This window comes from Paractinoplanes polyasparticus, from assembly GCF_019710575.1.
GTDB lineage: Bacteria > Actinomycetota > Actinomycetes > Mycobacteriales > Micromonosporaceae > Actinoplanes > Actinoplanes polyasparticus.
The window spans coordinates 1-57,671 of sequence record NZ_JAHWFK010000036.1; the positions used below are offsets into that span (position 1 = coordinate 1).

Annotated in this window: 46 protein-coding genes, 1 tRNA gene and 5 pseudogenes (1 of these 52 running past the window's edge); 25 read left to right on the forward strand and 27 right to left on the reverse strand. The window is 71.2% G+C overall.

Going from position 1 to position 57,671, the window contains the following annotated elements; genetic code table 11:
• A partial coding sequence (locus tag KXC43_RS53285) for a pentapeptide repeat-containing protein (RefSeq protein ID WP_221380111.1) occupies positions 1-126 on the forward strand: 126 nt, incomplete at its 5' end.
• On the opposite strand, the gene KXC43_RS32510 is transcribed toward KXC43_RS53285, so the two are convergent.
• Positions 95-565 (reverse strand): Lrp/AsnC family transcriptional regulator, encoded by a 471-nt coding sequence (locus KXC43_RS32510; RefSeq protein ID WP_221380032.1) that lies wholly within the window; start codon positions 563-565, stop codon positions 95-97. The two genes, KXC43_RS53285 and KXC43_RS32510, sit on opposite strands and share 32 nt — an antisense overlap.
• Positions 566-688: 123 nt before the next feature.
• On the opposite strand from KXC43_RS32510, the gene ald reads away from it, so the two are divergent.
• Positions 689-1,804: an alanine dehydrogenase gene (gene ald / locus KXC43_RS32515; protein ID WP_221380033.1), complete on the forward strand. Its 1,116-nt coding sequence runs from the start codon at positions 689-691 to the stop codon at positions 1,802-1,804.
• A 229-nt stretch (positions 1,805-2,033) separates the two neighbouring features.
• On the opposite strand, the gene KXC43_RS32520 is transcribed toward ald, so the two are convergent.
• Positions 2,034-3,083: an aldo/keto reductase gene (locus KXC43_RS32520; protein WP_221380034.1), complete on the reverse strand. Its 1,050-nt coding sequence runs from the start codon at positions 3,081-3,083 to the stop codon at positions 2,034-2,036.
• Positions 3,084-3,306: 223 nt separating this feature from the next.
• On the opposite strand from KXC43_RS32520, the gene KXC43_RS51505 reads away from it, so the two are divergent.
• Positions 3,307-3,690, forward strand: a complete 384-nt coding sequence (locus tag KXC43_RS51505) for a hypothetical protein (RefSeq protein ID WP_255645240.1) — start codon at positions 3,307-3,309, stop codon at positions 3,688-3,690.
• A gap of 22 nt (positions 3,691-3,712) precedes the next feature.
• Here KXC43_RS51505 and KXC43_RS53290 read toward each other — a convergent pair.
• A pseudogene (locus KXC43_RS53290) lies at positions 3,713-4,519 on the reverse strand (DUF6082 family protein); the annotation flags it as partial.
• Between the two features lie 182 nt (positions 4,520-4,701).
• Between KXC43_RS53290 and KXC43_RS32530 the strand changes: the two are divergent.
• Positions 4,702-5,472, forward strand: a complete 771-nt coding sequence (locus KXC43_RS32530; RefSeq protein ID WP_221380036.1) for an alpha/beta fold hydrolase — start codon at positions 4,702-4,704, stop codon at positions 5,470-5,472.
• Between the two features lie 134 nt (positions 5,473-5,606).
• Here the strand turns inward: KXC43_RS32530 and KXC43_RS32535 are convergent, their stop codons facing one another.
• Together KXC43_RS32535 and KXC43_RS32540 are read right to left on the reverse strand one after the other, a co-directional pair.
• On the reverse strand, positions 5,607-5,984 hold the full coding sequence (locus KXC43_RS32535; protein ID WP_221380037.1) for a hypothetical protein: 378 nt from the start codon (positions 5,982-5,984) through the stop codon (positions 5,607-5,609).
• 446 nt (positions 5,985-6,430) lie between these two features.
• The gene (locus KXC43_RS32540; protein ID WP_221380038.1) at positions 6,431-7,774 is read right to left on the reverse strand and encodes a ferredoxin reductase family protein; all 1,344 of its coding nucleotides are present in this window, start codon (positions 7,772-7,774) and stop codon (positions 6,431-6,433) included.
• A gap of 1,890 nt (positions 7,775-9,664) precedes the next feature.
• Between KXC43_RS32540 and KXC43_RS32545 the strand changes: the two genes are divergently transcribed.
• Positions 9,665-10,834, forward strand: coding sequence for a D-alanyl-D-alanine carboxypeptidase family protein (locus tag KXC43_RS32545; protein WP_308129359.1), 1,170 nt, complete (start codon positions 9,665-9,667; stop codon positions 10,832-10,834).
• Here KXC43_RS32545 and KXC43_RS32550 read toward each other — a convergent pair.
• The 6 genes from KXC43_RS32550 to KXC43_RS32575 all read right to left on the reverse strand — a co-directional run bounded on the left by KXC43_RS32550 (position 10,831) and on the right by KXC43_RS32575 (position 17,973).
• Positions 10,831-11,010 carry a hypothetical protein gene (locus KXC43_RS32550; RefSeq protein ID WP_221380039.1) on the reverse strand — a complete coding sequence of 60 codons (180 nt, stop codon included), beginning with the start codon at positions 11,008-11,010 and terminating at the stop codon, positions 10,831-10,833. The genes KXC43_RS32545 and KXC43_RS32550 overlap by 4 nt on opposite strands.
• A gap of 233 nt (positions 11,011-11,243) precedes the next feature.
• On the reverse strand, positions 11,244-11,705 hold the full coding sequence (locus KXC43_RS32555) for a hypothetical protein (protein WP_221380040.1): 462 nt from the start codon (positions 11,703-11,705) through the stop codon (positions 11,244-11,246).
• Between the two features lie 35 nt (positions 11,706-11,740).
• Positions 11,741-12,931 carry an MFS transporter gene (locus KXC43_RS32560; RefSeq protein ID WP_221380041.1) on the reverse strand — a complete coding sequence of 397 codons (1,191 nt, stop codon included), beginning with the start codon at positions 12,929-12,931 and terminating at the stop codon, positions 11,741-11,743.
• A gap of 413 nt (positions 12,932-13,344) precedes the next feature.
• Positions 13,345-14,406 (reverse strand): class I SAM-dependent methyltransferase, encoded by a 1,062-nt coding sequence (locus tag KXC43_RS32565; RefSeq protein WP_221380042.1) that lies wholly within the window; start codon positions 14,404-14,406, stop codon positions 13,345-13,347.
• Complete coding sequence (locus KXC43_RS32570; protein WP_221380043.1) at positions 14,399-17,125, reverse strand: AfsR/SARP family transcriptional regulator; 2,727 nt, start codon at positions 17,123-17,125, stop codon at positions 14,399-14,401. The genes KXC43_RS32565 and KXC43_RS32570 overlap by 8 nt, the downstream gene beginning before the upstream one ends.
• Positions 17,126-17,175: 50 nt before the next feature.
• Positions 17,176-17,973, reverse strand: coding sequence for a hypothetical protein (locus KXC43_RS32575; RefSeq protein ID WP_221380044.1), 798 nt, complete (start codon positions 17,971-17,973; stop codon positions 17,176-17,178).
• Between the two features lie 119 nt (positions 17,974-18,092).
• Here KXC43_RS32575 and selA point away from each other — a divergent pair.
• Positions 18,093-19,370 (forward strand): annotated as a pseudogene (gene selA, locus KXC43_RS32580) (L-seryl-tRNA(Sec) selenium transferase); the annotation flags it as partial.
• Positions 19,371-19,672: 302 nt separating this feature from the next.
• Positions 19,673-21,571, forward strand: a complete 1,899-nt coding sequence (gene selB / locus KXC43_RS51510; RefSeq protein ID WP_255645251.1) for a selenocysteine-specific translation elongation factor — start codon at positions 19,673-19,675, stop codon at positions 21,569-21,571.
• Between the two features lie 143 nt (positions 21,572-21,714).
• On the opposite strand, the gene KXC43_RS32595 is transcribed toward selB, so the two are convergent.
• Complete coding sequence (locus KXC43_RS32595; RefSeq protein WP_221380046.1) at positions 21,715-22,131, reverse strand: RidA family protein; 417 nt, start codon at positions 22,129-22,131, stop codon at positions 21,715-21,717.
• A 71-nt stretch (positions 22,132-22,202) separates the two neighbouring features.
• On the opposite strand from KXC43_RS32595, the pseudogene KXC43_RS51515 reads away from it, so the two are divergent.
• Together KXC43_RS51515 and KXC43_RS51520 are read left to right on the forward strand one after the other, a co-directional pair.
• Positions 22,203-22,583: pseudogene (locus KXC43_RS51515) on the forward strand (LysR family transcriptional regulator); the annotation flags it as partial.
• A gap of 130 nt (positions 22,584-22,713) precedes the next feature.
• Positions 22,714-23,106, forward strand: coding sequence for a LysR substrate-binding domain-containing protein (locus KXC43_RS51520; protein ID WP_308129360.1), 393 nt, complete (start codon positions 22,714-22,716; stop codon positions 23,104-23,106).
• A gap of 46 nt (positions 23,107-23,152) precedes the next feature.
• Here the strand turns inward: KXC43_RS51520 and KXC43_RS32605 are convergent, their stop codons facing one another.
• The gene (locus tag KXC43_RS32605) at positions 23,153-23,956 is read right to left on the reverse strand and encodes an alpha/beta fold hydrolase (RefSeq protein ID WP_221380047.1); all 804 of its coding nucleotides are present in this window, start codon (positions 23,954-23,956) and stop codon (positions 23,153-23,155) included.
• Between the two features lie 37 nt (positions 23,957-23,993).
• Between KXC43_RS32605 and KXC43_RS32610 the strand changes: the two genes are divergently transcribed.
• The 4 genes from KXC43_RS32610 to KXC43_RS32625 all read left to right on the forward strand — a co-directional run bounded on the left by KXC43_RS32610 (position 23,994) and on the right by KXC43_RS32625 (position 29,279).
• Positions 23,994-24,641 carry a TetR/AcrR family transcriptional regulator gene (locus tag KXC43_RS32610; protein ID WP_221380048.1) on the forward strand — a complete coding sequence of 216 codons (648 nt, stop codon included), beginning with the start codon at positions 23,994-23,996 and terminating at the stop codon, positions 24,639-24,641.
• 111 nt (positions 24,642-24,752) lie between these two features.
• A complete protein-coding gene (locus tag KXC43_RS32615; protein ID WP_308129361.1) occupies positions 24,753-25,565 on the forward strand; it encodes an ABC transporter ATP-binding protein in 813 nt (270 codons plus the stop codon).
• A complete protein-coding gene (locus KXC43_RS32620) occupies positions 25,565-28,060 on the forward strand; it encodes an FtsX-like permease family protein (protein ID WP_221380049.1) in 2,496 nt (831 codons plus the stop codon). The genes KXC43_RS32615 and KXC43_RS32620 overlap by 1 nt, the downstream gene beginning before the upstream one ends.
• 100 nt (positions 28,061-28,160) lie before the next feature.
• Positions 28,161-29,279 carry a serine hydrolase domain-containing protein gene (locus KXC43_RS32625; RefSeq protein ID WP_221380050.1) on the forward strand — a complete coding sequence of 373 codons (1,119 nt, stop codon included), beginning with the start codon at positions 28,161-28,163 and terminating at the stop codon, positions 29,277-29,279.
• A gap of 61 nt (positions 29,280-29,340) precedes the next feature.
• Here the strand turns inward: KXC43_RS32625 and KXC43_RS32630 are convergent.
• Positions 29,341-29,434: transfer RNA gene (locus KXC43_RS32630), tRNA-Sec, on the reverse strand.
• A 51-nt stretch (positions 29,435-29,485) separates the two neighbouring features.
• Here KXC43_RS32630 and selD point away from each other — a divergent pair.
• The gene (selD, locus tag KXC43_RS32635; protein WP_221380051.1) at positions 29,486-30,505 is read left to right on the forward strand and encodes a selenide, water dikinase SelD; all 1,020 of its coding nucleotides are present in this window, start codon (positions 29,486-29,488) and stop codon (positions 30,503-30,505) included.
• Positions 30,506-30,538: 33 nt separating this feature from the next.
• Positions 30,539-31,012 carry a MerR family transcriptional regulator gene (locus tag KXC43_RS32640; RefSeq protein ID WP_221380052.1) on the forward strand — a complete coding sequence of 158 codons (474 nt, stop codon included), beginning with the start codon at positions 30,539-30,541 and terminating at the stop codon, positions 31,010-31,012.
• A 98-nt stretch (positions 31,013-31,110) separates the two neighbouring features.
• On the opposite strand, the gene nrfD is transcribed toward KXC43_RS32640, so the two are convergent.
• Positions 31,111-32,364, reverse strand: a complete 1,254-nt coding sequence (gene nrfD / locus KXC43_RS32645; RefSeq protein WP_308129362.1) for an NrfD/PsrC family molybdoenzyme membrane anchor subunit — start codon at positions 32,362-32,364, stop codon at positions 31,111-31,113.
• A pseudogene (locus tag KXC43_RS51525) lies at positions 32,361-32,990 on the reverse strand (4Fe-4S dicluster domain-containing protein); the annotation flags it as partial. The pseudogene KXC43_RS51525 and the gene nrfD, both read right to left, overlap by 4 nt.
• Positions 32,991-33,231: 241 nt before the next feature.
• Here KXC43_RS51525 and KXC43_RS53600 point away from each other — a divergent pair.
• Positions 33,232-33,486, forward strand: a complete 255-nt coding sequence (locus KXC43_RS53600) for a hypothetical protein (protein WP_255645242.1) — start codon at positions 33,232-33,234, stop codon at positions 33,484-33,486.
• 189 nt (positions 33,487-33,675) lie between these two features.
• On the opposite strand, the pseudogene fdh reads toward KXC43_RS53600, so the two are convergent.
• Positions 33,676-36,915 (reverse strand): annotated as a pseudogene (gene fdh / locus KXC43_RS32655) (formate dehydrogenase); the annotation flags it as partial.
• A gap of 126 nt (positions 36,916-37,041) precedes the next feature.
• On the opposite strand from fdh, the gene KXC43_RS32660 reads away from it, so the two are divergent.
• From KXC43_RS32660 to KXC43_RS32675, 4 genes are all read left to right on the forward strand, one after another.
• Positions 37,042-37,290, forward strand: coding sequence for a hypothetical protein (locus KXC43_RS32660; protein ID WP_255645244.1), 249 nt, complete (start codon positions 37,042-37,044; stop codon positions 37,288-37,290).
• Positions 37,291-37,356: 66 nt separating this feature from the next.
• The gene (locus KXC43_RS32665; RefSeq protein ID WP_221380055.1) at positions 37,357-38,424 is read left to right on the forward strand and encodes an LPXTG cell wall anchor domain-containing protein; all 1,068 of its coding nucleotides are present in this window, start codon (positions 37,357-37,359) and stop codon (positions 38,422-38,424) included.
• Positions 38,425-38,434: 10 nt separating this feature from the next.
• The gene (locus KXC43_RS32670) at positions 38,435-39,967 is read left to right on the forward strand and encodes a hypothetical protein (RefSeq protein WP_221380056.1); all 1,533 of its coding nucleotides are present in this window, start codon (positions 38,435-38,437) and stop codon (positions 39,965-39,967) included.
• Between the two features lie 147 nt (positions 39,968-40,114).
• Entirely contained in the window at positions 40,115-41,767 is a 1,653-nt protein-coding gene (locus tag KXC43_RS32675; protein WP_221380057.1) for a VWA domain-containing protein, read from the forward strand.
• Between the two features lie 31 nt (positions 41,768-41,798).
• On the opposite strand, the gene KXC43_RS32680 is transcribed toward KXC43_RS32675, so the two are convergent.
• A complete protein-coding gene (locus KXC43_RS32680) occupies positions 41,799-42,122 on the reverse strand; it encodes a helix-turn-helix domain-containing protein (RefSeq protein WP_221380058.1) in 324 nt (107 codons plus the stop codon).
• A 24-nt stretch (positions 42,123-42,146) separates the two neighbouring features.
• Positions 42,147-42,767, reverse strand: a complete 621-nt coding sequence (locus tag KXC43_RS32685; protein WP_221380059.1) for an HD domain-containing protein — start codon at positions 42,765-42,767, stop codon at positions 42,147-42,149.
• 167 nt (positions 42,768-42,934) lie between these two features.
• On the opposite strand from KXC43_RS32685, the gene KXC43_RS32690 reads away from it, so the two are divergent.
• The gene (locus tag KXC43_RS32690; protein ID WP_221380060.1) at positions 42,935-44,284 is read left to right on the forward strand and encodes an FAD-dependent oxidoreductase; all 1,350 of its coding nucleotides are present in this window, start codon (positions 42,935-42,937) and stop codon (positions 44,282-44,284) included.
• A gap of 150 nt (positions 44,285-44,434) precedes the next feature.
• Here the strand turns inward: KXC43_RS32690 and KXC43_RS32695 are convergent, their stop codons facing one another.
• Entirely contained in the window at positions 44,435-44,839 is a 405-nt protein-coding gene (locus KXC43_RS32695; RefSeq protein WP_308129363.1) for a nitroreductase/quinone reductase family protein, read from the reverse strand.
• A 202-nt stretch (positions 44,840-45,041) separates the two neighbouring features.
• Here KXC43_RS32695 and KXC43_RS32700 point away from each other — a divergent pair, with 202 nt between their 5' ends.
• Positions 45,042-45,329, forward strand: a complete 288-nt coding sequence (locus KXC43_RS32700; protein ID WP_221380062.1) for a DUF4287 domain-containing protein — start codon at positions 45,042-45,044, stop codon at positions 45,327-45,329.
• 5 nt (positions 45,330-45,334) lie between these two features.
• Here the strand turns inward: KXC43_RS32700 and KXC43_RS32705 are convergent, their stop codons facing one another.
• Complete coding sequence (locus KXC43_RS32705; protein ID WP_221380063.1) at positions 45,335-46,105, reverse strand: hypothetical protein; 771 nt, start codon at positions 46,103-46,105, stop codon at positions 45,335-45,337.
• Positions 46,027-46,350 (reverse strand): DUF899 family protein, encoded by a 324-nt coding sequence (locus tag KXC43_RS32710; RefSeq protein WP_308129371.1) that lies wholly within the window; start codon positions 46,348-46,350, stop codon positions 46,027-46,029. Before KXC43_RS32710 ends, KXC43_RS32705 begins: the two co-directional genes overlap by 79 nt.
• A 263-nt stretch (positions 46,351-46,613) precedes the next feature.
• On the opposite strand from KXC43_RS32710, the gene KXC43_RS32715 reads away from it, so the two are divergent.
• Positions 46,614-47,087: an SRPBCC family protein gene (locus KXC43_RS32715; RefSeq protein WP_221380064.1), complete on the forward strand. Its 474-nt coding sequence runs from the start codon at positions 46,614-46,616 to the stop codon at positions 47,085-47,087.
• Positions 47,088-47,186: 99 nt separating this feature from the next.
• On the opposite strand, the gene KXC43_RS32720 is transcribed toward KXC43_RS32715, so the two are convergent.
• On the reverse strand, positions 47,187-47,897 hold the full coding sequence (locus KXC43_RS32720) for an SDR family oxidoreductase (RefSeq protein ID WP_221380065.1): 711 nt from the start codon (positions 47,895-47,897) through the stop codon (positions 47,187-47,189).
• Positions 47,898-47,955: 58 nt separating this feature from the next.
• Between KXC43_RS32720 and KXC43_RS32725 the strand changes: the two genes are divergently transcribed.
• A complete protein-coding gene (locus KXC43_RS32725) occupies positions 47,956-48,318 on the forward strand; it encodes a MerR family transcriptional regulator (protein ID WP_221380066.1) in 363 nt (120 codons plus the stop codon).
• 225 nt (positions 48,319-48,543) lie between these two features.
• Complete coding sequence (locus KXC43_RS32730; RefSeq protein ID WP_221380067.1) at positions 48,544-49,980, forward strand: NAD(P)/FAD-dependent oxidoreductase; 1,437 nt, start codon at positions 48,544-48,546, stop codon at positions 49,978-49,980.
• Between the two features lie 4 nt (positions 49,981-49,984).
• Here KXC43_RS32730 and KXC43_RS32735 read toward each other — a convergent pair whose 3' ends face one another.
• The 4 genes from KXC43_RS32735 to KXC43_RS32755 all read right to left on the reverse strand — a co-directional run.
• Positions 49,985-50,806, reverse strand: coding sequence for an ATP-binding protein (locus KXC43_RS32735; protein ID WP_221380068.1), 822 nt, complete (start codon positions 50,804-50,806; stop codon positions 49,985-49,987).
• Positions 50,807-50,872: 66 nt separating this feature from the next.
• Positions 50,873-55,657: a PDDEXK-like endonuclease domain-containing protein gene (locus tag KXC43_RS32740; protein ID WP_221380069.1), complete on the reverse strand. Its 4,785-nt coding sequence runs from the start codon at positions 55,655-55,657 to the stop codon at positions 50,873-50,875.
• Between the two features lie 193 nt (positions 55,658-55,850).
• Positions 55,851-56,924, reverse strand: a complete 1,074-nt coding sequence (locus tag KXC43_RS52890) for a Type 1 glutamine amidotransferase-like domain-containing protein (RefSeq protein ID WP_308129364.1) — start codon at positions 56,922-56,924, stop codon at positions 55,851-55,853.
• Positions 56,925-57,038: 114 nt separating this feature from the next.
• Positions 57,039-57,671: the final stretch of an MMPL family transporter gene (locus KXC43_RS32755; protein WP_221380070.1), read on the reverse strand. 1,542 nt of this gene lie beyond the right edge of the window; only the last 633 of its 2,175 coding nucleotides appear in the window; its start codon lies off the right edge, out of view — the gene reads right to left on this strand; it ends in the stop codon at positions 57,039-57,041.

Consider the following 57,671-nt stretch of genomic DNA (forward strand, 5'->3'; position numbering starts at 1 on the left):
CGACTTCACGCGGCGCGACTTCACGCGGCGCGACTTCACGCGGCGCGACTTCACGCGGCGCGACTTCACGCGGCGCGACTTCACGCGGCGCGGTTCAGGGGTTGCCGCGGCGGTGCTCGAAGATGAGGTAGGTCTCGGTGCCGGCGATCAGGCGGGTGCCGCTGAGCCGCTCGGTGATCACCTCGCGCAGATCTTCGACGTCCGCCGTGGCCACGTGGAGCAGGAAGTCGTAGGAGCCGGAAATGAAATACACATCCCGTACGGCCGGGATGCCGGCCAGCGACTCGGCGAACTTGCCGATCGCGTCGCGCGACTCCGACCGGATCCGGACGGCGATCATGGCTTGGATGGGCCGCCCGATCCAGGCCGGATCGACGTCGGCGTGGAAGCCCCGGATCGCGCCCAGCTCACGCAGCCGGCGGATCCGCGTCAGGCAGGTCGACGGGGCGATGCCGACCCGCTCGGCCAGGGCGTTGTTCGGCATGCGACCGTCGACCTCGAGCAGGGCCAGCAGGTCGCGGTCGATGTGATCAAGACCTCGAAGATCCTTCGGTACGTCGGTCATTTCCACCCCGCCTGTCGCAGCTTCTTCGACCATAGCCTCCAAGTCAGAATCTTATGCGACGGTGTTGCGATCAAACTGCATATCGTTTCACGCTGTGCCGGACGCGTGACGAGAGGACCTGAGATGCACATCGGCGTGCCGGCTGAGATCAAGAACCACGAGTACCGGGTGGCCATCACCCCCGCGGGCGTCGCCGAGTTCGTGCGCCGCGGCCACAGCGTGCTCGTCGAGGCCGGCGCGGGCGCCGGTTCCGCCATCACCGACCAGGACTTCGTGGCCGCCGGCGCCGAGATCGCGCCCGACGCCGACACCGTGTGGCGGAGCGCCGACCTTCTGCTCAAGGTCAAGGAGCCGATCGCTGCCGAGTACCACCGCCTGCGAGCAGGCCAGGTCCTCTTCACGTACCTGCATCTGGCGGCCGACGCCGAGGGCACCAAGGCGCTGCTGGCCAGCGGCACCACCGCCGTCGCGTACGAGACCGTGCAGCTGACCGACGGCTCGCTGCCTCTGCTGGCCCCGATGAGCGAGGTCGCCGGCCGGCTCGCCCCGCAGGTAGGCGCGTACAGCCTGATGCGCAACTCGGGCGGCCGCGGCGTCCTGCCCGGCGGTGTGCCCGGCGTCAGCCCCGCCAAGGTGACCGTCATCGGCGGCGGCGTCTCCGGCGTCAACGCGGCGACGATCGCGCTCGGCATGGGGGCCGACGTCACCGTGCTCGACCTCAACATTTCCCGCCTGCGCCAGATCGACGCCCAGTTCGGCGGCCGGGTCAAGACGCTGGTCTCCTCGGCCTACGCGCTGGAGCAGTCCTGCATCGAGGCCGACATGGTGATCGGCGCGGTGCTGGTGCCCGGAGCCAAGGCGCCCAAGCTGGTCGCGAACGACCTGGTGAAGCGGATGAAGCCGGGCTCGGTGCTGGTAGACATCGCCATCGACCAGGGCGGTTGCTTCGAGGACTCGCGGCCCACCACCCACGAGAACCCGGTCTACAAGGTGCACGAGTCGGTCTTCTACTGCGTGGCCAACATGCCGGGCGCGGTGCCCAACACCTCGACGTACGCCCTGACCAACGCCACCCTCCCGTACGCGCTGAAGCTCGCCGACCTGGGCTGGAAGGCCGCGCTGAAGGCCGACCCGGCGCTCGCGCTGGGCCTGAACGTGCACGACGGCAAGCTCACGAACGAGTCCGTCGGGACAGCGCTGGGCCTCCCCTCAGTCGAGATCGAGTCGGTCCTCGCCTGACCCAGCACAACGAATACGGGCCGTCCCTCGCATGGGACGGCCCGTCTTCGTTTGACCACATGCGCCACCCGCCGCGAGACGAACCGTCTCGTCTCGTCTCGCCCAGCCCGCCGCCCGAACACGAGACGAACCGTCTCGTCTCGCCCACCTCGCCGCCTATAAGCGAGCCGAACCGTCTCGTCTCGGCCAAGACGGCTCGGCTGCGGCGAGACGAGCCGTCTCGTCTCGCTTACAGGTAGTTCGAGATGTGGGACAGGTCGGCCGCGCTCAGGCGGTCGGTGCTGGTGTTGCGCTGGTGCCAGTACGGGTAGCGCAGGTTGTCGCCGCTGGCGTCGTCGAGGGCCTTGACCTCGTCGGCGGTCAGCTCGAGGTCGGCCGCGGCCAGGTTGTCGCGCAGCTGCTCAGTGGTGCGGGCCCCGACGATCAGCGAGGTGATGCCCGGCTTCTGGGCGATGTAGGCCAGCGACACCTGCGCCGCCGACACGTTGTGCGACTCGCCGATCTTCACGGCGACCTCGATCGAGTCGTACAGCTTGTCCTCGTCGTAGATCGGCGGCTCGCTCCACTCGGACAGGTGCCGGCTGCCCTCGGGCGCCGTCACCCCGCGCCGGTACTTGCCCGACACCAGGCCACCCGCGAGCGGGCTCCACACCAGGATGCCGACGCCCTGGTCGAGCGCGGCCGGCACGATCTCGGCCTCGATGTCACGGTTGGCCAGCGAGTAGAAGACCTGGGTGCTGGCGAACCGCTCGAGCTGCCGGGCGTCGGCGATGCCGAGCGCCTTGACCATGTGCCAGGCCGAGTAGTTGGAGCACCCGATGTAGCGGACCTTGCCGCTGCGCACCAGGTCGTCCAGCGCAGTCAGGGTCTCTTCGAGCGGGGTCTGCCCGTCCCACTCGTGCACCTGGTAGAGGTCGATGTAGTCGGTGCCGAGCCGGCGCAGGCTCGCCTCGGCCCCGCGGATGATGTGATGCCGGGAGAGCCCGGCGTCGTTCGGCCCGTCCCCCATCGGCATCCGGACCTTGGTGGCGATCAGCACGTCGTCCCGGCTGTCCCCGAGTGCCTCGCCGAGAATCTCCTCACTGAGGCCGTTCGAGTAGACGTCGGCCGTGTCGATGAGGTTGACGCCGGCGTCCCGGGCGATCGCGATCTGCTCGCGGGCCCCCGCCACGTCGATCTTGCCGACCGGAGACGCCCAGCCGGTGCCGCCGAAGCCCATCGTGCCCAGGGTGAACGTGGAGACCCTCAGACCCGTGCGGCCTAGCTGCCGGTACTGCATTCTGATTCCCTCTTCCTTACCGTCGGTAGTGCTCCGCACAGCCTTACCCGCTCACGGGCCACTGTCCACCGGAACGGGCTCCGCCGATGTGTGATGTGGGGGATGCCGACACTCCGAGGCTGGGAACCGATCCCCCCGACCGAGCGAGCCACTATAGTCATGTGTCGGATATATACGATTCCGCCCTTGCGAACTACGCATCCCAGCGCTAGGAATTACAGCCGTGTCATTTACGCCGCCGGCCGCTGGCGCCCTGCCCGCATCCCGCATCGACCGCCGCGTAGGGCCGCCGCCGAAGTGCTCCACCAATGTCACCTGTCCGGCGATCTTCCAGCTGGCGGACGGCAACTTCGCGCTCATCGGCACCCACCACACCGATACGCTCCAGCCCCAACTGCCGCCCGACGCCGGAGTGGCCGACTACGAGCGCATCATCGTCGTCCCGAAGGCCGTCATGCTGGGGGCGACGAAGGTTCTGGTGCTGGCCCTGGCGGGGACGCTGATGGGGTCCGTCGTGGCGGCATTGCTGCTGGCCCTGACCCACGCCGGCCAGGCCTCGCTGTCCAACTGGAGCCATTTGGGTCTTCCCTCGAAGGCCCGCGTCTAGCGGCGGCATCCTCGGGCGGCCCGGCGGAACAGGCCAGGACAGCCTCGCACTGGCGCCAGATCTCGTCGGCCACGGCGATCAATTCCGACTGCTCCGTATTTTCCGCATAGATGCTGCGGCGACTGTTCTCGGTATCACTCCAGAACGCCCGTACGGCCGGGCTGGCCATCAGATACCGAACGTTGTTGACCATTTGGTCCCGGGTCGTTTTGCCGCTGGAATACTCGAGCCAGACATGCTGCAGGATCAGATTTGCATACATATGCTGTGATTCCACGAGGGCGTCGACGCCGGCGATCCGGGGCCACACTTCGGCCAGGTGTGGCCGCTCGAGCGCCATTCGCATCAGATCCACGTGCATCTTGCGGAGTTCGAGGTCGGCTCGACGCTCCTCCATCACGCGCTGCTCGGCCCCTTCCGCGCGCTGTTCCCGCAGAAGCTTGTACTGCGACGTCCAGGTCACGACGACCGCCGCCACGGCAAGCACGGAGATCAGCGAGTTGACCACGCCGAACGCCTCGCCGACGCTGCTCCACCGGCTCCACGTGACGTCGTCGCCGCGTCGCGCCAGAACTGCGACCAGGCCGATGCCGGCGAGAACCGCGCCCGCACTCACCAACAGAACGAGACCCAATATCCAGAGCGTGACTTTCGTGTACGCCAGGGATCTGCCACTGAGAGAGTCATCGCTCATCTCCGCCAACCCCCTCGGCCGATCCGGAAACACCGATACCGCCCGCCTTGCGATCAAGGACAGGGCGGTGTCGAATTTTATGACGCAAGACGATTGTGCCGCGACGAAGCAATGTCCCGTCAAGCTCCCGGGCATGAGTGAGCGAATGCCTCCACCTCGCGATACGTGGCACTCGGCTAGGTGGCAAAAAGCCGAATAGCACAACGCAACTTGCTTTCTCGAATATTACCGAGTATTCATCACAGTCATTCCGTCGCCCGAGGCACGACCCTGCGGGCGGCCGCACGATCCGGGACGCCGGCCGCTAGGTTGGCTGAGTGTTTCTAGGGACTGAGGACGGTCGCCGGCTGGCCGCGAACCGCACGGGCGAGGGGCCGCCCGTGGTCCTGGTTCACGGCTCCGCGGGCGGCCTCGACTCGTGGGACCCGATCGTGCCGCTACTGCGTGACCGGTACGAGCTCTGGACGTACGCCCGCCGTGGTTATGCCCCCAGCGACAGCGATGTCGGACTCAAGACGTTCGGTGACGACGTGACCGACCTGCACGCCGTGCTGACCGCCGCCGGCGGCACGGCCCACGTGGTCGGCGCGTCCTACGGCGCCACGGTAGTTCTGCACGCCGGCCTGTCGTTGCCCGGGATCCGGTCGCTGGTCGTGTTCGAGCCACCCGTCTTCTCGGCCGGCCCGGCCCTGGCCGGCGCGCTCGGCCGTTACCGCGCGCTGCTCGACGCCGGCGACCTGCTCGGTGCTGCCCGCCTGCTGGCGGTGGAGGTGGCCCGCGTACCGGCGCCGGTGCTTCCGGCCATCACCGCGCCGCCGCAGCCGGAAGCGATCGGCTGTCTGCACGACCTGGAGGCGATGACCGTAGACACCACCGACATCGCGCGCTGGTCCGGCATCACCGTGCCCACCCTGCTCCTGCAGGGAAGCGATACCTGGCCACCGATGCCCGACACGATGGAGGCACTCGCCGCGGCTCTGCCCTCGGCCGCCCGCACAGTCCTTCCCGGCCAGTCCCATTTTGCGACCCACACCGCGCCGGACCTCTTCGCCTCGGCGCTGGCCGAGTTCCTGCGCAAGCACGACTGACCACTCGAGTCGACCGACCCAGGAGGCGGCAGCGCCAGAAGCGCCGATGCAAAAGTGCCAGGTCGGGACGACCGGTCAGCATTTGTCGACCACGGTCACCTCGGCCTGCCGCTCGCGACCGCCGAACCGCGCCGTCAGCACCTGACGCCTACGCTCACCTCGGCTCGTTGCTCGCGGCCGCCGGTCCGCACGGTCAGCGCGACGCAGGCCGGCTCGGTGACCGTGTAACCGCCGGCGAAGGCCAGCCAGCCGTTGGCGCTCGGGCAGGCCGGCACCCGGATCGTGGTGCCCTCGGGGCCGGGGCTGCCCCAGCCGATGGTCACGCCGGGTGTGGTCACTGTCAGCTCGACGGCCGTGCCCGCCCGGACGAGCAGGCCCGATTTGGCGAAGAGGCGACCGGGCTCGCCCGAGTCGTGCGACTCCAACACCCCTGTGGGCAGGGCCACCGCGTCGAGCACAATGCGGGAGGTGTCGTCGGGCAGGCGGCCGCCGATGTCATGGGCGCAATTCACGGAATTCGAGCCCGCGCCACCGGACGCTGCGGGGCTGGGCGCCGCGGCTGACGCCTGTGCGGTGGGTTGCGGAGGGGGTTGCTCGGCTGAGCAGGCGGCCAGGGCGCACGCGAGCAATGCGGCGCACCAGCTGAGGCGGCGGCGGTGGGTCACACCCGGAAGACGCCTGAGCCGGGGTCCAGGTTCCCCGGAGGCCTCACTTCTCGAGGATCTGTTTGAGGCGGGCCAGGTCGTCGGCGACCTTGCCGCTGTCGCGGGTGAAGTCGTCGTCCGACGTGCCGGGCGGGCGGCGTACGGAAAAAACGACCTCGGCGCAGACCGGGGGCCCAGGCCGTCAGGTTCGCGGGTTTCGACACGTACGCGTAGACGTCGTTGACCGGGCGGTCGATGCGCTCGGCGACGTGTGCCGTATCGGTGCTCATGCCCTGATCATCCGCCGGCGTCACTCAACCGGCCAGCCGGAACACCTCCGCGTGGCGCTGCTGGGCGGGCACCCGCAACGCCCGCAGGCTGCGCAGCACCGCGTCGGTCATGGCGGCCGGGCCACACACGTACACGTCGCGCTCGGTGATGTCGGGGACGAGGCCGCGCAGGTTCTCGGGGCTGAACGGCTGGTTCCCCTCGACGGTGCGGCCGGTCAGCAGGTGCAGTCGCGCGCCGCGCAGCCGGGCCAGGTTGCGCAGTTCGCCCAGCAGGACAGCATCGGCGGGAGTGCGTACGCGGTAGAGAACCACGATGTCGCCGTCCAGCGTCTCGTCCTCGAGGAGCGCGCGGATCGGGGTCACGCCGATGCCTCCGGCGATCAGCAGGGTGTCCTGCCGGGTGCGGCCGGTCGCGGTGAAGGCGCCGTACGGGCCCTCGGCGAACACCCGCGTGCCGACCGGCAGGTCCCGGAGCCCGGCACTGGTCGTACCGATGGCCTTGGCCGTCAGTCGCAGTGAGTGACCGTCGGGCGCGGCCGAGAGCGACCACGGATTCACCTGCCACCACCGATTGTGCCCGGGGAAGCGCCACAGGAAGAACTGCCCGGCGCGGGCGTGCAGCTTGTGCAGGTCGCGACCCGTCACATGGACGGAGACCACGTCGGGCGATTCGGCCACCACCGCCGCCACCCGCATCCGGTGCCGCAGGTTGCGGATCAGCGGGAGCACAAGGCGGCCCGTCAGCAGCGCGCCGATCGCGAAGGCCCACAACCCCCACCAGTACGCCTGGGTGAAGTTGTTCGTCTTGAAGGCGCTGCCCTCGTAGACCTGATGGATCACGCCGAGCACGATCACCGCGTAGACCAGCAGGTGGATGGCATGCCAGGCCTCGTACGGAATCCGCCTGCGCACCGCCCGCACCGAGGTCACCGCGATGACGCCGACGAGTCCGGCCGCGATCATCCCGAGGGCCACCGGCAGCTGCTTGGCGAGGTTGGGGATCTCGCTCAGGAACGGGATCCGGTCGAGCTGGGAGTAGCCCAGCATCACGAATGTCGGATGCAGCAGCACCAGCCAGAAGATGGCGAACCCGGTCCAGCGGTGCCAGCCGGTCAGCCGGTCCATGCCGATCCGCCGGTCGAGGAACGGCAGGCGGGCGATCAACAGCAGTTGCAGGGCCAGCGCGAACCCGAGGTGCAGGCCGAGAACGCGGCCGATCGTGGTCAGCGTGTTGTGGGCCGGGGTGTTCGGACGGGCCAGCATGAGCTCGACGATCAGGAGGTTGAACAGCAGAAAGGCCCAGAGCAGCAGGTACGCCGTCCGGGCCGGTGCGGTGCGCCGCAGCTGCGGCCGGGTTGCGGTGGTCATCCGAACCTCCCGGGGAGTGTGCATCGTCTCTAGCGGTGATCGCGCGGCGGCGCAATCACCCACACGACACCCGCTGCCGGAAGGGTTCAGTAGGTCGTGATTCGTCCCGAGTGGCGCGCCCCGGCGATACTGGCCCCGGCGCCCGGGCGGACGGGCGGATAGGAGCAAGTAGTGACGCAGCCGGCCAAGCCGACGGACGAGACCCAGCCGATCCCTTCGACGGCGGATGACCCCACCGAGGCCATCCCCGCACCGGACGCGGCCGCTTCGGCATCCGCCGACCCCGGGAAGCCGGCCCCCTTCGTCGCCGCTCCTCAGACAGCGGCCGACCCATCGGCAGACACCGCGACGGCAGATTCCCCCGCTTCTGCCGGCTCACCGGCAGACACCGCTCCGAAGCCCGACGCCGGCCAGCCCGCGATCACAGCTCCATCGGTGGCCACCGGCCCATCGAGTGCCGCGCCGGCGAATGCGGCCCCAGCGGCGGCCGCCGGCCCCTCCGCGGGCCGCCAGGAATCCGACGCTGACTCGCCTACCGCCGTCGGCCCACCCGCAGAGGTCAGCCCGCCCGCACCCGCCGGCCCACCCACAGACCTCAGCCGGCCCGCAGAAGTCAGGCCGCTCGCAGAAGTCAGGCCACCCGCAGAAGTGAGCCGGTCGGCAGACGTCGGGCCACCCACAGACGTCAGCCCACCCACTGTGGGAGGGGGAGGTGGTGGCGAATTTTACGCCGATCAAAAGCCTCCGAGCGGGTTGTCCACAGGCGCCGCCGGTCACTCGGCGAACAATCCACAGCCGGTGCCCGATTCGCCGGTTTCTGGACCCGACCTGGATCCGACGACGCGGCTCGGGGCGGTCCCGCCGGCGAAGCAGCCGGCAGCCACGACTCCGGATCCCGACCGCACGACGGCGATCCCCCGGTTCCCAGCCGCGAGTGACCCGGACCGCACCGCAGCGATCCCGCCTTTCGCGGCGGGGTCCTCCGGTCAGGCCACTGAAGTTCCGCGTACGCCGACGGGCAGCTCCACCTCCGCCGGGTTGCCGAACAGCGCGAGCCCCGCAGACGCAGCCGGCACCAGCGGCCCAGCCGGCGGCGCGCGCGTCTCTCGGCCGGCCGGCTCCACATCGGCCGGGGACGGGGACGCCACCACGCTCATGCCACGGACGCCGGACCCCTCCCGTCAGGGGCCGAATGCCGCCAGTTCCATATCGGTCCCCGTCGCGCCGCGCGATCGCCCAACCTCACTGCACGACTTCAACCGGACCGCGCCCACGCCTCCGATCGCAGCTCCCCCCACAAATCAGACTCAGGCACCGGAGCGGCCGTCCACCGCGAGCGCGGCGGCTGTCCCCGCGGCCCGACCCAAGCCGGAGACCGCCGCTCCCCTCCCCGCGACCCGTCCGGAGCAGAGAACCACCACCCCCGACACCGCGACCCGCCCGGAGCAAAGAACCAGCGGCCTCGAACCCGCCACCCGCCCCGAGCAAAAAGCAGGCGTGCCCGTCCCCGCGCCGAGGCCCGCCCCAGCGACACCCCCCGCGCCGACCCCAACGCAAGCGGGATCGGCCAAGGTGCCCGCATCGCGACCAGCACCCGGCAACCTCTACGGCGGCTCACCCCAGCCCGGCACGACCACTCCCAGCACACCATCCACTCCAACCCAGTACGGCCGCCCGTCCACGGCTCCCGCCGAATACGGCCAGCCCGCCACCCGGCCTCCCGAGCGCGGCCGCGCCTCAGCGACTCCCGCTGAATACGGCCGCCCAGCCACCCAGTCGTCCACCGAATACGGCCGCGCCTCCACGCCGCCTACCGAATACGGCCGCCCGCCCGCCGAGTACGGACGCGCCCCGCGTAAACGGAGGCGGCTCCCAGCCGTACTCATAAGCGTGTTCCTGCTGGTGGCCCTGCTGGGAGCCGGCGCCACCGCCCAGCTGACCCGCTCGCTGCCCAAGGCGACCCTGGCCACCGACGTCGCCGCCACCATGAAGATCCCGGGCACCACCAAGCTGCCCTGGCCCGACGAGGGCTCGGCCGAACTCATGATCGAGGGACTGGGACGGCTGGGTGGTTCCGGGCCCGACGAGGCGGCGCCCATCGGCAGTGTCGCGAAGGTCATGACCGCGTACGTCATCCTCCGGGATCACCCCCTGAGCGGGGACGAGGAGGGTCCGTCGCTCACCGTGACCGCGGCCGACGTGGCCGACTACCAGGCGCGGATCGCCAGTAACCAGTCGCTGGTGCCGGTGCGGGTCGGCGAGAAGCTGACGGAGCGGGACGCGATCGAGGCCCTGATGCTGCCGTCGGCCAACAACATCGCCCACCAGCTGGCGATCTGGGATGCCGGCTCGGAGAGCGCCTTCGTCGACAAGATGAACGCCGCCGCGGACGACCTGGGCATGGCCGAAACCCGGTACACCGATCCGAGCGGCTATCTGCCGACCACCGTCAGCACCGCGCCGGACCAGGTCAAGCTGGCCCGGGCCGCGCTCAAGTCGGAGGTCTTCGCCGAGATCGTCGCGCTGCCGAGCGCCACCATCCCGGTCGCCGGCAAGATCCGGAACTACAACGACCTGCTGGGCGTTCAGGGTGTCTTCGGCATCAAGACGGGGTCGACCGACGAGGCCGGCGGCTGTCTGCTGTTCGCCGCGCGCCTGACGGTCGGCGGCCGCAAGCTGACCATCGTCGGCGCCGTCTTCAACCAGCCGGGGCTGAACACGCCGGAGCAGCTGGCCAACGTCAACCGGGAGATCAAGAGGCTGCTGCGCGCGGTCCGCCAGACGGTCAAGCAGTACACCCTGCTCCCAGCCGATCCGGTGGGCGAGGTCCGTACGGCCTGGGGGGAAAGCACCCCGGTCCGCCCGGCCACCCCGCTCAAGGTGGTCGGCTGGCCCGGGCTGAGCGTCCCGCTCAAGGTCACCACGACGGCTCCGGGCGCCTCGGTGGCCGCGGGTGAGCCGGTCGGCACGGTTCAGGCTTCCGGCGTACGCGTGGACCTGCGGGCCGACGGCGCCATCGCCGACCCCTCGGTGTGGTGGCGTCTGACGCGCACCAGCTAGGGCAGCCGCTCCCGGATCTGGTCGGCGAGCAGGGCCAGCTCCGGGGCGTCGAGGATCTGTTGTTCCTTGCCGTAGAGCTCGCCGAAATGCGGGTCGGTGAAGGTGTGGCCGCGCCAGACGCGCCGCGAACGGTAGCGCGGCACCACGTGCAGGTGGACCTGGGCGTCGGCGTTCATGAGGAAGGGTGAACTGGTCGGGGGTGAACAAGCTGCCCACGGCCGCGGTGAGGCGGGTGATCTGGCGGTGCAGATCGGTCCACTCCTCGGAGCTGAGGGCGGTGATCGACTCGACGGGGCGGTTGGCCACCAGCATGGTCTTGCCGATGAGGTTCTGGTTCCGGTTGACGGACAGGGTCCACAGCGACTCGACCGCGATCACTGTGCCGGGGTCGAGCGTCAGGGCCATGCCGTCAACGGTAGAGGGAGCGCAGCACCGCGTCGGTGACCACGCCGTACAGCAGGTGGGGGACGGCGTCGGCCAGCCAGTCGGTGGCGGACCAGGTGCGGGGGTCGCTGACGTCGAGGGCGGCCATCGACAGGTTGGTCGACGCCATCGCCGTCGCGCCGATCAGCGCGGCGCCGAGCGGGGCCGGTGGCCGTACGCCCGCCCGGCGCAGCAGACCGAAGGTGACGCCGAGCCCGACGCCCGTGACGATGCCGCTCAGGGTGGCCAGACCGGTGAGCCGGTGCTCGCGCGTCTCACCCTCCCCCGGCACGGAAACCGGCAGGTGCTCCTCGAGGGCCTCCACGGTCTGCTCGGGTGTCCGGCTGCCGGCCCGGCCGCGCACGGCCATGTCGAGGTAGGTGACGGCGTTGAGGGCCGCGGTGCCGGCAGCACCCGCAGCCGCGCCGGCCAGGATTCCCGTTCGCATGGGTCAGCCGTGCCCGCGCGGGCCGCGTCGAAAACCTAATGCCGGTTGACCAGCACGCGGCCCAGGATCAGGGTGACCACGCCGGCCAGGACGACGCTCAGCAGGCCCACACGCAGGCTGGTCTGGTCGGCGACGAGGCCCACCAGCGGCGGCGAGAGCAGGAAGCCGCCGCGCAGCAGCCAGCTCACGATCGTCAGGCCCGTGCCCGGCGACAGGCCCGGCAACTCGTCGGCCGTGTGCATGGCCGCCGGCACCAGCGTTGCCACACCCAGGCCGGCCAGCGCGAAACCGGCCAGCGCGGACGGCACCGACGGGAAGGCCAGGGCCGCGCCCATGCCGACCGCGGCCAGCGCCCCACCGGCCCGCACGACTGTGCGCTGGCCGAAGCGGTCCACCACCCGATCGCCGGTCAGGCGGCCGACGGTCATCGCCACCTGCATGGCCACCACGGCCAGGCCGGCGGTGGCGGCCCCGGCGTTCAGGTCTTCGCTCAGGAACAACGCGCCCCAGGAGGCGCCCGCATCCTCGACCAGGGCGCCCGCGGCCGCGAGCAGACCGAGAGCAGCCAGCATCTTCACCGCGGCGCCGGTGAAAGCACGCCGTGGCGCGGCATCGGAAGCCGCAACCGGCGAGCGTTCGGCGTCCTCGGCGCCCGGCAGCAGGAAGCGGAAGGCGACCAGCGCGATGGTGCTGAACAGCAGGGCCGAGATCGTCAGGTGCAGGCCGAGCGGCACCGAGAGGCCGGCGGCGGCCGAGCCCATCAGGCCGCCGAAAACGGCGCCGATGCTCCACACCCCGTGCAGCGAGTTGAGGATGGAACGCCCGTAGAGGCGCTGCACGCGCAGGCCGTGGGCGTTCTGCGCGACGTCGATGATGGAGTCGAGCGCGCCGACGACGAACATCGCGCCCGCGAACACCGTCCAGTGCGGCGCGATCGGGAGGAGCAGCGTGGCCAGCGTCAGCAGGACGATGCCGAACGACGCCGTGCGGGCGGAGCCGAGCCGCCGGATCACCGCGCCCGCGAGCAGACCGGCCAGCAGCGCGCCGACCGGCATGGCGGCGATGGCCGTGCCGAAGAGGGCGTTCGAGACGCCCAGGTCGGCCTTGATCTGCGGATAGCGCGGCACCACGTTGAAGAACACCGCGCCGTTGGTGAGGAACAGCGCGGCGACCGCGGCGCGCGCGAGGCGGGCCTGCCGCGTGGGCGCGGCAGTCAGAGTCGTCATGCGTACGAGCGTACACACGATGTGTACGAGCGTACATAGCAGCCGTCAGCTGTGAGCGAAGCCTCTCAGCGCCCGCTCGACGTCGGCGTCGGTCAGCTGGTCGAAGTTCACGTACCACTGCCCGACGGCCTGGAACGAGGGCGGCTCGCTCCGGCAGATCACGCTATCCGCCCCCACCGACGCGCCGACCGGTGGTGCACAGACCGGCGCGGCGACATCATCGAGGATGCGTCGTGAACGACGTTCCCGCCTCCTCCGCGACCGTGTCGAGCGTGCCCGGCTCCTCGAACAGCGCCCGGCGCCACGCTCAACTCGACCGTAGTCGTCATGACGCTCCGCGCCTGCTCGTTCAGCCGGAGAACCGCCTGGGCCACGGGCGTACCCCGAAGGGCACGCCCTATACGTCCGACATGTCAGCGGCGCGCGGCCAGCACCAGGTTGAAGCCGGTGTCGGCAGCCACGACGGGGTCCGCGAAGCCCGCCTCGGCCAGCAGGGCCAGGCGCTTGGCCGGCCCGCCCTGGGTGCCCAGGCCGTACGCCCCCGGCTGACTCAACGACCCCGGCGTGCACAGCACCGTCGACGCGTTGTAGTTCGCCCGCACGAGCGGGTTGCCGATCACGGTGGTGAAGTCGTCGGCCGACCACGGCTCGACCGCCACCAGCAGGCCACCCTCGGCCAGCGAGTCGTACGCGGCCCGCAGAGCCGCCCGCGGGTCGCCGAGGTCGTGCAGCGAGTCGAAGTACACGACCACGTCGTACTTTCCGGGCAGCGCGCCCGAGTCGCCGACCTGGAACGTGACGTTGGCCGGGCTGCCCGCCGAGACGGCGTTGGCCCGGGCGGCCGCGATCGACGGCACGTGGTTGTCGAAACCGGTCACGGTCGACGCCGGCCAGGTCTGCCCGACGAGCAGCGTGGCTACCCCGTGACCACAGCCGACGTCGGCCACCCGGGCCCCCGCCGCCAGCTTGTCGACCAGTCCCGGCACCGCCGGGAACCAGCTCTGCGCGAGGTGGTTCACGTAGGCCGTACGGAAGAACCGCTCGATGCCCTCGTGCAGGCAGCCCGGCATCTCGCCGTACGCCACCCCGCCGTCGCCGCGGAAGGCCCGCTCCAGCTTGTCGAGCGTCAGGAAGTACCCGGCGATGACCTCCGCGCCGCCGATCACGTAGGCCGGGGAATCGACGACGGACAGCGCGAGCGCGTGTTCGAGCGGAAGCTCGAAGGTCTCCCCGTCGCTGACGAGGTGACCGGAAACGGTCTGGGCGGTCAGCCATTCGGTCACCAGGCGCGGGTGCAGCCCGGTGGTGGCGGCGAGCTTGGCCGCCGTGGTCGGGCCGGCGCCGGTGAGCGCCCGGTAGAGCCCGAGCCGGTCGCCGAGCACGGTCAGGGCGGTCGTGCCGGCGCCGGCGAAGTCGGTGAGCAGTTGCCCGGCGAAGGCCTCGACGCGGGCCTCGTCGATCTGGGTGTCAGTCATGCCCCGAACGATGCGGGCCGTCGCTTGCCGCCTCCTTGCCCGCGCCTTGCCGCTCCAGCAAGGCGAGCGCGTACTGCGCGACGTCCTCCGGCGGTTCCCCGGTGACCTCCGCGCGCAGCCGGGCCAGGCGCTCGACGTCCGGCCCCATCACCACCGGCGCGTACGGGTCGTCGTCGGCCGCCGCCACCAGCACCGCCGCCGCTTCCGCCTCGCCCAGGTCGCCCAGCAGCTCGGCGGTCAGCCGCAGCATGGTCCAGAGCTGGGCCGTCATCCCGGCCGCGCGCACCTGCACGATCGTCCGGCGGCAGGCCTCGACCGCCTCGTCGTGCCGCCCCATGCGGATCAGCACCGCCGTACGGGCCACGCGCGCGATGTTCGCCGTGTAGCCCAGCCCGGCCCGCTCGGTTCGCCGCAGCGACTCGTCGTAGCAGCTCACCGCCGCTTCGGGGTCCGTGCCGGCGAGCAGTTCGCCCCGGGTGAACGGCACGAATCCGTCCAGCCGGTCGGCGTTCAGTTCCTTCCCGTACGCCTCCAGCCACCGCAGACCCGCGGCCGCGTCCCCGGCGTAGGCGTCCATGAGGGCCGCGCAGCACAAACCGGTCGCCCGCGTCCAGGCCGGCGCCGACCGGTTCTCGCGCAGCCGCAGCGCGTCGGCCCGCACCAGATCGGCCCGCCCGACGAACATCGAGTTCGAGATGCGCAGCAGCAGCGCCGGCCCGGTCAGGGTGTGCTCGTCCGGCAGCCGGTCGATCGCGGCGCTGAGCAGCCGGTTCGCCTCGTCGAGGCGGCCGTTGAGCCATTCGCCGGTGCCCGCCGCGAGCGCCCGCAACGCGTCGGCCTCGGTCTCGACCCGCTCGGGCTTGAAGCGGACGAGCTGCGCGGTGAGCCCCGGGTCGGGCGCGTCGGACCCGGCGATCGCGGTCCACGCGGCCAGCCGCGCCCCCTCGTCCCGATCCTCCAGCCAGGACAGCGCCTCCTGGAGGTTGCCCCGCTCGCGGCGCAGGGCCGGGGTGGTGTCGGGGTTGCGGACGCGCTGGCGCCGCAGCAGGTCGGTGACGAAGTCGAGCATCCAGCGGGCGTGCGCGTCCCGGTCCTCGTTCCCGTGCGTCAGCGCGACGTGCCGCACCGTCTCCAGCAGCCGGTAGCGCGGCGGGTTCTGATCGACGTCGCAGACCACCAGGGAGGCGTCGACCAGTTCCGCCAGCACCGCGGCGTCCTGCGACAAATAGGGCAAGATGCTGATGTCGAAGCCGCCCCGGCACACCGCGAGCCGATCGAGCAGCGCTTGCGCCGACGGGTCGAGCAGCCGGTACGACCACTCGACCGTCGCGGTCACCGCGGTGGCCCGGTCGCCGCCCCGGGCCGGGTCGAGCACCTGCAGACCCGCGCCCAGCCGGTCCCGCAGGTGCGTGAGCCCGAAGACAGCCTCGCGCCGGGCCGCCAGCTCGACCGCCAGCGGCAACCCGTCGACCAGCCCGCACACCTCGGCCGCCAGCTCCCGGCTGCGGTCGTCCTGCGGGAAGTCGGCGCGCAGCAGGGCCGCCCGGTCGCAGAAGAGCGCCACCCGGTCGCTCTCGGGCAGCGGTCCCACCCGCAGCACGCGCTCCCCGGCCACGCCGAGCCGCTGCCGCGACGTCGCCAGCACACGCACCCGCGGACAGCGCACCAGGATCTCGTCGACCAGCTCGCGGACCGCCTCCACCAGGTGCTCGCAGTTGTCCAGCACGAGCAGGGCCGGAGCCGCCCCGAGCAGGTCCGCGACGGCCACCGTGCCGCCGCGCGGCGCCGCCCGCAGGCCCAGCGCCCCGGCCACCGCGGCCGCCACGTCACCCGGCACGGACCGCTCGGCCAGCTCGACCACCAGCTCGCCGCCGGTCAGCGCCTCGGTCATCAGCCGCGTCTTGCCCACCCCGCCCGGCCCGACCAGCGTGGTCACCCGACCGGCGGCGAGCGCGGCGCGCAGGGCGGCCAGCTCGTCGGCGCGCCCGAAGAACCGGTCGGCCCGCCGTCGCGGAGCCCGTGGCGTGCCCGGGCGCAGCGCGGGATCCTCGGCCAGGATGCGCCGCTGCAGGTCGTCCAGGGCGGGCGACGGGTCCACGCCGTGCCCGTCGACCACCCGTTCCCGGTACGCCCGCCCGACGGCCAGCGCCTCGGCCGTGCGCCCGCTCTGGTGCAGCGCCCGCATGTGCAGCAGGCAGGCCCGCTCCCGCATGGGCTCCGCGGTGGCGTACGCCTCTATCTCGGGCACCGCCTCGGCGGCCTTCCCCGCGCTCAGCCGCTGGTCGAACCACTCCTCACGCAGGTGCCGCTGCCACTCGCCCAGCCGCGCTACGTCGGGCGCGAAGGCCAGCCGGTCGGCCACGTCGGCCAGCGCCTCGCCCCGCCACAAACTCAGCGCCTCGGCCAGCCGGCCCGCCGCGGCCAGACGTTCCGCCCGGCCGATGTCGAGGTCCGCCTGATCGAGCCGGTACCCGCCCGGTTCGCGGAGGACCACGGTGTGCCGCCGCAGTCGCGAGACATAGCTGTGCAGATTGCCGACGGCGTTGCCGGGCGGGTCGTCGCCCCACAGCGCCTCGATCAGGTCGCCGACCGGCACCACGCGCCCCTCGGCCAGGGCGAGACGGGCCAGCACCACCCGTTGCGGCGCCCCGCTGAGCGCGACCGGCCGCCCGTCGAGTCGCAACTCGACCGGCCCCAGCAGCCCCACCTCGACGTGCACGCCCCATTCTCGACACCGCGCGTCGTCCGGGGCCAGCCCTTATCGGGCCGTCAGACGCCGTACTGAAGGAAGCCGTAAATTCCCAGGGCGACGATGCCCACCGCGGTGAGGGCAGCGACCGCGGTGACGATCGGCCGCCGCCGGCGGGTCACGGCTGTGTCGGTGCCGGGCTCCTCGGCGACCTCCCGCAGCATGCGGACGAGCTTTTCCGCCGTACGGACGCGGCAGCGCGCATTCATCCAGTAGCCCCGCGAGGAGTGCTCCATGATCGGCGAGTCGACGCGGATGTCGACGAAGTCCCGGTTGAGCAGCCGTAGCCGGATCTCGAGTTGGCTGTGCTCGAACGTCCCGATCAGGCGCCGGGGCACGCTCACCCGCCACAGCGCGGTGTCGATGTGCAGGTGCTGCGGCGTGACCACGTACCCGGCGACCGGCCCGACCAGCACCCCGAACCAGACGGGGGCCAGCCCGCACGCCGCCACGAAGTAATCGATCCCGTAGGCGTCTTCCGTGCCCGCGGCGACCAGCACGACCACCACGCCGAGCGCGACCGTCACCCACGGCACCCCGCTGCTGCGCCGCGCCGACCGCCGCCGCACCTTCGCGTGATGCGCCACCGCGACCGGCTGAGCGATCGGCAGGTCCCCGTACTTGAGTTCCAGAGCCGACCCGATCCACCCGCTCACCGCCACGAACAGGGCCACCCCGCCGAACACACCGGCCGGAGCCGCCCACGACACCAGAACCGCCGCCGCGATCAGCAGCGCGCCCGCCGCCCCGACGGTCAGGGCCAGCGGCCGGCTCCACACCAGCGCCTCGTTGTCGTGAAAGTCGATCTCCAGCCCCACGGCACCTCCACGCGCCATCCCACTCCATGATCGAAGTCGTGCGCAACGCCCGTCCGGCCGACGGGTAGCTTTCGAATGGCGTGCCCGGGGTAGACGACCGGCGGCGGAGGGAGACGGTGATGGATTCTCGGCGGCGCGTCCCGCGCACGGACGTCGTCCTGGCCGATCCCCGGCTGGTCACGGCCACCGCGACGGAGGGCCGCGCGGCCGTGAAGGCGGCCGTCGTGGCCACGCTTCAGCGCGTACGGGAAGGAAAGCTCGAGCCGGAAGCCGTGGTCGACGCCGCCCTGGCCGCCCTGCCCGGCGGCCTGCGCCCGGTGCTGAACGCGACCGGCGTCGTCCTGCACACCAACCTGGGCCGCGCCGCCCTCTCCCCCGCGGCTCGCGAGGCCGTGGCCGCCGCGGCCGGCCACACCGACGTCGAGCTCGACCTGACCACCGGCCGCCGGGCCAAGCGCGGCCGCACCGCGCTGGCCGCCCTGCACCGGGCCGTCCCCGCCGCCCGCGACGTCCACGTGGTCAACAACGGCGCCGCCGCCCTGGTGCTGGCCGCAACCGCCCTGGCCCCCGCCGGCGGCGAGATCATCGTCAGCCGCGGCGAGATGGTCGAGATCGGCGACGGCTTCCGCCTCCCCGACCTGCTCGAGTCGACCGGCGCCCGCCTGCGCGAGGTGGGCACGACCAACCGCACGACCCGGGCCGACTACGAGCGGGCCATCGGCCCCCGAACCGGCTTCATCCTCAAGGTCCACCCCTCCAACTTCGTCGTACGGGGTTTCACCAGCGCCGCGTCCGTGCCGGAGCTGGCCACCCTGCCCGTCCCCGTGGTCGCCGACATCGGCTCCGGCCTGCTCACCCCCGACCCGCTGCTTCCGGACGAGCCCGACGCCCACACCACCCTGTCCGAGGGCGCCGCCCTGGTCATCGCCAGCGGCGACAAGCTGCTCGGCGGCCCCCAGGCAGGCCTGCTGCTCGGCGCCGCACCCCTGATCGAACGCCTCCGCCGCCACCCACTGGCCCGCGCCCTTCGCGTGGACAAGCTCACCCTGGCCGCCCTGCAAGCCACGCTGACCGGCCCGGAAACCCCCACGTGGGAAGCGCTACGCGTCTCACCCGACGCTCTGCTCGCCCGCACCCGGCACGCCCGGACCCAGCTGGCCGAGGCGGGCGTCCAAGCCGACATCGTGCCTTCGGACGCCGTAGTGGGTGGGGGTGGCGCGCCCGAGCTGACCCTCCCGTCGTGGTCGCTCGCGCTGCCACCCGCATACGCGTCCCCCTTGCGAACCGCCCCGACGCCGGTAGTGGGCCGGGTCGAACGCGACCGTCTGCTGCTCGACCTGCGCTGCGTCCCGCCGTCCGCCGACCCCGCCCTGGTGGCAATGGTCGTCTCCGTCGCGTCATCCCGGGCCCAGCCGCCCGGCACACAACCCACCCCGGCCGGGGCACAACCCGCCGACCCATCCACGCCAGCCGGGGCACAACCCGCCGACCCATCCACGCCAGCCGGGACACGGCCCGCCGAACGACCCACGCCAGCCGGGGCACGTCTCGCCGAACGACCGGCGCGCGCCGGAACGGGCTTCGCCGAACCGCCGACGCCACCCGGAGCGGGCCTCGCTGAGCCATCGACGCCGCCCGGGTCAGAGCCCGACGAACAGCCGACGCCGGCCCGCGCGCCCGCGGCGAAGGGCCGTTGAGCATGCACGTCCCGGCCACCGCCGGACACGTCGACCACGGCAAGTCGACGCTGGTGCAAGCCCTCACCGGCATGGAACCCGACCGCTGGGCCGAGGAACGCCGCCGCGGCATGACGATCGACCTCGGCTTCGCCTGGACCACCCTGCCCGCAGGCGACACGGTCGCGTTCGTCGACGTCCCCGGCCACGAACGCTTCGTCCCGAACATGCTGGCCGGCATCGGCCCCGTCCCCGCCGCCATGATCGTGGTGGCCGCCGACGAGGGCTGGAAACCCCAGTCGGCCGAGCACCTGGCGGCGCTGGCGGCCCTCGACGTACGCCATGGTCTGCTCGTCGTGACGCGTAGCGACCTCGCCGACCCGGCTCCCGCCACAGCCCAGGCCTTGGCCGAGATCGCCGCCACGCCGCTGGGCCACGTGCCCGCCGTAGCCGTGAGCGGCCTGACCGGCGCCGGCCTGGACGACCTGCGCGCCGCGATCGAGACGCTGGTGGCCGCCCTGCCCGCGCCGGACCTCGACGAGCCCGTACGGCTGTGGATCGACCGGGCGTTCACCGTCAAGGGCGCAGGCACAGTGGTCACCGGCACCCTGGGCGCAGGCACCCTGCGCGTAGGCGACGAACTGGCCCTGGGCGACACGCTGGTACGCGTACGCGGCCTGCAGTCCCTCGGCCGCCCCGCCGATGCTGCGCCCGCAGTGGCCCGCGTAGCGGTAAATCTGCGCGGCACCCCCCGAGACGACGTAAGCCGGGGCGACGCCCTCCTCACCCCCGGCCGATTCCGCCTCACCGATCTGATCGACGTGCGAGTACACGGCGACCCCACCACCGACCTGCCCAGCACAATGACCCTGCACACCGGTTCGGCCGCAGTCCCCGTCCGCGTACGCCCGCTGGGCCCCGACACAGCCCGCCTGCGCCTGTCCCGCCCGCTCCCCCTACGCATCGGCGACCGCGCCCTGCTACGCAACCCCGGCCTGCACCACGTAGCCGGCGGCGTAACAGTCCTGGACGTCCTCCCACCCGGCCTCCAACGCCGAGGCGCCGCAGCCGCCCGAGCCAAGGTCCTGGCCACATTGGATGGCCACCCCGACCTGCCCGGCGAGCTCGCCCGCCGCCACCTGATCCGAGCCACCACCCTGGCCGAGATGGGCATCCCTCTGCCGCCGCCGTCGCTCCCCCATTCCCTTCCCGCGCGACCCGCCGCCGAGAAGACCCGTGACCCAGAGGTGCCCGCACGAGGAACACGCCGGTCCGCGCCGACGCCGAATCGGCCAGACCCCAACGCCGGCCCGGCGATCGCCGATCCACCGCCCGGTCCCGTCTCCATCACCCCGGTGGCCGGCGAATGGTATGCCGACTCGTCCTATTGGAGTTCGCTTCGCGAACGGCTCCCCGCCGAGGTCACGGAGTACCAGAAGCAGCACCCCCTCGAGCCCGGCATGCCGCTCGAAGCACTCCGCCACCGCCTCGGCCTACCCGACCGCACGTTGGTCACCGCTCTGATCCGCGCGCCTCTGTCAATGCGGAACGGCCGGGTCGCCGCGGTGTCATCCGGCCCGCCCGACGAGCTGGTCGCCCTGGTCGGGAAAGCTTTCGACGGCCTGGGACCGTTCGCCGCCCCCGAGGCACATACCCTGGCCGATCTCGGGCTGGGCCCCCGTCAGCTCGCAGCCGCCGCCCGCACCGGCCTGGTCGTCCAGCTGACGCCCCAGGTAGTCCTGGCAGCCGGCGCGGTCGACGACGCGGCCGCAATCCTGGCCGGCCTCCCGCAGCCCTTCACGCTGAGCGAGGCCCGCCGAGCCCTGGACACCACCCGCCGCGTGGCCGTTCCCCTCCTCGAACTCCTCGACCGCCGAGCGATCACCCAGCGCCTCCCGGACGACCGCCGCCAAGTCCGCTGACCAGCCCACCACCACCCTGGACCGGGCCACGCGCCCCCGAAGCGCGAGCCACCACCCCTGAGCTCGGCCACCACCCCTTAGCTGGGCGACCACCCTGAGCTGGGTCTGCCCCCGTGGCGACCCAGCCGACGGGTGGCCGGTCGTCAGCCGGCGACCGCCGTGACCTCGACCTCGAGCACCGCCCCCGGCAGGAAGAGGCCGCTCACCTCGACAGTCGTGCTGGCCGGCGGGTTCCGGCCCGGGGCCGAAAAGAGCCGGCGGCGGACGGCGCCATAGGCGGGCAGGTCACCGAGATCGGTCATGAACGTGCGGATGAACAGCACGTCGGCCAGGCTCGCGCCGTGGGCCTTCAGCAGGGCGCCGACGATCTCGAAGATCCGGGCGGCCTGGGCGCCCGCGTCGCCCGGCGCCACCACCTCGCCGGCGTCGTCGACGGCCACCTGTCCGGCCAGTTGCAGCAGAGCGCCGCCGCCCGGCAAGTCGATGCGCGCCACGTGTGCGAAGCGGTCCCCGAACGGCGCGGCCACCGACCCGGGATTGTCGAGCGTCATCTTCACCATGGCGACGACGCTAGACAGCGCCCTCCCATGCCACCAGCGAATGTCACGCATGCCTGCCATGCTTACCAGTCATGGACACGGCCCTGCTGGAGGTCTTCCGCACCGTCGCGCACCTGGGCTCGATCACGGCCGCAGCGCAACGGCTGCAGTTCACCCAGTCCGCGGTCTCCCGCCAGATAGCCGCCCTCGAGTCCGACCTGGGCGCCCCGGTCTTCGACCGCCTGCCCCGCGGAGTCGCCCTGACCGAAGAGGGCAGGGCCCTGCTACCCCACGCCGAGGCCATCCTCGACCGCTTGAAAACAGCCCGCCGAGCCGTGGACGACCTGCACACGCTCGACACCGGCCGCCTACGGGTGGGCGCCTTCCCGACAGCCGTAGCCGCCCTGGTCCCGCGCGCCTTGGCCGCCTTCCGCACGGCGTACCCCGAAGTGACCGTAAGCCTCGTCGAAGGCCTGACCCCGCGCCTGCTCAACCGCCTGACCACAGACGACGCCGACGTGGCGGTAGTGAGCGAGTCCCCCCGCCGGCCCGATCGACCCGGCTCGCTTCACCCTCCACCGCATCCTCGACGAACGCCTGCTGGTGGCCGTCCCCCGAACACACCCCCTGGCCCGCCGCCGCACGGTCCACCTGGCCGAACTCGAGGCCGACTCGTTCATAGCCGGCTCCGCCGACGCCGAGGAAACCCTGCTACGAGCCAGCCTCCCCGCCGGCTTCCGCCCCCGAATCGACATAGTCGCCGCCGAGTGGACCGCCAAACTAGGCTGCGTGGCCGCCGGCCTGGGCGTAGCCCTGATCCCCGCGCTGGCCATGCGCACCAAGCCCGCCGACATCTCCCTGCTACGTCTGCACCGCGACGACGAACCCACCCGCCGCATCTACGCGGCCACCCCGGTCACCCGCACGCCGTCCCCCGCCGTCCGGTCCTTCCTGCTCTTGCTGACCAGCGCCGTCGACCCCCTGTGGACCCGCTGACCCGTTGCACCCGCCGCGGCTGCGGCTTCGTCCCCCGGCTCGCGTGTCATCCGGGTGCGCTGTGACGCAGCCGGCTCACCAGCGCAGCGAGTTCACCGGGGGCTTCCAGGTGCGCCAGGTGCGCCTGCCCGGCTAGCTGATGCACGGCAGCGCGCGGGGTGCGGCGAGCCACGTCGTCGAACGTTGTGCCGTACGGTGCTCGACCGCGGTTGCGCTCACCCACGATCAGATCGATCCGGGCGGCTTGTCGCGCGAACTCCTGCGGGAGCGGAGCGTCATTGACGGACCGGGTCTCGTGGTAGATCGGCGAACTGACCTTACGCAGGCCGTCCCAGAGCGCGGCGTCGGAGCGCAGCGACTCGATGATCGGGCCGGGCATGCCGGTGACTTGCCCGAGCGCGACCTCGACGCTGCGATCCAGGTCGCCGTCGTGGTGGGCATCCGCGAGATCCGGCAGGGCTGCCGCACCGAAGGGAGCCATGATCGGCTCGTAGGCGATCAGGTGCGCCACCGTGACCGCGTTCGCGAGATGCAACGCGATGAGACCGCCGTAGCTCCAGCCGAAGAGTGTCCGCACGTCGGAGAACTCACGCAGCACGGACTCGGTGTCGCGCATCTCGGCCTGGATGCCGTACGCATCGGTCAGCGGGCCGGCGGGGTGCCGCCCGCGCCGGTTGACGACGGCGACGGTTCGCCAGCCCTTCAGCTGCCGCGCGACCGCAGCCCAGGTCGCAGAGTCTGCCATCGCACCCGGGATCACGACGATCGCGGGCCCGTCCGGGTCACCGTAGACGTCGACGCTCACCCAGCTGCCCTCGACGTCCACCAGTTTCTGAATCGTTTGCTCCATAACTGGATTCTGGGTCAACTGCTCTAGAATCGTCAACATGGCACCACGACCCGCCGGCCGTCCGCGCGCGTTCGACCGGGACGACGCGCTGCGTCACGCCGCCCATCTGTTCTGGCAGCACGGCTTCTCCGGCACCTCGACCCGGATGCTGACCGCGGCCCTGGGGATCTCGAGCTCGAGCCTCTACGCCGCGTTCGGCACCAAGGCCGACCTGTTCGCCGAGGCAATCCGCAGCTATGCGCTGCGCTACAGCGCGATCTATGACCGTGCTCTGGCTGAGCCCACGGTCACCAAGGTCATTGAGCGACTCCTGCTCGAGTCCGTCACAGAGTTCACGCGGACGGACGAGGGGCATCCCGGTTGCCTGACGAGCAGTGCGGTCATGGCCGACACCTCAACCACCCTCGACGTCCGCACGTACGTCGCCGATCTTCAGTGCTCCGACGAGGCACGCCTGCGAAATCGCCTCGAACAGGCAGCACGTACCGGCGAGTTGCCGGCCACGGTACAAGTCGCTGTGCTCGCCGAGCTCGTGCAGACCTTGTGGCAGGGCCTCTCAACCCGAGCCGAACTGGGCGCGACGCGGCGTGAACTCCTTGGTGTCGCCCACTTCGCGATGACGCTCATTCCTCCGATGCCCGCCGGCAGATCGCCGAGCGTTCCAGCCCCCGCTTCGGGCGCTTGACATCCGCCAACAGCGACAAGCCGTCAACCGCGCTTGGTGGGGCCTGCACTACCGTCAAGTGGCCTGCTGACCGCATGGTTCCCGACCAGTCGCCTCCCTACCGTTGTCGGCGTGCGGAGATCAGCAAAAACACCAGAACAACGTCCCCTGCCGGTCGCCCACCAGCCTTCCTCCGGCCCTGGCGCAGCTGCCGTCCGGGTCGAGCAGCTGACTCGCGTCTACGCCGGACCCGGGCAGAGTGTCACTGCCCTCGCCGGGATCGACGCGATGTTCGTGCGGGGCACCTTCACCGCCGTGATGGGTCCCTCGGGTTCCGGCAAGAGCACGCTGCTGCAGACCATGGCCGGACTCGACCGGCCGACCTCCGGACGGGTCTGGATCGGTGCCACCGAGCTGTCGTCGCTCTCCGAGACCGGGCTGACGAAGCTGAGGCGTAGTGAGATCGGTTTCGTCTTCCAGGCTTTCAACCTGATCGGCGCCCTCACCGTCGAGGAGAACATCATGCTGCCGCTGCGGCTCGCCAAGGCGCGGCCCGACCGGCGGTGGATCGCTGAGGTCATCGAGCGGGTAGGCCTCGGACAGCGGCTGAAGCATCGGCCGGCGGCGCTCTCCGGTGGCCAGCAGCAGCGGGTGGCCATCGCTCGGGCGCTGGCCACGCGACCGGAGGTGATCTTCTCTGACGAGCCGACCGGCGCGCTGGACACGCAGAGCGCCGCCGAGGTGCTGTCGTTGCTGCGCGCGATGGTCACCGAGCAGGGGCAGACGATCATCATGGTCACCCATGACCCGGTGGCTGCCTCGTACGCCGACCGGGTCGTGGTGCTGGCCGATGGCCGGATCGTGCGTGACATGCCGCAGCCGGGTGCCGGGGCCATCGCTGAAGAGCTTGCTTCGCTGGGTCGGCCTGCACGGGCGGTGGTGTGATGCTCCGGCTTGCCGCTCAGATGCTGCGCCGCCGGATCGGCAGCGCACTGGCAACATTGCTGGCTCTCACCGTCGGCGTCATGATCCTTGCCACCACGGGCGCGTTGGTGGAATCCGGTCTGCGTTACCAGCCGACACCCGATCAGTATGCCGCCGCCGACGTGGTCGTGGCCCACCCCGAGCAGACCTTCGTCACCACCCTCGAATCCGGCGACGAGGAAAGGCAGACGCTCGAACTGCCGGACGGCGGCACGGTGCCGGCGAGTCTGGCTGACAAGATCCGCGCGGTGCCGGGTGTGGTCACGGTGGCTGTCGACCACCGGGTCGCTGTGGTCGCGTCGGCTCCCGCTACCGGGCACGGCTGGAGCGTCGCCGCGCTCACCCCGTACCGGATCATCAAGGGTGACCGACCGAGCGGGCCGGGCGACGTAGTCCTGGATGCCCGCGTCGCGGGCGGCGCCGAGCCGGGTGCACGCACTCAGCTGCTGGTCGCCGGCATCAGGCGGGAGTATCGGGTGACCGGTGTCGCTGAAGGGTCGGGGCCACCGAGCGTCTTCTTCACCGACAACCAGGCGGCCCTGTTGTCCGCGAAGCCGGACCGGGCGGCGGCGATCGGCGTGGTCGCCGCGCCACAGGCCGACGTCGAGGACGTCGAAGCTGCGGTCGGTGGGCTCGCAGATGCCGTCGGCGTGCAGTCGTACGCGGGAAGTGATCGTGGCCGGGCGGAGCAGGAGCCTGGATCGGCTCAAGACCTGCTGATCGGGGTGGGCAACTCGTTCGGCGGCTACGTTGTACTGCTTGTCGGGTTCGTGGTGGCCGGCACCATCGGGTTGTCGGTCCGGCACCGTCGCCGCGAGCTGGCCCTGCTGCGGGCGATCGCGGCGACCCCGGGCCAGGTGCGACGGATGATCGTGGCGGAGGCCGCGCTGCTCAGCCTGGCCGGCGCGGCGATCGGCATTCCGGCCAGCCTGCTCACCACCGGCTGGGTGCACGGCCAATTCGTCGAGCGGGGCCTCGTTCCGGCGTCGTTCCCGATGGTCACCCTCGGCCCGTCGGCTCTGCTCACCGCGGCGATCGTCGCCCTGGTGGCCATGCTGGCTGCTTTGTCCGCCGGCCGGCGGACTGTCAGGATCCACCCGGCCGAAGCACTCGGTGAGGCGGCTGTCGAGCCGGCGCGCACCGGTAAGCTGCGCCTGACATTTGGCCTGATGACGCTGGGCGGGGCCGGTGCCGTCATCTCCCTCACCGCCGGCGCCGGCGCAGAGGCCGCCATGGCCGGGGCGGTCGGCATGCTGTTTCTGTTCATCATCGCCGTGTCGCTGCTCGCGCCCTGGATAAATCGGGCGAGTGCCTGGCTGCTGAGCCCCGTACTCCGCGCGCTGTGGGGTCCCAGCGGCTACCTGGCCGCCAAGAACCTCAAGGCAAACGCGCAAGCCATGAGTACCGTGCTGACCGCGCTGGTGTTGTCGGTCGGCTTCGGCGGTTCGGTGTGGTTCCTGCAGGACAACCTGCAGCGAGCAACAGTCAGCCAGACTCGCGACGGCACGCTGGCTCAGCGCGTGCTGCTGTCCCCGGCCGGGCTGCCCGACGGTGCGGCGGCCGAGATTCGCCGGATCCCTGGTGTGCGTGCGGCGACCGGCGTGCGTCGCACGTCCGTCATCGTGAAGAACCCGGACATCTTCGAGCCGATCGCGGCACAGGCCATCGACCCGGACAACGCCGCTGCCACCCTGAACCTACGGGTGACGTCGGGTCGCCTCGCCGACCTGGGCGTCGATACCGTCGCGGTCTCCCGCACGCAGGCCGCCGGCTCCGGCTGGAAGCTCGGGAGAAAGGCCGAACTCTTTCTGGGCGACGGCACCCCCGTGACATTGCGAGTCGTGGCCGTCTACGAGCGAGGTCTCGGTTTCGGCGACGTCATCCTGCCCCGACAGGTCGTCACCGGGCACACCGCGACCAACCTCGACGACCAGATACTGATTCGCACCGAGCCTGGCGCGGACGCCGAGAAGTCGCTGACCTCCCTGGCCGCCCGATACCCGGGAAGCACGGTCATCGACTCCGCTGACCTGCACCGGCAGCTCGCCACCGATCTGGCGCTGAACTCATGGCTGAACAAGCTGTTCGTCGCAGTGCTGGTGGGATACGCCGTACTCGCCGCGGCCAACACCATGGTGATGGCGGCGCTGTCCCGCCGTCGGGAACTGTCGTTGCTACGCCTGGTCGGGGTCACCGGAAGGCAGATCAAACGGATGATCCTGGCGGAACAGGCCGGCCTGCTGGGTGTCGCCCTGATCATCGGCGGGGGCGTCGCCGCCACCACGCTCATCACATTCGTACGCGCTCTGACCGGCAACCCGGTGCCCTACGTCCCCGTGTGGGGCTGGCTGGCCGTGCTCGGTGGGACGACGCTACTGACGCTCACCACAACGATATTGCCGATCGGCCGCTTGCTACGGGTCCCACCCGTTCACAGCATCGGCGTGAAGGAATGAGATGGTCGAATGCTGCCGCTCGGCTTGACTGTGGTGTGGGAACACCGTTTCTGATGCCAGAAGACTTCACGGTGTTGAGTCTTTTCGACAGGAGATCCCGATGTCCCGTGTTCTTCCCCGGGTCCTGGCGGCCCTGGTGACCGTCGGCGCCGGCCTTGTCGCCGCGCCCGCGGCCCACGCCGGCACCTCCCCCGTCCAGCGCACTGTGGACGCGCTGGTCGCCCAGGACCGGTTCGTCGGTGTGCTGGCGTCGGTGCGGCAACCCGACGGCCGTACCCGCAACTACACCGCGGGCGTCGCGGACCTGCGCACCGGAGCGAAGATGCCGGTCGACGGGCGGGTCCGGATCGCCAGCAACACCAAGATGTTCACCGCCACGGTGGTGCTCCAGTTGGTCGGCGAGGGCAAGGTCGGCCTGGACACACCGGTCGAGACGTACCTCCCGGGCGTGGTCCGTGGTCCCGGCATCGACGGGCGCGCCATCACGGTCCGGCACCTGCTGCAGCAGACGAGCGGCCTGCCCGACTACGACGAGGCGATCTTCGCGGACTTCCCCGACGGACTGAACACCTACTACGAGCCGTACGAGCTGCTGCGGGTCGCCTTCGCCACGAAGCCGGAATCCGCGCCGGGGGCCAAGTTCGTCTACAGCAACACGAATTACATCCTGGCCGGCCTGGTGGCGCAGAAGGCGAGCGGCCGCCCGATCGGTGAGCTGATCACCGAGCGCATCATCGAGCCGCTGGGCCTGCGCGGCATGTACTGGCCGGCCGAGGGTGAGACCACGATTCGCGGCACCCACCCGCGCGGGTACTTCCCCGCCGATCCACCCGTCGACATCACCGAGTCCGACCCGTCGCCCGCCTGGTCCGCCGGCGCCCTGGTCGGCCGTCCCTCCGACGTCAACCGGTTCCTCGCCGGACTGCTGGGCGGCCGCCTCCTGGCACCGGCGCAACTGGCGGAGATGAAGAAGACGGTGGCCGCGCCGGGGTTCGACAGCGTCGGCGGTTCCCGGTACGGCCTCGGCCTCGCCACGTTCGCGCTGAGCTGCGGCGGTTTCGCCTGGACGCACGGTGGCGTCGCGCCCGGATACGTCACCGTGGTCGGCATCACCGCCTCGGGCAAGGCGGCGACCGTCGCGGTGAACTCGATGGTCCCGAACGACGACGCCAACCGGCGACTCGAGCGGTCCCTCGACATCGCACTGTGCCGGGGCTGACTCCCCGCGTGCTCACGACGTGCATTGGTGTGCCGAATGGGCCTGCGGCGCCACGGTGAAAGCGGAGGCGGACGGGAATCGAACCCGCCTGGCCCGGATGCCGGGCCACACCGGTTTTGAAGACCGGGAGGGGCACCAGCCACCTGAACGCCTCCGGGCGTAACTCTAGACGCCTGGACGGGCGGTGTGATCAGTGCCGTGCCAGAGTGGGGGTTGTGACTGCTGTTGATGCGCCGCGACTCACCCAGTACGCCCATGGCGGAGGCTGCGCCTGCAAGATCCCGCCCGGGGAGCTGGAAGCCGTGGTGGCGGGGCTCGTCGGTACCGGTCTGCCCAAGGGGCCCGGCGAGCTGCTTGTCGGGCTTGACGACGGGGACGACGCGGCCGTGGTGAGCCTCGCCAACGGCACCGCGGTGGTGGCTACGGCCGACTTCTTCACGCCCGTGGTTGATGACGCCTACGACTGGGGGCGCATCGCGGCGGCCAACGCGCTTTCCGATGTGTACGCCATGGGTGGGACGCCCGTGGTTGCCGTGAACCTGCTGGCCTGGCCGCGGGATCTGCTGCCGATGGAACTGGCGGCCGAGGTGCTGGCGGGAGGGCTGGCCGTCGCCCGGGACGCGGGATGCCACCTTGCCGGTGGGCACAGCGTGGACGACCCGGAACCCAAGTACGGCATGGCTGTCACCGGCATCGCCGATCCGCACCGGCTCATGCGTAACGACGCCGGGGTGGCCGGGGTGCCGCTGACGCTGACCAAGCCGCTCGGCGTCGGCGTGCTCAACAGCCGGCACAAGGCCACCGGTGAGGTCTTCGCGCACGCCGTCGACGCCATGACCACGCTCAACCGGACGGCCTCGGTCGAGGCGCTGAAGGCCGGCGCCGTGTGCGCCACCGACGTGACCGGCTTCGGGCTGCTCGGGCACCTGCACAAACTGGCCCGGGCCAGCGGTGTCACCGCCCGCGTCGACGCGCGGGCCGTCCCGTACCTCGAAGGCGCTCGCGAGGCCCTGCGGGACGGGTACGTCAGTGGTGGCACCCGCCTCAACCTCGACTGGGTGCGGCCGCACCTCGACAGCGGCGTCAGCGAGGACGAGCTGCTGCTGCTGGCCGACGCGCAGACGTCGGGCGGGCTGCTGGTGGCGGGCGAGGTGCCCGGCTTCCCGATCGTCGGCGAGCTGCTCCCGGCCCGGGCGGACGGCCGGACGCTGGAGGTTCGCGCTTGACTTCGAGTGCACTCGAACTGCGAGGCTGAACCCATGGCGAACGGACTCACCGTCGGCGAGGCGGCGGAAACGGTCGGGCTCACCGTGCACACCCTGCGCTGGTACGAGCAGGAGGGGCTGGTCGAGCCGGTCGAGCGCGACACCGCGGGCCGTCGCCGCTACTGCGACCGCGACCTGGACTGGCTCCGGCTGCTGATCCGCCTGCGCGGCACCGGCATGCCCGTGCGCGACATGCGCCGCTACGCCGAGATGGTGCGCGCCGGCGACCACACCGTCGGCGACCGCCTGCGGCTGTTCGTCGAGCACCGCGAGCGGGTTCTCGCCCGCATCGAGGAGCTGCAGCAGGACGTCGCGATGCTGGACATCAAGATCGCCCTGTACGGCGAGATGGACCGTGCCCAGCAGGAGGAGCAGGCCCAGCAGGACAGCGACTTCCAGCGCGCCCGGCACGAGCTGGGCCTCGACCGCCTCGACACCGAAGCGACAGCGACGGCGCCCGGCCGCTGACCCCGCCGCCAAGACACGGCGCGGTCGCTGACCCAGCCGTCACAAACGGCGCGGCCGCTGACCCCGCCGCCAAGACGCGGCGCGGTCGCTGATCCAGCTCAAGCTGACGCCGGCCCGCCCGGAACTGACGGCGGGGCCGCTGCACCACCGCTGACCTTGACGCCGCCCGCCTTGTTCAGGCCCTCGCGCTGCGGGATGACCGTGTAGCGCGGATCCTTTGCCGACTCTACGCCGCCCTCGAACACCCCGAAGCGGGTCAGCGCCGAGCCGGCCAGCAGCGAGGCGCCGGCCAGCGCCGACACGACCCGGCTGCGGTGTCCCACGACCGCGCCGACCGCTCCCACCGCAGTCAGCAGACGGGCGGCACGCAGCAGTTTGCCCGGTCGGCCCTTCCGGTACGGTTCGCTCAGCAGCCCGTGCCCGTGCTCGACCCGGTGCCCGGCCGCGAGCTCGACCGCCGCCCCGGCCACCGCCATGCGCCGCATCGACCGGCCCGGCGCCGCGACCAGCCCGACACCGGCGCCACTGGCCAGCGCGCTTCCGGCGAACATGAAGGGCAGGTCCGGGTACGCGGCGTTCCAACTCGGCACAGCGGTGTCCGAGAAAAGCACTGCGGTGTACGTGGCCAGCCCCGGAGCGAGCAGGGCGGCCCCATACCCGGCGGCCGCACCGACCGGCGGCAGCACCTTGCGGGCCAACCCGAGCACACCCCTGTCCGGCAGGAACGGCGCGACCTCGGCCGCTGCCGCCACGCCCGCCGCGCCACCGAAGAAGCTCAGCAGCCAGGTGCCCATCGACATCGGCGAGGTCGGCTTGGCCACCCGCAGCATGTGGTGGAAGCGGTCCGGCCGCCCCAGGTCCTTGATCAGGAAGAACGCGCTGGCCCCCAGCGCCCCCATGGCCGTGGCCCGCCCCGCGACGCGCAGCACCGGGTCGTTGGTGGCCTGCCCGCCCGCCGCGACCATCGCCGACCCGGCGGCCAGCCCACCGGTGAACAGGTAGATCGCAATGTCATGTGTCCACACCGGCGGCCGCACGATGGGCCGCCCGTAATAGGACTGAAAGTCGGCCTCGGGCACCATCGACCGGTCCCCGCCCCGGCCACGTCTGCCGCCGCGCCTGCCGCCGGACCGCTCGCCCGAGGACCGGCCGCCCGACGAACGACCACCCCGGGACCGAACGCCCAACGAGCCGCCATCCAAGGAGCCGCTGCCCGAGGCGCCGCTGTCCGACGAGGCGCTGCCCGAGGCGCGGCTGCCCGAGGCGCCGCTGCCCGAGGCGCCGCGATCGGATGAGCGCTGGTCCGAGGAACGTTCGTCCGGGGTGGGCACGCCGGAGGAAGTCGGGCTCACTTGCGCCTCCCGGCGAATGCGACAACCGCCGTGGCGGCCATGGTCAACGCGGCCAGACCGGCCCGCTTCCACATCGCCACGACGTCGCGGGTCGGCACGTGCGGGTCAGGCGGCAGCCCGTACACCTCGGGCTCGTCGAGCAGCAGGAAGAACGCGCCGTCCCCGCCCACCCCGTCCGACGGGTCGTTGCCGTACAGCCGCGCCTCGGCCACCCCTTGCGACTGCAGCGTCTCGAGCCGGCGCGCGGCCCGCTCGCGCAGCTCGTCGAGCTCACCGAACTGGATCGACTCGGTCGGGCAGGCCTTCGCACAGGCCGGCTCGAGCCCGTCACCGATCCGGTCGTAGCAGAGCGTGCATTTCCAGGCCCGCCCGTCGTCCTCGCGCCGGTCGATCACACCGTACGGGCACCCGGAAATGCAGTAGCCGCAACCGTTGCAGATGTCGTCCTGCACCACGACCGTGCCGAACTCGGTGCGGAACAGCGCCCCCGTCGGGCACACGTCGAGGCAGCCCGCGTGCGTGCAGTGCTTGCAGACGTTCGACATCATCAGCCAGCGGAAATCACTCCGCGGCGCCTCGTTCACCCGCCCGGGAAGATCAGTCATCGGCATGCCCAGGAACTCGCCGCTCCCCGAAGCGCCAACCCCGATGGCGCCCGCCCCGGAAGCGCCAACACCAGAAGCACCGCCGTGAGACGAGCCGCCCGCACAAGCGCAGCCCTCAGAGGCCCCGGCCCCCGAACCGCAGCCCCCGGAGGAGCCGGCCGCAGAAGCGCCACCGCGAGACGAGCCACCCCCACAAGCACAGCCCCCGGAAGTGTCACCGGAGCCGCACCCCCCGGTGGCGCCCGGCGAAGGAGCAGCACCGATGAATTCCGTACCGGCGGTGGCCGCCGCGGCCAGAGCGTCAACGGCCGGCGGAATCCCCGGCGACGTCCCAGTGTCCGGGGCGGACCGCGCAGCCACCACATTGGTCGCCGGCACGGAACTCGGCCCTACCGGCAGCCCCGCGAAGGCCCCCGGCGTGTCGGTGGCCGCCCCGGAGGACGACCGGGGCTGCTCGATGAACGCCACATGCCGCCACGAATTGGCTGTCAGCCCGCCCGTGTTGTCGTACGACTGACCGAGCAGGTCGAACCCGTCGTCCGGCACCGCGTTCCAGGTCTTGCAAGCCACCTCGCACGCCTTGCATCCGATGCACACCGAGGTGTCGGTGAAGAACCCCATCCGCGGCGGCGCGTCGGTGTACCCGGCGTCCAGCGCCGGATCGAGCGGCCCGTACAGGCTATTGCTGCCCATCTTCGTCCCTCGGGGTCTCGATCGGCGTGTGATGCCCGGGCGTGAGGCCCGCGCGGTCACGGTAGCCCTGCACGTACGTCAGAAGCTCGGGCCCCGACGGCCGGCGCCCCGGCTGGATGTCGCAGGTGCCGACCTTGCTTTCCTGGATGAGCACGTTGGGGTCGAGCGTGATGCCGATCAGGTCGTTGGCCGAGTCGCCGGTGACCAGGCCCTCGCTGCCCCAGTGGTACGGCAGCCACAGCTGGTGCACCACCCGTCCGTCGATCCGCAGCGGCGCCAGCCGGTCGGTGACCATGACCTTGGCTTCGATCGCCGCGCGCGCCGTGACGATGTGCGCCCAGCCCAGGTGTTCCAGCCCGCGCTCGGCGGCCAGTTCGGGCGACACCTCGACGAACATCTCGGGCTGCAGCTCGGACAGGTAGGCCAGCTGCCGGCTCATGCCGCCGGCGGTGTGGTGCTCGGTCAGGCGGCTGGTGCTGAAGACGAACGGGTAGACCTCCGAGTGCAGTTCGGGCGGGCTCGGGTTGGTCAGGTTGTCCGAGCGTTCGTACACCTTGCGGGTCGGGTTGGCCTGCTGGCCGTACAGCGGGTTGCGCACCATCGACTCGGCCGGCTCGTAGTGGGTCGGCATCGGGCCGTCGATGAGGCCGCTGGGCGCGTACAGCCAGCCCTTGCCGTCGCCCTGCATGATGAACGGGTCGTCGCCGGAGATGGCCTCGACGCCGCTCGCGCCCTCGGGCGGCCGGTACGACGGCGGCTTCGTCTTCTCGAAGTCGGGCACGTCCTCGCCGACCCACTCGCCCTTCGCCTCGTCCCACCAGACGTACTTCTTACGCTCGGACCACGGCTTGCCGTCGGGGTCGGCCGAGGCCCGGTTGTAGAGCGTGCGACGGTCGGCCGGCCAGGCCCAGCCCCACTCGCGGGCGACGTAGTTCTGCTCGCGGCCGGGCTTGCGCCGGGCGGCCTGGTTTACCCCGTCCTTGTAGACGCCGGTGTAGATCCAGCAGCCACCCGACGTGGAGCCGTCCGGCTTCATCTCGGTGAAGCTGCTCAGCAGCTTGCCGGTGGTCAGGTCGTACCCGTTGATCTCTTTGAGGACATCCTCGCCGCTGGGCTCCTGCAACTCGCCGTGCAGCTCGTAGTCCCAGGTGAGCTTGCGGATGCCCTCGTCGCGGGGGCGGGCCGAACCGGCCAGCCGCTCGCGGATGATGCGGCCCAGGTGATAGAAGAACCACAGCTCGCTGCGGGCGTCGCCCGGCGGCTCGACGGCCTGCTCGCGCCACTGCAGCATGCGCTGGGTCTGGGTGAAGGTGCCCGACTTCTCGGCGTGCGAGGCGGCCGGCATGAAGAAGACCTCGGTCTTGCACTCCTCGGGCACGATTTCGCCGGTGCCGATCTCGGGCCCGTTCTTCCAGAACGTGGCGCTCTCGATCATGAAGAGGTCGCGGACCACCAGCCAGTCCAGGTTGGCCATGCCCAGGCGCTGCGCCTTGCCGTGAGCCGAGCCGACCGCCGGGTTCTGCCCGAGCAGGAAGTACCCCTTGATCTTGCCGTCGATCATGTCGAGGACCTGCTGGTACGTGCCGTGATCGCCGGTCAGGCGGGGCATCCAGCCGTACCCGTAATCGTTCTGCTCGGTCGCCGCGTCGCCCCAGTAGGACTTGAGCAGACTGACCGCGTACGACTTGGCGTTCGCCCAGAAGCCGGACTGCTCCGGGTGCCGGATCGCGTCGATCCACTGGTCGAACGACTCGTGCTGCTTGAAGTGCGGCATCGGCAGGTAGCCCGGCAGCAGGTTGAACAGCGTCGGGATGTCGGTCGAGCCCTGGATGCTGGCGTGCCCGCGCAGCGCCATGACGCCGCCGCCCGGCCGGCCCACGTTGCCCAGCAGCAGCTGGATGATCGCGCCGGCCCGGATGTACTGCACACCGACGCTGTGCTGGGTCCAGCCCACCGAGTAGACCAGCGCGGTCGTCCTCTCCCGGCCCGAGTTCGCCGTCCAGGCCTCGCAGACCTCGAGGAATTTGTCCTGCGGGACGCCGCACAGGCGCTCCACGACCTCGGGGGTGTAGCGGGCGTAGTGCCGCTTGAGCACCTGGTAGACGCAGCGTGGGTGCTGCAGGGTCGGATCCCGCGGCACGTCGGCCGGGATCGGCGGACCGTGCGATTCCTGCTCCAGGCCCGAGGCGGTTTCCCGGTCGGCGTGCGACTCGTCCTCCTCCTGGCCCTCCGCCTGCTGCCCCGCGTACTGCCAGCTGCCCTGGTCGTACGTGTTCAGCTCGGAGTCGTAGCCGGAGAACAGCCCGTCGAGATCCTCGGTGTCCTGGAAGTCCTCGCTGACGATCATGGACGCGTTGGTGTACGCGACGACGTACTCGCGGAAGTCCTTCTCGTTGCTCAGGATGTAATTGATCACGCCACCCAGGAACGCGATGTCGGCCCCGGCCCGCACCGGCAGGTAGGTGTGCGCGAGCGCGCTGGTGCGGGTGAAGCGCGGGTCGACGTGAATGACCTTCGCCCCGCGGTTCTTCGCCTCGACCACCCACTGGAAGCCCACCGGGTGCGCTTCGGCCATGTTGGAGCCCTGGATGATGATGCAGTCGGCGTTAGCCAAATCCTGGAGGAAGTTGGTGGCCCCGCCACGGCCGAAGGAGGTCCCCAGACCGGGGACGGTGGCGGAGTGTCAAATACGGGCCTGGTTCTCGATCTGGATGGCGCCGATCGCGGTGAAGAGCTTCTTGATCAGATAGTTCTCTTCGTTGTCGAGCGTCGCCCCACCGAGGCTCGAGATTCCCAGCGTACGGTTCAGGGGGCGCCCGTCGTCGTCCGAGTCCTGCCAGGTCGCGTCGCGCGCGGCCAGCACCCGGTCGGCGATCATCTCCATCGCCGTGTCGAGGTCGAGCTCTTCCCAGTCCTTGCCGTACGGACGGCGGTAGAGCACCTTCTGCTGCCGGCGGTCGCTGGTGACCAGGCTCAGGCTGGCCGAACCCTTGGGACACAGGCGGCCGCGCGAGATCGGGCTGTCGGGGTCGCCCTCGATCTGGACGACCTTCTCGTCCTTGACGAAGATGCGCTGCCCGCAGCCGACCGCGCAGTAGGGACAGACCGACTTGGCGACCCGGTCGGCGGTCTCGGTGCGGGCGGTCAGCGCCTTCGACTTGGGAGATTGCGCGGCGGCGCCCCGGCCCAGGGGATCGGCGCCGGTGAGCTGCCGGTAGACCGGCCATCCCTCGATCCAGGTCTTGACTCCCACGATCAAGACCCTACGCCAGCCCCCGGATGGCTGCACCCGGAGCGGAAGCGGCCGATCTGGGATGCACAGCACGGTTTACGACGCCGGATGGCGCCCGAACAGCACTCCGGCGTGATACTGGGGTGGATGGCTACTTCCCGGCGTCCCGTGCCCATGCGGCGGTGCCCCCGTTGCGGGCACCAGACGCGCGCCGACCGCATGGTGAAGGGCTTCGGCCGCGACTGCGCCGCCCAGCTGGGCCTGATCGGGCGCTCGGTCGACACCGGCCACGACGGGCCCGACCTGCTCGACGAGCTGCGCGCCGTCACCGCCTCGTCCGAGGAGGACTCCTGCGACGGCTGGGACCGGCCGGGCGACGGCCCGTACGGATGGTGAACGGCAACGTCCGGAATGCATTCTGATCAGGCTGTATCCTGATCCTGCTGCTCTTTCCCCATCAGCGTGCCCGGCGGCGGCTCGACCCGCTACGACCTCGACCTGATCTTCGACATCACGGCGGCCCGTGACCTCTTCACCTTCGAGCTCACCTATTACCCGTGCGAAACCACGACCACCACCTTGACGTGCCCGGTGAACACCGGCGGAATGTCGAGTTACCTCATGACGACCGCCAAGCCCGGCGCCCCGGTCGGCACGACAGCGACCATTCCGGTCCGGGCCGTCCTCGACGGCAACACGGTCGCGCGGGCGACCGGCACCGTCACGGTCGCCGAAGAGGTCTCGCTGGCCGCGGTCGAGGCGCAGGACGACATGTCGATCGGCAGCGGCCGCACGTTCGGGCTCGCCGCAGGCGTCCGCAACACCGGCGACAGCCCCATCTCCGGCGTGGTCCTGCAGCTCCGGACGGTCGCCGGCATCCGCACGGCCGACTACGCCAACTGCACCAACGTCGTGACCGACCCGAACATCCCGCCCGACTCCGGCGCCATCTGCCTGTTCGACGCCGAGCTGGCCCCCGGACAGGAATACCGCCTGGCCACACCCTGGCAGGTCACGGCGACCGACCTGGTGTGGGCGCCCAGTCAGTGGCTCGCGTCGTTCCAGTGGTCCACCGCGCAGGACTTCACCGACCAGGGCGGCAAGCTGCCGACCGGCGGCGACGGCCCCGAGCTGGAACTCGCCGCCGCGGTCACGGCCCGGGCCGTCCCCCAGACCGAGCCGGAGCTGGTCTACAACAACGTCGACGAGTGGCAGCTGCACGTCACCGGCCGCAACACCTCCACGCTCACGGTGCGGGGCGACACGGCGAGCGGCCAGGTCGGCAGGAACGTCACCGTCCGCACCAGCGTGCGCAACAACGGCCCGGCCCTCGGCCCGATCCCGTACCGCGCCCCCATCGTCATCACCGCGACCGGTTCACCCGCCACCGGCAACGGCAGTGGCAACGGCGGCGAGGGCGGCGGTGGCGGCCTGCCGATCACCGGCAGCAACACCACCGTTGTCGCTCTGATCGGCCTCGCGCTCCTTGTCGCCGGCGCCGCTGCCCGCCTGACCACCCGCCGACGGTAGAGGCCATCTGATGCGCAAGCTCGCGAATGTCGCCCTGATCGCCCTCCTGGCCGCGCTGATCGCCCCGGCGCCGGCCCAGGCCGCAGCCACCCCGCGGAAGCTGACGCTGAACCGCACCAGCGTCGCGCCCGGCGACTCGGCCGCCCTCAGGCTGAGCGTCGACACGCCCACCGTGGGCACGAGCCGCAACAAATACGATCTGGTCTTCGACATCTCGAGGGCTCAAGGTCTGATCACGTTCCGGCCCAACTTCTCGACCGCGTGCACCACCACGGCCACGACGTTGACCTGCGCACTCAACGACCGGGGCTTCAGCGGAGCCGTGGAGCTGACCGCCGCATCGGACGCCCCGGCCGGCACGATCGTGACGCTGCCGGGCCGCATCGTTGCCGGCGGCCGGACCGTGGCCACCGCGACCGGCGCCATCACGGTGGCCGAGGCGGTCTCGATCACTCCCTTGCAGCTTCAGGACGACGTCTCGGTCGCGACCGGCGCGACGGCGAACCTCGCCGCCGGCATCCGCAACACCGGCGACCGTCCCCTCACGGGCGTCGTGCTGCGACTGCAGACGGCTGTCGGCATGCGCACCCCGGACTTCGGCAACTGCACCCCGATCCAGGGCCGGGGCGCGGTCAGGCCGACCGCCGGCGCCGCCTGTCTGTTCGTGGGCGAGCTGGCGCCCGGTCAGGAATACCGCTTGGCCACCCCGTGGCCGGTCACCGCGACCGACGCCGTGTGGGCGCCGAGCCAGTGGCTGTCGTCATCGACCTGGTACACCGCGCAGGACTGGCTCGACCAGGGCTTCGCACTCCCGGGCAGCGGCGACGGCGACGAGCTGCGGCTCAGCCCGGCGCCGGGCGCCGTGGGAGAAACGCTTCCCCAGACCGAGGTTGATCCGAACGCCAACCCGGACAACAACGTCGACGAGTGGCAGCTGCAGGTCACCGGCCGCAACCACTCCACCTTCACCGTCAAGGGCGACACGGTGAGCGGCCGGGTGGGCCGGACGGTCACCGTACGCACCAGCGTGCGCAACAACGGCCCGGCGCGGCTGGAAGGCTGGGGCAACGACCTGGCCGCTTTCCTGACGGTCACGGTGACGCCGCCCGCCGGCACCACCGTCGTCGGGCACTCGAAGCTGTGCCGGCCGTTCAATGTCGACTACCCGACCCCCGGCGTGCCGTGGCCGGACGGCGCCGACTTCGACGACGGCAACTACTACTGCTGGACGGGCATGTTCGAGGGTCTCCCCTACTTCCCGGGCGAGACGGTCACCTTCGACTTCAAGCTGCGTGTCGACAAGCCCGGCGCCCTCCGCGGCAAGATCCGCACGAGACTCGTCCCGGGCGAAGCGCCTCCGGTCGATCAGGAGGAGGCCATCGTCGTGAACGCGGCCGGGGCCCCGACCACCGGTGGCGACGGCGGCGGAGGTGGCGGCGGGGGCCTGCCGATCACCGGCAGCAACACCGTGGCCGCCGCCCTGATCGGCCTCCTGCTGCTCGTCGCGGGCGCCGCGACCCGCTTCGCCACCCGCCGCCGCTGACCCTGGGCCGGCCGCCACCCTTCGTAACCGGCTCGGGCCCGCGTCACGCGGTGCACCGAACCTCGTGCGTCGGGGCGTGACCAATGGAGATCAGAAAGTAGTTGCAGTGGTAGTGACAAATGTCGCTGTGGCGTCCATCATGGCTCGATGCCTGGCCGTCACCGTCCGCTTCAGCGCACCGGACTGATCGTCACCGCCGCCGCCGTAGCCGTTGCTGTGGTCGCGGGCGGCGCGTATGCCGGTTATCAAGAGTGGTCCAGCGAGGGCTGCGCCACCACCGTGCAGCTTCAGGTGGCTGCCGCGCCCGAGATCGCGCCCGCCGTACGCGCCGCGGCCGACGCGTGGAGCCGGCGCGAGGGCACCTGCGCGCAGGTTGCCGTGGCCGCCGCCCAGCCGGCTTCGGTCGCCGCCTCGGTGGGTGGCAAGCACGGCGTGAACCTGGCCGGCGTCGGCACGGGCGCCCAGTCCGAGGCGGAAGGCATCGACGCCTGGATTCCCGACTCGGGCACCTGGCTGGTGCGGATCTCGTCGGAGGCGCCCGGCTTCCGGCCGACGGTGCTCGGCTCGGTCGCCACGAGCCCGACCGTACTGGCCGTGCCGGAGGCCTCAGCCGCGGCTCTCGCCCGTACGCCGAAAATGGCCGACCTCGTCAAGCGGCTCTACGCCGACAAGGCGCTGCGACCCGGCCTGGTCGAACCGTCGCGCGACGCCACCGGGCTGGCCGGGCTGCTCACCGTGGCCGGCGCCACGGACTCGGCCGCGCTGCGCGTCGGGGTCATGCGGGCCCTCGCCGCCAACAGCTCCACCACCCGCAAGGACCTGCTGCTCAAGGTCGGCGACACGGTCGGGCTCGCGCTGCTGTCCGAGGCTGACGTCGTCGCCCACAACGCCAGGACTCCGGGCAACCGGCTGGCCGCGGTCTATCCGAACCCGGCCACGGCGGTGCTCGATTACCCGTACGCGATCATGCCGGGCGTCGACCCGGAGAAGGCCGCCGCGGCGACGAGGCTGCGCGAGGCGCTCGGCGGCCTCTCCGCGGATCTCGCCCGGGCCGGGCTGCGCGGCGCCGACGGCTCGGCCGGCACCGGCTTCCCGGCCCCGCAGGGCGCTCCGGCCAAGGTCGTACCGCCGCCCGCGCCCGGCGCCGCCGCTCTCACCCCACTGCTCGGCAGCTGGACGGCGATCACCCAGCCCGGCCGGATGCTGGCCGTGTTCGACGTCTCCGGCTCGATGAAGGCCAAGGTGCCGACGGCCGGCGGCCTGACCCGGGCCGAGGTCACCCAGCGCACCGCGCAGCAGGGCCTCGCGCTGCTCGACGGGCGCTGGTCGGTCGGCAACTGGACGTTCTCGACGAACATGGTGGGCACCCGCCCGTGGAAGGAGAACGTGCCGATCTCGTCGGTCGCGACCCACCTGCCCGAGCTCCGGGCCGCGATCGGCCGGATCACGCCGAAGGACGGCGGTGACACCGGCCTCTTCGACACGGCACTGGCCGCGTACGCCGCGGTGAAGAAGGACTGGAAGCCCGGGGTCTCCAATTCGGTCGTCATCTACACCGACGGCAAGAACGACAACCCGAGCGGCCTGAAGATCGAGGAGCTGGTCGCGAGGATGACGAAACTCCGCGACCCCGGCAAGCCCGTCCGCATGATCATCATCGGCATGGGCACCGCGATCGACCGAGCCGAACTGGAGGCGATCGTCAAGGCCTCCGGCTCCGGCGGCGTCTTCGTCGCCACCGACCCCGCCAAGATCGGCGAAATTTTCCTGGAGGCGATCGCCAGCCGCCGCGGCGCCTGAGACCGCGCCGCCCGACAGCGGGGAACAGCGGCTACGAACCGGACGGAGACGCTCGGGTCGTACGGAAACGCTGCCGGTAGGCCCTCGGCGAGACTCCGACGTGGGTCAGGAACAGGCGGCGCAGGGTCTCGGGGCTGCCCAGGCCGACCCGGCCGGCGGTGGCGGTGACCGAGTGGCCGTCGTGCAGCAGGCGCATCGCCGCGTCGACTAGGACGCTCTCGACGTATCGGGCCGGGGTGCTGCCCAACTCGCGCCGGAACAGGCGGGACAGGTGGCGGGGACTGATGTGCGCCTTGGCAGCCAGCGCGGTCGTCGAGTGGTCGCCGCCGGGGTCGGCCGCCACGGCGTCAGTCACCTCGCGCAGGGCCGGGGGTCCGCCTCATCGGCGGCGCCGGACACCGCGACCGGCATCCCGGTCGAGGCGGCGACGTCGTTGCCGTCCGGGGACCGCACTTCGAGCCGGTAGCCGGCGCCGGTCCTTCATGCCGTCGGCGAACCGTCGCAGGATCTGTTCCTTGAAGTCCGGCCGCGGGTGTGCGGCTACGACCGCCGCCCGGTCGCGCTCGCTGATCTCGTCCAGGGCCAACCCGAGCACGTCGGTCTCCACCCCCGGCGTCACCAGCGCAACCTCCGGCTCGAGGTGCTCCACGATCCCGGGCGTGGTGTGCAGGGCGATCGCCAGCCACACGGCTCGCGCCTCTCCCGCCGTCCGGCCGTGGTCGAGCAGGAAGTCCCGGGCCGGATCAGCCCCGTCGACCTCGAAGCGCTGATCGGTTCGGCGGCGGCGGGGCGTCAGGCCCAGATCCTGGAACATCGCCCCCACGTAGACCAGTTCCGGGTCGGCTCGGAGCCCCCGCTGCCGGCCCTTGAGGCTGCCGAACAGGAAGACCCGGCGCGAGTGGTCGAACAGCACCTGGTCGGCGCAGTCACGGACGAGGTCGGTGGTCTCGCGGCCCAGCCTGGTGTCCGGTATCTCGATCCCCGCGATGTTCTCCGTCATGCACCCAGCCTGGTCGGTGGAAAGGGCTCACGCCCCGCTCGTGCGGACGAGGACCCCACAGAACCGGACAGTCTGTGACAGGGGTCTCGTGATCTTGCGTTGACTTGAAGTGGGGTTGAAGTTTTAGGTTTGGAGGCCAGTCACGAGAGGCCTGAGGAAACACATACATGGATCGCGCCCTGAGGGTCGCCGTCGTCGGTGCGGGCCCGGCCGGCATCTACGCGGCTGACATTCTGACCAAGGCGGCCCCGGCCGCCAGCGTTGACATCTTCGACCGGCTTCCCACGCCGTACGGTCTCATCCGGTACGGCGTCGCGCCGGACCACCCCCGCATCAAAGAGATCATCACGGCGCTGCACAACGTGCTGGAGGATCCACGTATCCGGTTCATCGGCAACGTCGACTACGGCGTCGACGTCAAGCCCGAGGAACTCGCCCCGTTCTACGATGCCGTCGTGCTCGCCACCGGCGCCGACAAGGACCGGGATCTCGACATTCCCGGGATCGACCTGCCGGGCAGCTACGGCGCGGCCGACTTCGTGTCGTGGTACGACGGTCACCCCGACGTACCCCGGGAATGGCCTCTGACCGCGACGAAGGTGGCCGTGCTGGGGGCCGGGAACGTCGCCGTCGACGTGGCCCGCATCCTCGCCAAGACGGCCGACGAGCTGCTCGAGACCGAGATCCCGCACAACGTGCACCAGGGGCTGCTGGCCAGCCCGGTGACCGACGTGCACCTGTTCTCGCGCCGCGGCCCGGGCCAGGTCAAATTCACGCCGATGGAGCTGCGCGAGCTCGACGAGTCGCCCAACGTCGAGGTGATCGTGCACCCCGAGGGCATGGAGTTCGACGAGGGCAGCCTGGCCGCCATCCGGGCCAGGCGCTCGCTCAAGATGTGCGTCGACGTCCTGCAGAACTGGTGTGCCCGCGACCCCCGGGACCGCCCGCGCCGGCTGCACCTGCACTTCCTGCAGGCCCCGGCCGAGATCCTGGGCGGCGCCGGCGGCGTGACCGGGCTGCGCACCGAGACGCAGGAGCTCACCGGCGACGGCACGGTACGTGGCACCGGCGAGTTCACCGACTGGGACGTGCAGGCCGTCTACCGGGCCATCGGCTACCTGAGCCGCCCGATCGCCGACCTGCCGTTCGACCACGCCACCGGCACGGTCCCGCACGACGCCGGCCGCGTGCTCGACCTCGACGGCGAGCACGTTCCCGGCCTGTACGCGACCGGCTGGATCAAGCGGGGCCCGGTCGGTCTGATCGGCCACACGAAGAAGGACGCCAACGAGACGATCACCAGCCTGCTGGCCGACGTCGACGCGCTGCCGGCGGCGGTCCACCGCGACCCGGCGGACGTGCTCGGCCACCTCGACCGGCGCGGTCTCGCGTACACCACGTGGTCCGGCTGGAAGCGCCTCGACGAGCACGAGGTGGGCCTGGGCAGCCCGCACGGCCGCAAGCGGATCAAGGTCGTCCCGCGCCAGGAGATGATCGACATCAGCAGCGGCCGCTGAGAACGGCTCCGGCCTCGCCGGCCCATCCGGATTGACGGAGGCCTGCGAGGCCGGCTGCAACAATCCTGCAAGCAGCCTTTATTGTCCTACATCGATAATGGTGGGACATTGCTGACGGCGGGCGCCGGCGTGGGCTCCCGCCGGCACCCGCTAGACGACCGGCCGGGGCTCGAGCACGACGACCACCGCTTCGGTCGACCGCAGGGACGCGTACGCGTCGAGGTCCTTGTCGAACGTGCGCCAGCGATCCCAGAGCCGCGCCCGTTCCTGCCCCTCGGCCGCCCGCGCGCGCACCGCCCGGCCGCTTCCGCCCAGCTCGACGGTCGCCTCGGGCGCCTCCCGCAGGTTGAGCCACCAGGCCGGATGCCCCTCGTGCCACCCGTTCATGGACAACAGGACCAGGTCGGACCCGTCCTCGAAGTACGCGAGAATCACCTGGCGCTCCTGCCCGCTGAGCCGCCCCACGGTCGTCAGCCGCAGCGACCCCCACTTGCCGGGCCGCGGCCGCCTCAGCCCCAGCCGGCCACCGCTGACCCGCAGGATCGCCCGATGCACGGCCCACGCTGCTCGCTCCACCCATCGGGGCGGAACCCGAACTTTCTTCTCACCCGGCATACCCGACCACGGTAACCGCGGGTCGCAATGTGGCTACCGTGCGCATCGTGACCCGCGTCACCTGAGCGCGCCGATGACTTTTCTTGTCGGTGCCGGTCTGAGGACATGCCAGGCACGAACACCGAAGCGGAAGGCGACCACGATGAGCTTCCAGGCATACCTCGACAACATCGAGGCGAAGACCGGACTGACCCCTCGCCAGTTCATGGCACTGGCCCACGAGCGTGGCCTCGACGAGCCGTCGACCAAGGCCGGCCAGATCGTCGAGTGGCTGAAGGAGGACTACAGCCTCGGCCGGGGCCACGCCATGGCACTCGTCCACGTGATCAAGAACGGCCCCAAGATCGGCGACAAGCACGTCGGCACGTCCGGGTCCCATCGCGACGAGTCGGACACCCTGTGGCTCGACGGCGTCGACAACCGCCCCTGAGCCGCCTAGGAATCGGTCCTCTCGTGGAAGCTGCAACGGGTCACCAGCTGGACTGCGGCCAGGTCGAGCAGTTGGCCGTCGACGGACAGCAGGCGCTCGCGGGCCTCCGCGGGGAGCGACACCGTCGAGCCGGCGGCCAGGGGCAGCAGGTGCAGCGTCACCTCCGCGCCAGGGCGCCAGCCGGCGTCGCGCAGGTTGACCGTCCAGGTTGAGCCGTCCCAGAAGCGGTCGGTGGCGGTGCGGCCGTCGATGCGGAGCTCGCCCACGTCGCCTGCCCAGTCGATGTGCAGGAAGGCGTCGAGGGCGGTGGGTGGGATCGCGATGCGGTAGACGGCCGCCAGCTCGTCGAAGGTCTCGGGGGCGGGGGCCGACTGGCGACCGTCGAATTTGCCGTACGAGACCGGGACCGTCGCGCCGGGCGGGCGCACCTGGTCGAAGGTGACGGGCGTCGAGAAGCCCGTGCCGCCGGGGAGCAACGGCAGTGGCACGAACCTGCCCGCCTCGTACACCCGCACCGAGGGCGTGCCGACGGCCACCGCTTCGACCCGGCCGTCGGCGCTCCAGCGCAACTCGTCGCCGGAGAGCAGGAGCCGTCGCCGGGAATCGACCCAGACCGAGTCGGCGGCCGACGCCGGCAGCACCAGCAGGTCGAGTCCGGGCAGCCGGACGGGCTCGAAACCGGGTGTGGCGGCGGCCGTCACACCGTCGACCGAGTACGTGACGTCGATGCCGGCCGAGGCGACGAGCACGAGCGTGGGCGTCTCCCCCGGGAGCACTGTGAGAGCCGAGGCAGTGGCCCAGTCGAGCCGGACGTGCCCTCACACTGATCGGCGGCGGACCGGCCGGTGTGCCACATGTGGTACGACGCGAACAGCTGCGTGCGGCCCTCGAAGACGTCGATCAGTGGAACCGGCCCGTCCACTCCCGTCAACGGCGTGGACGGGTCGACCTCGACCATCGGCAGCCGCCGCCGCGCCGCGGCGATGGCGTCGCCGTCACGGGTGTGCGCCTTCTCCCGCACCCGGAGCTCGTCGAGCTGCTTCTGCCAGGTTTCGCGATCGGTGATCGGTGGCGTGGACAAGACTGCCTCCTCGTGTCGGATTCACACCGAGGTCGAAGGAGGCGGCCGGTTTTCGACATACCGGCGCTCGCGCGACCCGGCCGTCTGAGGCGGACATTGCGTACGGTTGGTGAAAGCGGGTCCGGCGCGCGTGTTTTGCTTGTGGCGGCCGGCCGGGCACCACCGGCTGACCTCCAGCCTCATCCGAGCACAGGAGTCGCCGTATGGCCCAATTCACCGTCACCCAGCAGGTGCGTGCGCCGGCCGACTCGGTGTGGGCCGCGATGGTGGACTGGCCTCGGCACGGCGACTGGGCGCCGCTGACGGTTGTGCGGGTGACGACATCCCGGCCCGACGGTGTCGGCGCGGAGTTCGTCGCCCGGACGGGGATCGGTCCGCTGGCGTTCGACGACCCGATGACGGTGGAGTTGTGGCAGCCGCCGGGTGGGAACGCGCCGGGTGATCGGCCGGGGCGCTGCGACGTGGTCAAGCGGGGCCGGGTGGTGGCCGGCCGGGCCGGGTTCTCGGTGGTGCCGTTGCCCGGGGGCCGGTGCCGGGTCGAGTGGGACGAGGACGTGACCGTGACTCCTCACCGGGTCACCCGATTCGCCGGGCCGTTGCTGTCTTTCGCCGGCCGGATCGGCTTCGGCGCGACCCTGCGAGCGATGGCACGGGACGTGGAGCGTCAATTCCGCTGACGAAGCCGGAACAAGCGGATGGCCGACGGCGGCAACGGGCCCGTTCGCAGGTCGAGCAGACGGGTAGCTGTAGGACCGCCGTCGGCCATAGACGCGTTATCAGCTGAACAGGGCGGCGGGGATGTCAGCGTAGAAGAGGGCGGGATCGCGGGAGAGAGACGCCTTGACGTTGGCGGTGGGAGCGTCGGCGATCACTTCGAGCTTGCCCGCCTCCAAACCGTCCAGAGCCTGGGCGATCACTTCGCTGGGCGGAAGCTTGGGAATGTCGTAGGCGGCCATCATGTCGGTGTCGGCAATCGCCAGCGCCAGGGCGGTGACCTGAGTCTTCTGGTCCGCCAACTCGAGCCTGATGCCGTTGGTGAGGGACCATTCCGCGGCCTTGGAGGCGGCGTAGCCGTTGCTGCTGGGGGCGAAGGCGTACCAGCTCAACGCCGAGATGACGTTGAGGACGGCGCCACCGGCCAGCCGGGGGGCGAAGGCGCGGATGACGTTGAGCGTGCCCCAGAAGTTGGTGTCGAACTCGCGGCGGATGTTGTCCGTCGACGGGCCCAGGAGCGGGGCGTCCGTGGAGATGCCGGCGTTGTTGATCAGGATGTCGAGCTCGCCCACCTCGGCTGCCGCAGCCTCGATGGACGCCGCGTCGGTGATGTCCAGCCGCAGGGGCACAACGCCCGGGATGTCGATGCGCTCGGGGTTGCGAGCTGTGGCGTAGACGGTGGTGGCGCCGCGGGCGACGAGGGCCTCGGCGAAGGCCTTGCCGAGGCCGCGGTTGGCGCCGGTCACGAGAGCTTTTGAGCCGTTGATCTGCATGCCGCTACGCTAAAACCTAACGTTGACGTCAGAAGCAAGTATTGCGAGGTTGGTCACTGTGCGGATCGGGGACCTGGCGACCAGAACACGGGTGAGTGTGCGGGCGCTGCGGTACTACGAGGAGCAGGGTCTGCTGGCTCCGACACGAAGTGGAAGCGGGCAGCGACACTATGCGGACGCGGCGGTCAACCGGGTGCGGCTCATTCAGCAGTTGTACGGCGCGGGGCTGTCCAGCAAGACAATTGCGGAGCTCATGCCGTGCGTGGACGCCAAGGTGAGCACGCCGGAGTCGCGGGCACGGCTGGCCGCGGAGCGGGACCGGATCAACGCCCAGATCGCCGAGCTGACCCTGGCCCGGGACAGGCTCAACGACATCATCGACGTGACGTCGGGACCGAACCCGCAGTGCGACTACGTATGAGCGTGAGCCCGCGCTGCCCTGCGCGGCGATCTGCCCCACCGAACACACACCAACCGCTGCCCGGTGCGGCATGATGGGGTTTTCCCCTGGTCCGGGTGGGCAAGTATGCCGCCGGAGGCACTGCGCGGCTTGCCCGCCGTGCCTCCACAGTGTCGATACTCACGGCATACTTGGCCTGGTCAGGGTGCTCTACTTAATGAGACACCGAGCACCGAGGGAGTGGTAATGCAGCGGCATCGGGTGGCAGTGATCGGCGCCGGCTTCGGGGGTCTGTTCGCGATCAGGGCGCTGCGCAACGCACCGGTCGACATCACACTCATCAACGGCACGGCGTACCACCTGTTCCAGCCTCTGCTCTATCAGGTGGCCACCGGCGTTCTGTCCGAGGGCGAGATCGCCCCGCCCATTCGTGAGGTGCTCAAGCGGCAGGACAACGTCGACGTCAAGCTCGGCTGGGCTCAGCACGTCGACACGGAGAAGAAGGTCGTCTCCGTGCACGGGCCGAGCATCGACTACACGGTCGAGTACGACACCCTGATCGTCGCCGCGGGCGCCTCGCAGTCGTACTTCGGCAACGACAAGTTCAGCGAGTACGCGCCCGGCATGAAGAGCATCGACGACGCTCTCGAGCTGCGGGCCCGCATCTTCGGCGCGTTCGAGATCGCCGACCTGCAGACCGATCCCGCGGCGCAGGAGCGCTGGCTCACCTTCGTGGTGGTCGGCGCCGGCCCGACCGGGGTCGAGATGGCCGGCCAGATCGCCGAGCTCGCCCACCGCAATCTGCCGGGGCAGTACAAGCACATCGACCCCCGCAAGGCGCGCATCATCCTGGTCGACGCGGTCGGGGCGGTGCTCAACACCTTCGGCGACCACCTCTCCACCCGGGCCCTGCGCCAGCTGCACCTGATGGGCGTCGAGGTCGAGCTCAACACCAAGGTGGTCGACGTCGACCTGACCGGCATCGAGGTCGAGAGCGAGCGCGGTCACCAGCGCATCCCCTCGATGACGAAGGTGTGGGCGGCCGGCGTCCAGGCTCCGGCGCTGGCCCGGCACGTGGCCGAGGCCGCCGGCGCCGAGACCGACCGGGCGGGCCGCATCATGGTCAACCCCGACCTCACGGTCCCCGGTCACCCCGAGATCTTCGCGCTGGGCGACATGATGAACCTGGCCGGCCCCGACGGGCGTCCGCTGCCGGGTGTGGCCCAGGTCGCGATCCAGGGCGGCAAGTACGCGGCCGACGTCATCGAGCGCCGGCTGCGCCGCAAGCCCGAGCCGAAGCCGTTCAAGTACTTCGACAAGGGCAGCATGGCCACGATCTCGCGGTTCTCCGCGGTGGCCAGCGTCGGCAGGTTCCGGCTGTCCGGCTTCTTCGCCTGGGTGATGTGGCTGGTCGTGCACGTCTTCTACCTGGTCGGCTTCAAGAACAGGTTCACGACGGTGGTGCACTGGGCGGTCAGTTTCCTGGGCCGCGGCCGTTCCGAGCGGGTCGCGACCGAGCAGCAGGCCTTCGCCCGGCGGGCCATGAAGGAGTACGGCGACCCCTACCAGCTCGTACGTGCGGCTGAGGAGGCCGAGGCGCTCAAGGCGGCCGGCCCGGTGCCCACCGGCAAGCACCCGTCCGAACCGACGACGTACGCCGAGAAGGCAACCGCCGGGAAATAACGACTCAGCGGGGGTGAACGGTCGCCCAGACCATCTTGCCCTCGCGGGTCGGCAACGCGCCCCACGCCGTCGCGACCGCCTGAACGATGCGCAGCCCCTGGCCACGCATCTCCCACAGGTGGCCCGGCGGCTGCCGCGTCTGGTCGATCAACTGGGGCAGGCGCGGGTCGCCGTCGCAGACCGTCAGGTGGACGCCGACGCCCCGGCGTATCACGAACACACCGATCGGTGTGCGCGCGTGCTCCACCGCGTTGCCGGCCAGTTCGCTCATGACCTGGCGGGCGGGATACAGCACCTCGGGCAGGTTCCACACCCCGCACGCGTCGGTGACCAGGTTGCGGGCCAGCGCCGGGGCGTCCGGGTGCGGCGGCAACGAGAGGCGCAGCCGGTCGGCGACGGGCCCGCCGGCCGCGACCGCCGCTGTCGCCCCGGCCAGATCGCTGAAGAGCGGCAGGAAGTACGACGCCCCCATCCGCACGAGCCGCGCGTTGAGCGCTGCCCGCGGCGGGAGGCAGGCCGCCACCCGGACCGGCGGCTCCATCGCGGCCGCCACCCGCGACACGGTCAGCCAGGTCGACGCGCCCGCCGCGTGCCGGTCGTCGAGCTCGCACAGGTCGAGGATGAGCGCCGCCGGGTGTTGGCCCAGCGCCTTGCGGACGGCCACGAAGGTGTCCCGGCGTAAGCCGATCCCCCAGACCCCGCACACGGTGACGACCGTGACGGCGGTGTCCGTGTCCGCGGTGACGAGCACGCTGCCGAAGTCGCGGGAAGCATGGCGGCCGGACACGTGGCGCGATCCCATGCCCGGCCAACGAGAAGTCTCCATGAGCGGCCACGGCTACCCACCGAAGAGATCACCATGCGCGAATATCGGCGATTCACCCTTAAGTGCTTACTCGTTCGGAGTCGCGAGACGGGTCCCCGGCGGCAGCAGCTCCCCCGAGATCGCCCGGTAGGGCGGCCACTCCGGCACGGCCAGCTGGTCGACGCCGACCGGGTCGGCCAGCGCCCGGTCGATCGCGGCGCGGAGACGGTTCTGTTCCTCGGCCGGGTTCTGATACCAGGCCACCGACCAGATCCGGTGCATGTGCCAGCCCAGGGCGCGCAGTTCCTCGTCGCGCAGGCGGTCGCGGTCGCGGGTGGACGGGATCGCCTGGTAGTCCGGGCCGTCGAACTCGATGCCGATGGCGAACACGTCGTCGTCCTGGTCGGGGTGCAGCACCGCGAGGTCGATCCAGTGCCCGGCGGCGCCGACCCGCCGGCGTACGGAATAACCCCACGACGTCACGGCGGAGAGCACGGCGTCCTCGAACGGCGTCACGTCGTCACGGTCGTCGCTCTCCCGGCCCAGGGTGGCCGCGGCCCTCTCGGCGTACTCCAGATAGGCCTTGAGATGCCGGACGCTCTCGTTGCCCATGTCGGGCACATCGCCGGAACGGATCGACGAGATCACTTCGACGCGTTGCCGGGCCCGGGTGATGGCGACGTTGAGCCGGCGCCAGCCCTGCGGCCGGTTGAGCGCCCCGAAGTTCGTACTGATCTTGTCGTTCTCGTCGTAGCCGTACCCGATCGACAGCAGGATGACGTCGCGCACGTCGCCCTGCACGGCCTCCAGGCTCTTGCAGAAGAAGCCGGTGAGCCGGTTCCCGTCCTCCAGGTGGTGCTCGAGGTCGGGGCGCTCGGCCATCGCCCGGCGCACCGCCTCGTCGACCGCGTCCGCCTGCGCCACCGAGAGCGTGACCACGCCCAGCGTCTTTCCGGGCCGGGTGGCGTAGTGGTGCAGCACGCGCTCGGCCACCGCGTCCGCCTCGATCGGGTTGTCCGACGTGGTCTGCCGCCGGTAGACGCCGTCCACCAGGAACATCTCGACGCCGTGGTCGGGCTCCTGCGGATAGCTGCGGGTCAGCGTGACCAGGCGGCCGTGGTAGTAGGCGAGGTCGGCGAACGCGAACAGCGCCTCGTGCCGGCTGCGGTGGTGCCAGCCCAGGTGCAGGATCGGGAACGTCTCGCGGGCCAGGTCGAGGATCGACGGGAGGTCGACGACGTCGTCCTCGACGCGGTCGTAGAAGGAGGTCGGCGGCAGCTGCCGGTCGTCACCCACGACCACCAGCGCCTCGCCGCGGTAGATGCAGTTGATCGCGTCGGCCGTGGTGACCTGGGACGCCTCGTCGAAGATGACGGTGTCGAACTCCATCTCGGGCGGCAGGTAGCGGCTGACCGCCAGCGGTGACATCAGCAGGCACGGCTTGAGCCCCTGAACCGCGTGCCGGGCCTGGGCCAGCAGTTCCTGCACGGGCAGGTGGCCGGACTGCTTGTTGCCCTCGCGCCGGATCACGCCGGGCTCGCCGCCGGCCGAGGCCGACGGCCGCCGCGCCTCGACCGCGTAGACGATGTCGGCCAGCGCCGCCCCGCCCAGCTCGCGGTCCAGCAGCCGGTAGACCTCGACCAGGTGCGTACGGTCCTCGGCCGAGACCGGCTGCAGGCCGGGGTCGTCCCGGATGACAGCGTCGGCCCAGCCCCGCAACAGCGCCCGTTCGAGCACCGGCCACACCTGCTCGACCGGGATCTCCTCTTCCGCGCAGAACTCCAGCGCGTCGTCCAGGCCGTGCTCGACCAGCACCCGCCGGGCGTCCTCGTGGCGGAACCACTCGTGCTGCCCCTCGGGGTCGTGCAGCAGCTCGACCAGCAGGTCCCGGGCGTTGTCGTAGTCGCCCAGCCGCTCGATCAGCTCGTCGTGCCGGGCCGGGCCGAACGCGTCCAGCACCTGGGCCCGCGCTGTCTCCCAGCCGGCCACGGCCGCGCCCAGCCCCTCGGTCGGCTGGGCCGTCATCAGCGCGTGGGCCTGCTCGGGCGTCATCGCCGCGTCCTCGCCGGTCATCAGCCGGCGGGCGTGCACCGTCCACGCGACGACCTCGTTCATCGCCTCGTCGTCGGTCTTGGCGCCCCGGTAGACCGCGCCCAGCACGGCCGCGTGCGCCGCGGCCTCGGCCCAGATCGCCTCCTCGGCCTCGGTGGCCGCCCGCCGCTGCTCGGCGATCTCCTTGGTCTCGGCCAGCGTCAGGTCGCGGCCGGTGGGCGCGCTGTACGACCGGATCATCTCGGCCGCGGCGTGCAGCGGGGCGATGTGCGCGCGCAGCCAGGTGACCGCGTCGGCGATGGCGCCCTCGCCCAGTTCGGGCCGGGGCGCACGGGCCGGTGCCGGGCGCAGCGTGGTGCGGAAGCGGGTGAACTCGTCGCGGGCCTCGCTGACGATCCGCAGCAGGGCGCTGTTGGGCCGGGGCGCGCAGACATGCACGGTCACCGCGGGCAGCGCGTCGGCCGGCACCTCGCGGATCACCTCGTCGGCGGTGTGCATCGCCTCCTGGATGGCGTGGAAGTCGGTGTCCATGCCCTTCCAGTGCCGGCCCAGCTGCTCGGCGTGCTCGGCCTCGACCTCCCTGAGCTCGTCGACCGCCAGCTTCCAGGCGGCCGCGTCCTCGACGTTGGCCACCGCCTCGGCCGGCTTCACATCGGGCAGCGCCGCCTCGACGGCCTTCTGCTTGTCCCGCCGGTAGGGGCGCAGCAGCTTACGGGGGCCGCGGTTGCGGGTGAGGCGGTCGGCCACCTCGGTGATCGGCTCCTCGAGCACCCCCTCGTCGAAGTGCCGGCGCGCCTGGGCCTCGGTTTCGCGTACGCGCTCGATGGCGAGACGCAGCGCGCGGACCGCCGCGTGCGCCGCCGGCATGCCCCCGGTCTCGAACCAGGCCGGCTCGGGCTTGTGCTCCCGGTTGATCAGGTCGGCGATGGTGATGACCCGCGCCGAGTCGGCGAACGTGACCACGTTGGGCAGCCCGAGCCGGGCGGTGACCCGGTCCAGGCTCTCCTGCCGGCCCTCGAGCCGGTCGGCCTCCTCGGCGAACTTGTTGGCCAGGTGATCCGCCTGCGCGGCGTTCAGCGGCGCCAGGTCGATCGCCTCGGGCACCAGGTGCGAGAGGTCGGGCACGGCCGCGAGATCGTCGGCCGACGGCAGCTCGGCCCACGGGATGCCGCCGTAGCGCAGGGCGGCCAGGTGATGGGTGAGGTCGGTGGCCGCCTTCTGCACGGGCTGGATGCTGTCGACGGTCATCCAGTCCTCCTCGACCTTCGGAGGACGCTTGCCCGCGTGCGCCGACAGCGCGGCCAGCCGGGCGGCGCCGGACGGCTCGTGCAGGTCGAAGGCGTCGGCCAGGGTCGAGTTGGCGATCACCGTCTCGGCCAGCTTGCCGAGCGCGGTCATGGCCTGGCGCAGGCGGGCGTCGAGCGGCTCGCGGTCGGTCGCGTGCTTCCACACGTACGTCTCACTGCGCACCCGTCCGAGCCGGGCCACCGCGTCCCGCAGCCGGTACAGCGCGTCGCCGGTGAGCTCCTGCGGCGCGATGGTGGCGACCGGAGCGGCCGGCACGTCGAGCAGCCGGGCGCTGAGGCCGAGCACCTCGAACAGGCTGCGGCCGAGCGGCTGCCGCACGCGGTTCAGAGCTTCGGCGTACGCGGTGAGGGTCTCCCGCCTCTCGCGGACCGCCCGGCGGTCGATCGGATCCATGGTCGCCAGCGGCACGGGGTCGGTGTCCAGCGCCGTGGCCAGCGCGTTCGCCACCTCCCGGCGCCCGACCAGGTTGCTGTGCAGGCCGAGCAGGTAGTTGCCGAGACCGGCATCGGTGAGCCGGCGCTGCACGGTGTCGAGCGCGGCGGCCTTCTCCGAGACGACCAGCACCCGCTTGCCGGCGTGCAGGAGCCCGCCCACCATGTTGGCGATGGTCTGCGACTTGCCCGTGCCGGGTGGCCCGTCGAGCACGAAGCTGCGCCCGGCCACCGCGGCCGCGACCGCCACCCGCTGCGAGGCGTCGGCGTCCAGGATCAGCGGCACGTCCTCGGGCGGCGCGACGACGTCGATGCGCTCGACCGGCGTGGGCTCGAAGACGAACGCGCGATCGGCGTCCCGCGTGGCCAGCGCCCGGACGACCGGGTGCTCGACGATGTGCGGCTCGTTCTCGTAGAGGTCGTAGTACATGTCCTCGCGGTGCACGCTGAGGCAGGACAGGGTGACCGTCTCGTCGGCGTACCACCCGCGCCGCTCGCCGATGGCCACGTCGACCTTCGCCCACAGCACGGTCACGTCGAGCTCGGCCAGCGAGTTGATCTCGGGGATGTCGATGTCGAGCTCGCCCATCCGCACGACCAGCGCCGGGTTGACGATCGGGTCCTCGGGCCGCGCGACCAGCCGCGGGCCCGCCGCCTCGATCTGCACCGGCACGAGCAGGATCGGGCTTTCGTACGGGGTCCCGTCGTCGTCCGACCAGTGCAGCATCCCCACGCCCAGATAGAGCGGCGACACCCCCCGGTCGAGGAACTCGAGGCGGCTGCGGCGCCAGAAGTGGTGCAGCAGGGCGCCCAGCTGCTCCTCGGGCAACTCGGTGCGTAGCACGTGGCCCAGCGAGTCGCCCTCGTCGTGGAAGGCGTAGCCGCCGCCCTCCTGCAGCACCTTCACGATCGCCTTGGGCGACGGGCCGGTGATCTCGATCGAGCCCGAGGAGGCGCGGGCGAAGTTCAGGAGCGGGTTGGTGCCGGTCAGATCGACCAGGCCGGAACGCCAGCTCTCCAGGGCCGACCGGACGTCGGCACCGGGGAGCTCGCTTGAATCCGCTTCATGATCCGGCCACATGCCTCAATTTCAGCAAGACGGACGCCGGTCACGCTGGGGATTGGGCTACCTGCTTCAGGATATTTGCGGCATAACGGTCTTGCCGGCGGTTTGAAACACGTCGCAGGGGCCTTCCCGCCCCACGAGAACGTCAGCGGGGCATCCCCCGGGTCGGTTTCCTGACCCCTGGCGTTCGGCAGCTCCCATGGCGGACCTAGGCGCGGCCGACCAGGACGAAGCGCTGGGTGAGGACCGGGGTGTCGTCGGCGAGGTCGGGGGTGTGGCCGAGGAAGCCGGTGACGATGTCACTGCGAAAGAACTCTTCGTGCGCGGTTCGCCAGGCGGCGGTGTCGGCGTAGCCGCGGCCTTCGGCGTGGGCGTAGGCGTCGGTGATGGAGCCGAACGGTTCGGTAACGACGCGGGTCATCTCGATGACGGCGGCGGGCTCGCCGTTCGAATCGACCACACAGAAGCGGTCGCCGGCCGCGGGCAGGGAATCGTGGAGGGCGGGCAGGCCGGTCATCGCCGTCTTGGTGCCGTCGAGGACGGCGGCGACGCCGGAGTCGCGCAGCGGGCCGGGGGCGGCGAGCTCCAGCACCGGAAGGCCGCCGGCCGGGACGGTGGGGGCGAACAGCTTCCAGTGGCCCTCGGTGATGACGTCGACTGCGCCGTCGACGACCCGGATCGCGGTGTCGTCGTCGATGGCGTAGGCCGGGTTGGGCAGGGCGGCCGCCCAGCGTCCGGCCGCGGCCATGGTGTTCTCCGACAGGTCGGGATGGCCGACGTGCGGGAAGATCGAAAAGCCGACGACCCCCAGGGCTTCGTCGGCGCCGGACGGCGGCCTCCAGCCGATGAAGTCGTCGCCGATGCGCGGAGTCATCGCCATGCTGCCGCCGCTGAAGCTGAGCCACACCTTGTCGCTCAGCGAGGGCAGCAGGGCGGCCAGGCCGGACTCGCGCATCCAGTGGGCCGTGTAGAGGGCGTCGCCGCCGGCGACCAGCAGCACGTCGGCCTGTTCGACCCAGGACATCCAGCGGTCGCGGTCGATGCTGGGCAGCGCGGACAGCTCGAGCACGCCCATCGACTTCCAGCCCAGCTCGGTCATCGGCTGCCCGGACCGGCCGGCGATGAACTCCCACGCGCCCGACGGCTTGACCCACGGGTGCCCGTACATGCCGGTGGGGATGCAGAGGGCGGTGGCCTCGGCGATCGGCCTGCCCAGCAGGCCGAGCAGCGCCTCGCGGATGCTCGCGTTGCTGACGCCGGCCGACGTGAGAAGCAGCTTCATCGTCCCCCCAGAACCGATTGCGAAACGCAAGTGGTTTCGGAAGGCTACCACTGACCGCCGCCCAAATCTGCTCCCGATGAGGCCGGGTGCAGACCTGGGCGGCGCTTCGGTGGCTCAGGCGGCGTGCGCGGGCTCCTCGACGTCGCGGGGCTGCTCAGGGGCGTGCCGTTCCAGGGCTGCACCCTCGACATCCACGACCGGGAGCCACGACAACCAGCGCGGCAGCCACCACGCCGACTTGCCGAGCAGCGCGATCGCCGCCGGCACGATCACCATGCGGACCACGATGGCGTCGAACAGGATGCCGATGGCCAGGGCGAAAGCGATCGGCTTGATCGTGTCGTTGCCCTCGGGTACGAAGCCGGCGAAGACCGAGAACATGATCGTCGCCGCCGCCACGACCACCGGGGCCGCCTGCTTGAAGCCGGTGACCACCGCGTCCATCGGCCGGGCGCCGTGGGCGTGGGCCTCATGCATCCGCGACACCAGGAAGACCTGGTAGTCCATGGCCAGGCCGAACAGGATGCCGACGATGATGATCGGCGCCAGGCTCAGCAGCGGGCCGGTGGTCTGCGCGTTGACCAGGTCGCTGAGCCAGCCCCACTGGAAGACGGCGGTGGTGGCGCCCAGCGCGGCGCCGATCGTGAGCAGGAAGCCGACAACGCCCACCACCGGCACCAGCAGCGACCGGAAGACCAGCACCAGCAGCACGAAGGCCAGGCCGACGACGAGAATCAGGTAGATCGG

Coding starts and splice junctions, on each gene's coding strand:
- KXC43_RS32675 (WP_221380057.1), top strand. CDS start 40,115: ATGCCTGGCCGTCACCGTCCGCTTCAGCGCACCGGACTGATCGTCACC.
- KXC43_RS53600 (WP_255645242.1), top strand. CDS start 33,232: ATGAATTCCGTACCGGCGGTGGCCGCCGCGGCCAGAGCGTCAACGGCC.
- KXC43_RS32700 (WP_221380062.1), top strand. CDS start 45,042: ATGAGCTTCCAGGCATACCTCGACAACATCGAGGCGAAGACCGGACTG.
- KXC43_RS32595 (WP_221380046.1), bottom strand. CDS start 22,131: ATGGTGAAGATGACGCTCGACAATCCCGGGTCGGTGGCCGCGCCGTTC.
- KXC43_RS32625 (WP_221380050.1), top strand. CDS start 28,161: ATGTCCCGTGTTCTTCCCCGGGTCCTGGCGGCCCTGGTGACCGTCGGC.
- KXC43_RS32740 (WP_221380069.1), bottom strand. CDS start 55,657: ATGTGGCCGGATCATGAAGCGGATTCAAGCGAGCTCCCCGGTGCCGAC.
- KXC43_RS32560 (WP_221380041.1), bottom strand. CDS start 12,931: ATGACGACTCTGACTGCCGCGCCCACGCGGCAGGCCCGCCTCGCGCGC.
- KXC43_RS32510 (WP_221380032.1), bottom strand. CDS start 565: ATGACCGACGTACCGAAGGATCTTCGAGGTCTTGATCACATCGACCGC.
- KXC43_RS32540 (WP_221380038.1), bottom strand. CDS start 7,774: ATGACCACCGCAACCCGGCCGCAGCTGCGGCGCACCGCACCGGCCCGG.
- selB (WP_255645251.1), top strand. CDS start 19,673: ATGCACGTCCCGGCCACCGCCGGACACGTCGACCACGGCAAGTCGACG.
- KXC43_RS32720 (WP_221380065.1), bottom strand. CDS start 47,897: ATGCAGATCAACGGCTCAAAAGCTCTCGTGACCGGCGCCAACCGCGGC.
- KXC43_RS32610 (WP_221380048.1), top strand. CDS start 23,994: ATGGCACCACGACCCGCCGGCCGTCCGCGCGCGTTCGACCGGGACGAC.
- KXC43_RS32690 (WP_221380060.1), top strand. CDS start 42,935: ATGGATCGCGCCCTGAGGGTCGCCGTCGTCGGTGCGGGCCCGGCCGGC.
- KXC43_RS32555 (WP_221380040.1), bottom strand. CDS start 11,705: ATGCGAACGGGAATCCTGGCCGGCGCGGCTGCGGGTGCTGCCGGCACC.
- KXC43_RS32685 (WP_221380059.1), bottom strand. CDS start 42,767: ATGACGGAGAACATCGCGGGGATCGAGATACCGGACACCAGGCTGGGC.
- KXC43_RS32620 (WP_221380049.1), top strand. CDS start 25,565: ATGCTCCGGCTTGCCGCTCAGATGCTGCGCCGCCGGATCGGCAGCGCA.
- KXC43_RS32735 (WP_221380068.1), bottom strand. CDS start 50,806: ATGGAGACTTCTCGTTGGCCGGGCATGGGATCGCGCCACGTGTCCGGC.
- KXC43_RS32730 (WP_221380067.1), top strand. CDS start 48,544: ATGCAGCGGCATCGGGTGGCAGTGATCGGCGCCGGCTTCGGGGGTCTG.
- KXC43_RS32715 (WP_221380064.1), top strand. CDS start 46,614: ATGGCCCAATTCACCGTCACCCAGCAGGTGCGTGCGCCGGCCGACTCG.
- KXC43_RS32605 (WP_221380047.1), bottom strand. CDS start 23,956: ATGGAGCAAACGATTCAGAAACTGGTGGACGTCGAGGGCAGCTGGGTG.
- KXC43_RS32520 (WP_221380034.1), bottom strand. CDS start 3,083: ATGCAGTACCGGCAGCTAGGCCGCACGGGTCTGAGGGTCTCCACGTTC.
- KXC43_RS32640 (WP_221380052.1), top strand. CDS start 30,539: ATGGCGAACGGACTCACCGTCGGCGAGGCGGCGGAAACGGTCGGGCTC.
- KXC43_RS32670 (WP_221380056.1), top strand. CDS start 38,435: ATGCGCAAGCTCGCGAATGTCGCCCTGATCGCCCTCCTGGCCGCGCTG.
- KXC43_RS32550 (WP_221380039.1), bottom strand. CDS start 11,010: ATGAACGCCGACGCCCAGGTCCACCTGCACGTGGTGCCGCGCTACCGT.
- KXC43_RS52890 (WP_308129364.1), bottom strand. CDS start 56,924: ATGAAGCTGCTTCTCACGTCGGCCGGCGTCAGCAACGCGAGCATCCGC.
- KXC43_RS32565 (WP_221380042.1), bottom strand. CDS start 14,406: ATGACTGACACCCAGATCGACGAGGCCCGCGTCGAGGCCTTCGCCGGG.
- ald (WP_221380033.1), top strand. CDS start 689: ATGCACATCGGCGTGCCGGCTGAGATCAAGAACCACGAGTACCGGGTG.
- KXC43_RS32660 (WP_255645244.1), top strand. CDS start 37,042: ATGGCTACTTCCCGGCGTCCCGTGCCCATGCGGCGGTGCCCCCGTTGC.